47 protein-coding genes, 2 rRNA genes and 1 pseudogene (1 of these 50 cut by a window edge) are annotated in these 57241 nt (G+C 71.0%); 37 read left to right on the forward strand and 13 right to left on the reverse strand.

What is annotated here, in order from left to right; all coding sequences use genetic code 11:
* Positions 1-130: 130 nt before the first annotated feature.
* Positions 131-3252: ribosomal RNA gene (locus IAG44_RS31465) — 23S ribosomal RNA — on the forward strand.
* 107 nt (positions 3253-3359) lie between these two features.
* Positions 3360-3476, forward strand: a 5S ribosomal RNA gene (gene rrf, locus IAG44_RS31470).
* Positions 3477-3563: 87 nt separating this feature from the next.
* Here rrf and IAG44_RS31475 read toward each other — a convergent pair.
* Positions 3564-4556 (reverse strand): hypothetical protein, encoded by a 993-nt coding sequence (locus tag IAG44_RS31475; protein ID WP_187750464.1) that lies wholly within the window; start codon positions 4554-4556, stop codon positions 3564-3566.
* Positions 4557-4631: 75 nt separating this feature from the next.
* Between IAG44_RS31475 and IAG44_RS31480 the strand changes: the two genes are divergently transcribed.
* Positions 4632-5471: a tetratricopeptide repeat protein gene (locus tag IAG44_RS31480; protein WP_187750465.1), complete on the forward strand. Its 840-nt coding sequence runs from the start codon at positions 4632-4634 to the stop codon at positions 5469-5471.
* A gap of 85 nt (positions 5472-5556) precedes the next feature.
* Here IAG44_RS31480 and IAG44_RS31485 read toward each other — a convergent pair whose 3' ends face one another.
* Entirely contained in the window at positions 5557-6843 is a 1287-nt protein-coding gene (locus IAG44_RS31485) for a DUF1015 domain-containing protein (RefSeq protein WP_187750466.1), read from the reverse strand.
* 73 nt (positions 6844-6916) lie between these two features.
* Here IAG44_RS31485 and IAG44_RS31490 point away from each other — a divergent pair, with 73 nt between their 5' ends.
* The 4 genes from IAG44_RS31490 to IAG44_RS31505 all read left to right on the forward strand — a co-directional run bounded on the left by IAG44_RS31490 (position 6917) and on the right by IAG44_RS31505 (position 10969).
* Positions 6917-7942 (forward strand): HAD hydrolase-like protein, encoded by a 1026-nt coding sequence (locus IAG44_RS31490; protein WP_187750467.1) that lies wholly within the window; start codon positions 6917-6919, stop codon positions 7940-7942.
* 71 nt (positions 7943-8013) lie between these two features.
* Complete coding sequence (locus IAG44_RS31495) at positions 8014-9051, forward strand: FecCD family ABC transporter permease (RefSeq protein ID WP_187750468.1); 1038 nt, start codon at positions 8014-8016, stop codon at positions 9049-9051.
* Positions 9052-9059: 8 nt separating this feature from the next.
* Positions 9060-10097 carry a FecCD family ABC transporter permease gene (locus IAG44_RS31500; RefSeq protein ID WP_187750469.1) on the forward strand — a complete coding sequence of 346 codons (1038 nt, stop codon included), beginning with the start codon at positions 9060-9062 and terminating at the stop codon, positions 10095-10097.
* Positions 10094-10969: an ABC transporter ATP-binding protein gene (locus tag IAG44_RS31505; protein WP_187750470.1), complete on the forward strand. Its 876-nt coding sequence runs from the start codon at positions 10094-10096 to the stop codon at positions 10967-10969. Before IAG44_RS31500 ends, IAG44_RS31505 begins: the two co-directional genes overlap by 4 nt.
* Here IAG44_RS31505 and IAG44_RS31510 read toward each other — a convergent pair.
* The gene (locus IAG44_RS31510; protein ID WP_187750471.1) at positions 10953-11300 is read right to left on the reverse strand and encodes an SCP2 sterol-binding domain-containing protein; all 348 of its coding nucleotides are present in this window, start codon (positions 11298-11300) and stop codon (positions 10953-10955) included. The two genes, IAG44_RS31505 and IAG44_RS31510, sit on opposite strands and share 17 nt — an antisense overlap.
* A gap of 65 nt (positions 11301-11365) precedes the next feature.
* On the opposite strand from IAG44_RS31510, the pseudogene IAG44_RS31515 reads away from it, so the two are divergent.
* The 5 genes and pseudogenes from IAG44_RS31515 to IAG44_RS31535 form a co-directional block, all read left to right on the forward strand.
* A pseudogene (locus tag IAG44_RS31515) lies at positions 11366-11554 on the forward strand (hypothetical protein); the annotation flags it as partial.
* Between the two features lie 14 nt (positions 11555-11568).
* Positions 11569-12384, forward strand: coding sequence for a TlyA family RNA methyltransferase (locus IAG44_RS31520; protein WP_187750473.1), 816 nt, complete (start codon positions 11569-11571; stop codon positions 12382-12384).
* On the forward strand, positions 12381-13286 hold the full coding sequence (locus tag IAG44_RS31525) for an NAD kinase (protein WP_187750474.1): 906 nt from the start codon (positions 12381-12383) through the stop codon (positions 13284-13286). Before IAG44_RS31520 ends, IAG44_RS31525 begins: the two co-directional genes overlap by 4 nt.
* 595 nt (positions 13287-13881) lie before the next feature.
* Entirely contained in the window at positions 13882-15624 is a 1743-nt protein-coding gene (recN, locus tag IAG44_RS31530; RefSeq protein WP_187750475.1) for a DNA repair protein RecN, read from the forward strand.
* A 391-nt stretch (positions 15625-16015) separates the two neighbouring features.
* Complete coding sequence (locus tag IAG44_RS31535; protein ID WP_187750476.1) at positions 16016-17137, forward strand: glycosyltransferase family 4 protein; 1122 nt, start codon at positions 16016-16018, stop codon at positions 17135-17137.
* Between the two features lie 9 nt (positions 17138-17146).
* Here IAG44_RS31535 and IAG44_RS31540 read toward each other — a convergent pair whose 3' ends face one another.
* Together IAG44_RS31540 and IAG44_RS31545 are read right to left on the reverse strand one after the other, a co-directional pair.
* Positions 17147-18898, reverse strand: coding sequence for a PucR family transcriptional regulator (locus IAG44_RS31540; protein ID WP_187750477.1), 1752 nt, complete (start codon positions 18896-18898; stop codon positions 17147-17149).
* 26 nt (positions 18899-18924) lie between these two features.
* Positions 18925-20727 (reverse strand): glycoside hydrolase family 15 protein, encoded by a 1803-nt coding sequence (locus IAG44_RS31545; RefSeq protein WP_246564638.1) that lies wholly within the window; start codon positions 20725-20727, stop codon positions 18925-18927.
* 479 nt (positions 20728-21206) lie between these two features.
* Here IAG44_RS31545 and pyrG point away from each other — a divergent pair, with 479 nt between their 5' ends.
* The 11 genes from pyrG (at position 21207) to IAG44_RS31600 (ending at position 33907) form a co-directional block, all read left to right on the forward strand.
* Positions 21207-22856, forward strand: a complete 1650-nt coding sequence (gene pyrG, locus IAG44_RS31550) for a CTP synthase (RefSeq protein WP_187750478.1) — start codon at positions 21207-21209, stop codon at positions 22854-22856.
* Positions 22857-22942: 86 nt separating this feature from the next.
* Positions 22943-23569, forward strand: coding sequence for an NUDIX domain-containing protein (locus IAG44_RS31555; protein WP_187750479.1), 627 nt, complete (start codon positions 22943-22945; stop codon positions 23567-23569).
* Positions 23570-23757: 188 nt separating this feature from the next.
* A complete protein-coding gene (locus tag IAG44_RS31560; RefSeq protein WP_187750480.1) occupies positions 23758-25815 on the forward strand; it encodes a tetratricopeptide repeat protein in 2058 nt (685 codons plus the stop codon).
* Between the two features lie 120 nt (positions 25816-25935).
* On the forward strand, positions 25936-27051 hold the full coding sequence (gene ald / locus IAG44_RS31565; RefSeq protein ID WP_187752927.1) for an alanine dehydrogenase: 1116 nt from the start codon (positions 25936-25938) through the stop codon (positions 27049-27051).
* Between the two features lie 425 nt (positions 27052-27476).
* Positions 27477-28604, forward strand: coding sequence for a ParA family protein (locus tag IAG44_RS31570; protein ID WP_187750481.1), 1128 nt, complete (start codon positions 27477-27479; stop codon positions 28602-28604).
* Positions 28589-29134 (forward strand): hypothetical protein, encoded by a 546-nt coding sequence (locus IAG44_RS31575; protein ID WP_187750482.1) that lies wholly within the window; start codon positions 28589-28591, stop codon positions 29132-29134. The genes IAG44_RS31570 and IAG44_RS31575 overlap by 16 nt, the downstream gene beginning before the upstream one ends.
* Before the next feature lie 18 nt (positions 29135-29152).
* A complete protein-coding gene (locus tag IAG44_RS31580; RefSeq protein ID WP_187750483.1) occupies positions 29153-30253 on the forward strand; it encodes a segregation and condensation protein A in 1101 nt (366 codons plus the stop codon).
* 50 nt (positions 30254-30303) lie between these two features.
* A complete protein-coding gene (gene scpB / locus IAG44_RS31585) occupies positions 30304-30873 on the forward strand; it encodes an SMC-Scp complex subunit ScpB (protein WP_246564650.1) in 570 nt (189 codons plus the stop codon).
* Positions 30873-31994, forward strand: coding sequence for a pseudouridine synthase (locus IAG44_RS31590; RefSeq protein WP_187750485.1), 1122 nt, complete (start codon positions 30873-30875; stop codon positions 31992-31994). Before scpB ends, IAG44_RS31590 begins: the two co-directional genes overlap by 1 nt.
* Before the next feature lie 159 nt (positions 31995-32153).
* Complete coding sequence (locus IAG44_RS31595) at positions 32154-32885, forward strand: NUDIX hydrolase (protein ID WP_425508537.1); 732 nt, start codon at positions 32154-32156, stop codon at positions 32883-32885.
* A complete protein-coding gene (locus IAG44_RS31600; RefSeq protein ID WP_187750487.1) occupies positions 32882-33907 on the forward strand; it encodes an ADP-ribosylglycohydrolase family protein in 1026 nt (341 codons plus the stop codon). Before IAG44_RS31595 ends, IAG44_RS31600 begins: the two co-directional genes overlap by 4 nt.
* 33 nt (positions 33908-33940) lie before the next feature.
* Here IAG44_RS31600 and IAG44_RS31605 read toward each other — a convergent pair whose 3' ends face one another.
* The gene (locus IAG44_RS31605) at positions 33941-34348 is read right to left on the reverse strand and encodes a Rieske (2Fe-2S) protein (RefSeq protein WP_187750488.1); all 408 of its coding nucleotides are present in this window, start codon (positions 34346-34348) and stop codon (positions 33941-33943) included.
* A gap of 251 nt (positions 34349-34599) precedes the next feature.
* Here IAG44_RS31605 and IAG44_RS31610 point away from each other — a divergent pair, with 251 nt between their 5' ends.
* The 4 genes from IAG44_RS31610 (at position 34600) to der (ending at position 38700) form a co-directional block, all read left to right on the forward strand.
* Positions 34600-35685, forward strand: coding sequence for a prephenate dehydrogenase (locus IAG44_RS31610; protein ID WP_187750489.1), 1086 nt, complete (start codon positions 34600-34602; stop codon positions 35683-35685).
* Positions 35686-35806: 121 nt separating this feature from the next.
* A complete protein-coding gene (gene cmk / locus IAG44_RS31615) occupies positions 35807-36496 on the forward strand; it encodes a (d)CMP kinase (protein WP_187750490.1) in 690 nt (229 codons plus the stop codon).
* Between the two features lie 83 nt (positions 36497-36579).
* Complete coding sequence (locus IAG44_RS31620) at positions 36580-37167, forward strand: lysophospholipid acyltransferase family protein (RefSeq protein ID WP_246564664.1); 588 nt, start codon at positions 36580-36582, stop codon at positions 37165-37167.
* 72 nt (positions 37168-37239) lie between these two features.
* Positions 37240-38700 (forward strand): ribosome biogenesis GTPase Der, encoded by a 1461-nt coding sequence (gene der / locus IAG44_RS31625; RefSeq protein ID WP_187752929.1) that lies wholly within the window; start codon positions 37240-37242, stop codon positions 38698-38700.
* A 58-nt stretch (positions 38701-38758) separates the two neighbouring features.
* Here der and IAG44_RS31630 read toward each other — a convergent pair whose 3' ends face one another.
* Entirely contained in the window at positions 38759-39178 is a 420-nt protein-coding gene (locus IAG44_RS31630) for a hypothetical protein (protein ID WP_187750491.1), read from the reverse strand.
* 62 nt (positions 39179-39240) lie between these two features.
* Positions 39241-40014: a hypothetical protein gene (locus IAG44_RS31635; protein WP_187750492.1), complete on the reverse strand. Its 774-nt coding sequence runs from the start codon at positions 40012-40014 to the stop codon at positions 39241-39243.
* 511 nt (positions 40015-40525) lie between these two features.
* Between IAG44_RS31635 and IAG44_RS31640 the strand changes: the two genes are divergently transcribed.
* The 3 genes from IAG44_RS31640 to IAG44_RS31650 all read left to right on the forward strand — a co-directional run bounded on the left by IAG44_RS31640 (position 40526) and on the right by IAG44_RS31650 (position 42564).
* Entirely contained in the window at positions 40526-41260 is a 735-nt protein-coding gene (locus IAG44_RS31640; RefSeq protein ID WP_187750493.1) for a transglycosylase family protein, read from the forward strand.
* A 114-nt stretch (positions 41261-41374) separates the two neighbouring features.
* Positions 41375-41926, forward strand: a complete 552-nt coding sequence (locus IAG44_RS31645) for a LysM peptidoglycan-binding domain-containing protein (RefSeq protein ID WP_187750494.1) — start codon at positions 41375-41377, stop codon at positions 41924-41926.
* Between the two features lie 140 nt (positions 41927-42066).
* Positions 42067-42564, forward strand: coding sequence for an MTB12 C-terminal domain-containing protein (locus tag IAG44_RS31650; protein ID WP_187750495.1), 498 nt, complete (start codon positions 42067-42069; stop codon positions 42562-42564).
* A 65-nt stretch (positions 42565-42629) separates the two neighbouring features.
* Here IAG44_RS31650 and ctaD read toward each other — a convergent pair whose 3' ends face one another.
* On the reverse strand, positions 42630-44267 hold the full coding sequence (gene ctaD, locus IAG44_RS31655; RefSeq protein WP_187750496.1) for an aa3-type cytochrome oxidase subunit I: 1638 nt from the start codon (positions 44265-44267) through the stop codon (positions 42630-42632).
* Between the two features lie 362 nt (positions 44268-44629).
* On the opposite strand from ctaD, the gene IAG44_RS31660 reads away from it, so the two are divergent.
* A complete protein-coding gene (locus IAG44_RS31660; RefSeq protein WP_187750497.1) occupies positions 44630-44845 on the forward strand; it encodes an I78 family peptidase inhibitor in 216 nt (71 codons plus the stop codon).
* A gap of 324 nt (positions 44846-45169) precedes the next feature.
* Here the strand turns inward: IAG44_RS31660 and IAG44_RS31665 are convergent, their stop codons facing one another.
* Both IAG44_RS31665 and IAG44_RS31670 read right to left on the reverse strand, forming a co-directional pair.
* A complete protein-coding gene (locus tag IAG44_RS31665; RefSeq protein WP_187750498.1) occupies positions 45170-46180 on the reverse strand; it encodes a phosphatase PAP2 family protein in 1011 nt (336 codons plus the stop codon).
* A gap of 238 nt (positions 46181-46418) precedes the next feature.
* Positions 46419-47660, reverse strand: coding sequence for a mannosyltransferase family protein (locus IAG44_RS31670; protein WP_187750499.1), 1242 nt, complete (start codon positions 47658-47660; stop codon positions 46419-46421).
* A 223-nt stretch (positions 47661-47883) separates the two neighbouring features.
* On the opposite strand from IAG44_RS31670, the gene IAG44_RS31675 reads away from it, so the two are divergent.
* Both IAG44_RS31675 and IAG44_RS31680 read left to right on the forward strand, forming a co-directional pair.
* Positions 47884-49470 (forward strand): MFS transporter, encoded by a 1587-nt coding sequence (locus tag IAG44_RS31675; RefSeq protein ID WP_187750500.1) that lies wholly within the window; start codon positions 47884-47886, stop codon positions 49468-49470.
* 74 nt (positions 49471-49544) lie between these two features.
* A complete protein-coding gene (locus IAG44_RS31680) occupies positions 49545-50717 on the forward strand; it encodes an acyl-CoA dehydrogenase family protein (protein ID WP_187750501.1) in 1173 nt (390 codons plus the stop codon).
* Positions 50718-50752: 35 nt separating this feature from the next.
* On the opposite strand, the gene IAG44_RS31685 is transcribed toward IAG44_RS31680, so the two are convergent.
* The gene (locus IAG44_RS31685; protein ID WP_187750502.1) at positions 50753-51193 is read right to left on the reverse strand and encodes a cell division protein SepF; all 441 of its coding nucleotides are present in this window, start codon (positions 51191-51193) and stop codon (positions 50753-50755) included.
* Between the two features lie 699 nt (positions 51194-51892).
* On the opposite strand from IAG44_RS31685, the gene IAG44_RS31690 reads away from it, so the two are divergent.
* The 4 genes from IAG44_RS31690 to IAG44_RS31705 all read left to right on the forward strand — a co-directional run bounded on the left by IAG44_RS31690 (position 51893) and on the right by IAG44_RS31705 (position 57012).
* On the forward strand, positions 51893-53881 hold the full coding sequence (locus IAG44_RS31690) for an FAD/NAD(P)-binding protein (protein ID WP_187750503.1): 1989 nt from the start codon (positions 51893-51895) through the stop codon (positions 53879-53881).
* A complete protein-coding gene (locus tag IAG44_RS31695; RefSeq protein WP_187750504.1) occupies positions 53878-54693 on the forward strand; it encodes an LLM class oxidoreductase in 816 nt (271 codons plus the stop codon). Before IAG44_RS31690 ends, IAG44_RS31695 begins: the two co-directional genes overlap by 4 nt.
* 454 nt (positions 54694-55147) lie before the next feature.
* Positions 55148-56047, forward strand: a complete 900-nt coding sequence (locus IAG44_RS31700) for a S1 family peptidase (RefSeq protein ID WP_187750505.1) — start codon at positions 55148-55150, stop codon at positions 56045-56047.
* A gap of 164 nt (positions 56048-56211) precedes the next feature.
* Positions 56212-57012, forward strand: coding sequence for a slipin family protein (locus IAG44_RS31705; protein WP_187752930.1), 801 nt, complete (start codon positions 56212-56214; stop codon positions 57010-57012).
* 5 nt (positions 57013-57017) lie between these two features.
* On the opposite strand, the gene IAG44_RS31710 is transcribed toward IAG44_RS31705, so the two are convergent.
* A protein-coding gene (locus IAG44_RS31710; RefSeq protein WP_187750506.1) for a cupin domain-containing protein crosses the window boundary here: on the reverse strand, positions 57018-57241 show its 3' portion. The gene runs 13 nt beyond the window's last position; the window shows 224 of its 237 coding nt (coding positions 14-237); the start codon falls outside the window, past its right edge; the stop codon is at positions 57018-57020.

Here is a 57241-nt window from a genome sequence, read left to right on the forward strand (position 1 = left end):
GGGCACGCTGTTGGGTGTCTGAGGGAATGAACTCCCTCGTGATGCCGACCCCAGTGCACTCGGGCTCTGGTCCGGGGTGATGGGTGGTTGGTCGTTGTTTGAGAACTGCACAGTGGACGCGAGCATCTGTGGCCAAGTTTTTAAGGGCGCACGGTGGATGCCTTGGCACCAGGAACCGATGAAGGACGTGGGAGGCCGCGATAGTCCCCGGGGAGTCGTCAACCAGGCTTTGATCCGGGGGTTTCCGAATGGGGAAACCCGGCAGTCGTCATGGGCTGTCACCCATGCCTGAACACATAGGGCATGTGGAGGGAACGAGGGGAAGTGAAACATCTCAGTACCCTCAGGAAGAGAAAACAACCGTGATTCCGGGAGTAGTGGCGAGCGAAACCGGATGAGGCCAAACCTACGACGTGTGAGACCCGGCAGGGGTTGCGTCGTGGGGGTTGTGGGATCTCTCTTTCACAGTCTGCCGGCTGTGAGACGAGTCAGAAACCGTTGATGTAGGCGAAGGACATGCGAAAGGTCCGGCGTAGAGGGTAAGACCCCCGTAGTCGAAACGTCAGCGGCTCGTTTGAGAGACACCCAAGTAGCACGGGGCCCGAGAAATCCCGTGTGAATCTGGCGGGACCACCCGCTAAGCCTAAATATTCCCTGGTGACCGATAGCGGATAGTACCGTGAGGGAATGGTGAAAAGTACCCCGGGAGGGGAGTGAAATAGTACCTGAAACCGTGTGCCTACAAGCCGTGGGAGCGTCGGACGAGGACTTGTCCTTGTCTCGTGACTGCGTGCCTTTTGAAGAATGAGCCTGCGAGTTTGCGGTGTGTTGCGAGGTTAACCCGGGTGGGGTAGCCGTAGCGAAAGCGAGTCCGAATAGGGCGTTTCTAGTAGCACGCTCAAGACCCGAAGCGGAGTGATCTAGCCATGGGCAGGTTGAAGCGGAGGTAAGACTTCGTGGAGGACCGAACCCACCAGGGTTGAAAACCTGGGGGATGACCTGTGGTTAGGGGTGAAAGGCCAATCAAACTCCGTGATAGCTGGTTCTCCCCGAAATGCATTTAGGTGCAGCGTCGTGTGTTTCTTGCCGGAGGTAGAGCACTGGATAGGCGATGGGCCCTACCGGGTTACTGACCTTAGCCAAACTCCGAATGCCGGTAAGTGAGAGCGCGGCAGTGAGACTGTGGGGGATAAGCTCCATGGTCGAGAGGGAAACAGCCCAGAGCATCGACTAAGGCCCCTAAGCGTACGCTAAGTGGGAAAGGATGTGGAGTCGCAGAGACAACCAGGAGGTTGGCTTAGAAGCAGCCACCCTTGAAAGAGTGCGTAATAGCTCACTGGTCTAGTGATTCCGCGCCGACAATGTAGCGGGGCTCAAGCGTACCGCCGAAGTCGTGTCATTGCAGCATGAGGGCCAACGCCTGCTGTGATGGGTAGGGGAGCGTCGTGTGCCGGGTGAAGCCGCGCCGGAAGGCAGTGGTGGACGGTTCACGAGTGAGAATGCAGGCATGAGTAGCGATACAAACGTGAGAAACGTTTGCGCCGATTGACTAAGGGTTCCTGGGTCAAGCTGATCTGCCCAGGGTAAGTCGGGACCTAAGGCGAGGCCGACAGGCGTAGTCGATGGATAACCGGTTGATATTCCGGTACCCGCTGTGAAGCGTCAAACATCGAACCAGGCGATGCTAAGTCCGTGAAGCCGCCCCGGAGCCTTCGGGCAAAGGGGAGTGGTGGAGCCGACGGACCAGACTTGCAGTAGGTGAGTGATGGGGTGACGCAGGAAGGTAGTCCAGCCCGGGCGGTGGTTGTCCCGGGGTAAGGGTGTAGGACGCAGGGTAGGCAAATCCGCCCTGCACGTAGTCTGAGACCTGATGCCGAGCCGATTGTGGTGAAGTGGATGATCCTATGCTGTCGAGAAAAGCCTCTAGCGAGTTTCATGGCGGCCCGTACCCTAAACCGACTCAGGTGGTCAGGTAGAGAATACCGAGGCGTTCGGGTGAACTATGGTTAAGGAACTCGGCAAAATGCCCCCGTAACTTCGGGAGAAGGGGGGCCATTCCTGGTGATCCGATTTACTCGGTGAGCTGGGGGTGGCCGCAGAGACCAGCGAGAAGCGACTGTTTACTAAAAACACAGGTCCGTGCGAAGCCGTAAGGCGATGTATACGGACTGACGCCTGCCCGGTGCTGGAACGTTAAGGGGACCGGTTAGTCAAGATTCGTCTTGGCGAAGCTGAGAACTTAAGCGCCAGTAAACGGCGGTGGTAACTATAACCATCCTAAGGTAGCGAAATTCCTTGTCGGGTAAGTTCCGACCTGCACGAATGGCGTAACGACTTCTCGACTGTCTCAACCATAGGCCCGGTGAAATTGCACTACGAGTAAAGATGCTCGTTTCGCGCAGCAGGACGGAAAGACCCCGGGACCTTTACTACAGTTTGATATTGGTGTTCGGTTCGGCTTGTGTAGGATAGCTGGGAGACTGTGAAGCAGGTACGCCAGTACTTGTGGAGTCGTCGTTGAAATACCAGTCTGGTCGTGCTGGATGTCTAACCTGGGTCCGTGATCCGGATCAGGGACAGTGTCTGATGGGTAGTTTAACTGGGGCGGTTGCCTCCTAAAGGGTAACGGAGGCGCCCAAAGGTTCCCTCAGCCTGGTTGGTAATCAGGTGTTGAGTGTAAGTGCACAAGGGAGCTTGACTGTGAGACCGACGGGTCGAGCAGGGACGAAAGTCGGGACTAGTGATCCGGCGGTGGCTTGTGGAAGCGCCGTCGCTCAACGGATAAAAGGTACCCCGGGGATAACAGGCTGATCTTCCCCAAGAGTCCATATCGACGGGATGGTTTGGCACCTCGATGTCGGCTCGTCGCATCCTGGGGCTGGAGTCGGTCCCAAGGGTTGGGCTGTTCGCCCATTAAAGCGGTACGCGAGCTGGGTTTAGAACGTCGTGAGACAGTTCGGTCCCTATCCGCTGTGCGCGTAGGAATATTGAGAAGGGCTGTCCCTAGTACGAGAGGACCGGGACGGACGAACCTCTGGTGTGCCAGTTGTTCTGCCAAGGGCATGGCTGGTTGGCTACGTTCGGGAGGGATAACCGCTGAAAGCATCTAAGCGGGAAGCCTGCTTCGAGATGAGTGTTCCCACCTCCTTGAGAGGGTAAGGCTCCCAGTAGACGACTGGGTTGATAGGCCAGATCTGGAAGCCCTGTAAGGGGTGGAGGTGACTGGTACTAATAGGCCGAGGGCTTGTCCTCAGTTGCTCGCGTCCACTGTGTTAGTTCTGAGACAACGAACCGTTGTCGGCTTCAGAGCAGAACCACACAATTAAAGAGTGTGCTTGTTCGCTCGAAACCATTAGGGTTTCGGTGGTCATAGCGTGAGGGAAACGCCCGGTTACATTCCGAACCCGGAAGCTAAGCCTCACAGCGCCGATGGTACTGCAGGGGGGACCCTGTGGGAGAGTAGGACGCCGCCGAACAATCTTTGGAGGACCCCTGGTCCCAGCGTTCAGCTGGGCCCAGGGGTCCTTTTGTATTTACGATGTTTGTGGTACCGAAGACAGGAGTCACCCATGTCCACCAACTCTCCCGACGACCGACCGGAGCGCGACCAGCGGCGACGGGACAGTGGGGACCGCAACGACCGTGGTGAGCGCGGCGACCGTGGCGGTTTCCGCCGCGACGACCGCCGCGACCAGGGCCGTGACCGAGGTGGCTTCCGCCGTGACGACCGTGGCGGCTTCCGCCGCGATGATCGTCGTGACGACCGCCGTGATGACCGAGGCGGCTTCGGCCGGCGAGACGACCGGGACCGTGGCCCCCGCCCCGCGTTCCAGCGCGACGACCGGCGTGACGACCGTGGCGGGCGCCCCGGTGGCGGCTTCCGTCGGGACAACGATCGCCGTGACAACGACCGGCGCGACGACCGGCGTGACGGTGACCGTGGTGGCTTCCGCCGCGACAACGACCGTCCGTCCTTCAACCGGGACAACGACCGCGACCGTGGTGGCTATGGCCGTCGCGACGACCGCCCCGGCTTCCGCCGTGACGGCGACCGCCGTGACGACCGTCCCGCTTTCCGCCGTGATGACCGCCGTGACAACGACCGGCGCGATGATCGGCGCGATGGCGACCGTGGTGGCTTCCGCCGCGACAACGACCGTCCCTCGTACGACCGGCGTGACGACCGTGGTGGGCGCCCCGGTGGCGGCTTCCGTCGGGACAACGACCGTCCGCCCTTCCGCCGGGACGACAGGCGTGACGACCGCCGTGACGATCGTCGCGACGACCGTGGCGGTTTCCGTCGCGATGATCGTCGTGACGACCGCGACCGTGGTCCCCGCCCCCAGTTCCAGCGCGACGACCGCGGTGGTTTCCGCCGTGACAACGACCGGCGTGACGACCGCCGAGACAGCGGCCGAGGCAGCTACGGCGGCCCCCGTCGCGACGACCGTGGCGGACGCCCCGGTGGTGGCTTCCGTGGCCGTGACGACCGCAGGGACGACCGCCGTGGCGGTGGCGGCTACCGGGGTGGACGGGACGACCGGGACCGGGACCACCGTGACCGCGACCGTGAGCCGATCAAGCGTCTGCCGATCCCGGACGACGTCACGGGCGACGAGATCGACAAGGACGTGCGCCAGGAGCTGCTGAGCCTGCCGAAGGGGCTCGCGGAGGACGTCGCGCGGAACCTCGTGATGGTGGCGCGGCTGATCGACGAGGAGCCGGAGAAGGCGTACGGCTACTCGCGGGTGGCCCTGCGGCTGGCGTCGAGGGTCGCCGCCGTGCGCGAGGCGGCCGGGTTCGCGGCGTACGCGAACCAGAAGTACAGCGAGGCGCTGGCCGAGTTCCGGGCGGCCCGGCGGATGACCGGGAACACGGAGCTGTGGCCGCTGATGGCCGACTGCGAGCGTGGGCTCGGGCGGCCGGAGAAGGCGCTCGACATGGCCGGTGCCCCGGAGGTCAACAAGCTGGACAAGGCCGGACAGGTCGAGATGCGGCTTGTCGCGGCGGGCGCCCGGCGTGACATGGGCCAGCTCGACGCGGCCATCGTGACCCTGCAGAGCCCCGAGCTCGCGTCCAGCTCCGTACAGCCCTGGACCGCGCGCCTGCGCTACGCGTACGCGGACGCCCTCCTCGCGGCCGACCGCGGCAGCGAGGCCCGGGAGTGGTTCGCGAAGGCCGTCGAGGCGGACCGCGACGGCAGCACGGACGCCTCCGACCGCCTCGCCGAGCTGGACGGCGTGGAGTTCACGGACGCCCTGGACGACGACGCCGAGACGCCCGAGGAGACCGAGGAGACCGAGGTCCCGACGTCCGAAGAGGTCGTCGAGGACGAAGAGGCTGACGAGGACGGGGACGAGGAGGCCGACGACGCCGAGCCGGTCGTCAAGGACGCCACCCCTGAAGCCGCCGCTCCCGAAGCCGTCGCCCCTGAAGCCGCAGCCCCCAAGGACTCCGGCGACAACGCGTGACGGTCGGATGATCTGACCGGCGACGGGCCTCCCTTCGCGCCGATGGGCCTCCTCTTTAAGAGGGGGCCCATTTGTCATACGTCTGTCATACGTCCAGCGCGCGCAGCACCAGCCCCGTAGCCGGCTTCGGCCCGAACGACGTCGACTTGCGCGGCATCGTCACGCCCTGCCGGGCCAGTTCCCGGACGACCTCCTCGCGCACGGGGTGCAGCAGCACGGCCGTTCCGCCGTCCCGCTCGGCCTTGCGGACGGTCGCCTCCGTGTCGTGGATGTAGGACACGCGCGCGGGGTCGTCCTCGGGGATGTTCCAGACGGCGGCGAGGAGGGTGGCGTGCAGGACGGTCGCGTCGAGGGTGCGCCAGGCGTGGGGGTGTTCGGCGGGGACCGTGCGGGCCAGGAGGCCGGGGTCGGGGCGGTCGACGAGGTGGAAGGCGCCGTCGCCCGCGAGGAGGAAGGCGTTCCCGGCACACGTGGCGTCCGCCAGTGCCTCCAGGGCCTTCGGGAGCGGCCTCTCCAGGCGCTGGACCCGGAAGCGGCCCTCCAGGGCGGCCAGGGCCTCGGTAAGGGGCAGGCCGGGCAGGTGGCGGTGGATGGCGCGCACGCGCAGGGGGTAGCGGGCGGTGTCGACGAGGAGGACGAGGCCGTGGTCCCAGGGGCCGGGAGAGGGGTGCTCCGCGCGGAGCATGCGGTAGGTCGCCCAGCGGTGGTGGCCGTCGGCGATGAGGGCCTGGTGGCGGGCGAGGTCGGCCTGTACGCCGGCGATCTGCGCGGGGTCGGCGATCGGCCACAGGCGGTGGTGGTAGCCGTCGTCCGTGGTGGTCGCCAGCAGGGGCGGGCGGGCCGCTGTGCGCTCGACGAGGTCGGCCGTCGGGCCGCCGTCGCCCCGGTAGGTGAGCAGGAGCGGTTCGAGGTTGGCGTGGGTCGCGCGCATGAGGGCGGCGCGGTCGGCGACGACGTGGGGCATGACGTCCTCGTGGGGCAGGACGACGCCCTCGGAGGGCTCCGAGACGCGCAGGGTGCCGATCAGGCCGCGCTGGAGCATGCCGTCGGGGTGGCGTTGCTCGTAGACGTACAGGGCCGGTTCGGGGTCCGGGGTGAGGATGCCCTCGGCGAGCCACGCGCGCAGGGTCGTCGCGGCCTGTTCGTTGCGGCCCGCGGGGGTGGTGGCCTGGGGGAGGATCAGGCGGACGATGTTGTGCGGGTCGGCGTCGTGGAGTTCGTGCAGGCCGTCCGGGCGGACCACGACGTCGTACGGGGGTGAGGTGACCGCGGCGAGCCCGCCGACCCGGTCGGGGTCGTAGCGAAGTCCTCGGAACGGGGTGAGTTCCAGACCTCGGGGCGCCGTTGCCTGCGAGTGACCTGCTGTGTTCATCAGGGCATCGTACGGCTGTCAGTGGCATGGGGGATGATCGGTGGAAAGGCGAGCGAACGAGGAGCGATGCGGAATGGGGCAGGGCGTGCGGAGGAGTCCGGACGGCAGTGAGCGGGCCCTGAGCGAGGCGTACGACACCGCGCTGCTCGATCTCGACGGGGTGGTGTACGCGGGCGGGAACGCGATCGCGTACGCCGTGGAGTCGCTGCACACGGCCCGCGCGGGCGGGATGCGCCTCGCGTACGTGACGAACAACGCGCTCCGCACGCCGGACACGGTGGCGGACCACCTGACCGAGCTGGGCATCGACACGGCCCCGGAGGACGTGATCACCTCCGCGCAGGCCGTCGCCCGGCTGATCAGCGACCAGGTGCCCGCGGGCGCGCGTGTGCTGGTCATCGGCGGCGAGGGGCTGCGGGTCGCGCTGCGCGAGCGCGGGCTCGTGCCGGTCGAGTCGGCGGACGACGACCCGGTGGCCGTCGTCCAGGGGTACGGCGGGCCCGAGCTGCCATGGGGCCGGTTCGCGGAGGCGTCGTACGCGATCGCGCGCGGGCTGCCCTGGTTCGCGTCGAACACCGACCTGACGATCCCCAGCGGGCGCGGTATCGCCCCGGGCAACGGCGCGGCCGTCCAGGTCGTGCGGATCGCGACCGGCGCGGAGCCGCAGGTCGCCGGGAAGCCGTTGCCGCCGATGCACCGGGAGACGATCCTGCGCACGGGCGCCGAGCGGCCGTTGGTCGTGGGGGACCGGCTGGACACGGACATAGAGGGGGCGTTCAACGGCGAGGTGGACTCGCTGCTGGTGCTGACCGGCGTGACCGACGGCGCGCAACTCCTCGCCGCGCCCCCGCACCACCGCCCGACCTACGTGGACCGCGACCTGCGCGGCCTGCTCACCGGCCAGCCGGAGATCATCCCCGACGGCGCCGGCTTCCGCTGCGGAGGCTGGACGGCGACAGCGGCCGACGTACTCGAACTCACCGGCGAGGGCGACGAACTGGACGGCCTGCGCGCACTGTGCGCGGCGGCGTGGACGGCAGCGGGCGACGGAACCTGCGCCCTGGACGCGGGGAAGGCGCTGGCGCGCCTGGGCCTCTGAAGGGGCGTCACCGCCCCCGCCCCACCGTCACCAACGCGGAGCGCATAGCAGGGTAGGCTAACCTAACCTCCGTGTTGGTCGAGAGTGTTCCAGAACAGGCGGTTTCCCCACCCCCGGGCAGGCGAGGGGCGGCGCGGTCCCTCGGGCTCGTGGTCTCGGCGGTGCTCCTCGCGGCGGTCGCCGTCGCGAGCATCGCGATCGGGGCGAAGGAGCTGTCGCTGGAGCAGGTGTGGCACGGCCTGTTCCAGGACTCCGGGAACTACGCGGACGTCGTCGTCGGCGAGCGGGTCTCGCGGACCGCGCTCGGCCTGCTGGCCGGGGTCGCGCTGGGGCTCGCGGGGGCCGTCCTCCAGGCGCTGACCCGCAATCCGCTGGCCGACCCGGGGCTGCTCGGCATCAACGCGGGCGCCTCGGCGGCCGTGGTCACGGCCATCACGTTCTTCGGGGTCACCAGCCTCAACGGGTACGTGTGGTTCGCGTTCCTCGGCGCGGCGGCGGTCGGCGCGCTCGTGTGGTTCCTCGGCGGCAGCAGGGGAGCGACCCCGGTCAGGCTCGCGCTCGCGGGGACGGCGATCACGGCGGCCCTGTACGGCTACCTCCAGGCCGTCATGATCATGGACGACGCGGCGCTGGCCCGGATGCGGTTCTGGACCGTCGGCTCGCTCTCCAGCGCCTCGGACGAGACGATTCTGCAGGTCCTGCCGTTCCTCGCCGCCGGCACGCTCCTCGCCTTCGCGCTGGCCCGCCCCCTGAACGCCGTGGCCATGGGCGACGACACCGCCAAGGCGCTCGGCGCGAACCTGAACCGCACGCGCGCGCTGTCGATGCTGGCGGCGACCGTGCTGTGCGGGGCGGCCACCGCCGCGTGCGGGCCGATCGCGTTCGTCGGCCTGATGGTCCCGCACGTCGTGCGCTCGTTCACCGGCCCCGACCTGCGCTGGATCATGCCGTACGCGGCGCTTCTGTCGCCCGTGCTGCTGCTCGGCTCCGACGTCCTCGGCCGGGTCGTCGCCCGGCCGTCCGAGGTGCAGGTCGGGATCATCACCGCGATCGTCGGCGGGCCGGTGTTCATCCATCTCGTACGGCGACGCAGGACGGCCCAGCTGTGAGGACGACCGTGAAGACCAAGCCCCGTGCCCTGCGCACCGGCGGGCTCTCCCTGCGCCTGGACGTGCGCGCCCTGACCGTCACCGTCGTCCTGCTGCTGGCCGCGCTCACCGCGAGCGTCGTCCTGATCGGCACCGGCGACTTCCCGATGCCCGCGGCCGACGTCCTCAAGGTGCTGTTCGGGGAGGGCAACCCCGGGCAGGAGCTGATCGTCAACGACCTGCGGCTGCCGCGGGTCCTGGTCGGGCTGCTCGTGGGGGCCTCGCTCGGGCTCGGCGGCGCGCTGTTCCAGGCCGTGTCGCGCAACCCGCTGGGCAGCCCGGACGTCCTCGGGCTCAGCCAGGGCGCGACGGCCGGGGCGCTCGTCATGATCGTGCTGTTCTCCGGGTCCACCACCCAGGTCACCCTCGGCGCGCTCGTCGGCGGGCTCGTCACCGGCGCGCTGATCTACCTCCTCGCCTGGAAGCGGGGCGTGCACGGCTACCGGCTCGTCCTCGTCGGCATCGGCGTCTCGGCCGTCGCGACCGCGGTCAACGGCTACCTCATCACCAAGGCCGACATCGTGGACGCCGCGCGGGCCGTCGTCTGGATGACCGGGACGCTCGACGGGCGGGACTGGAAGCAGGTGTGGCCGCTGCTCGCGCTGGTGTGCGCGCTGGTGCCGCTCGTGCTGGCCAACGCGCGCGGGCTGCGGATGATGGAGATGGGCGACGACGTGTCCCACGCGCTCGGCGTGCGGGTGGAGCGGGTGCGGCTGCTGCTGATGGTGTGCGCCGTGCTGCTCACCGCCGCCGCGACCGCCGCCGCGGGTCCCGTCAGCTTCGTCGCGCTCACCGCGCCGCAGCTCGCCCGGCGCCTGACCCGCTCGCCGGGACCCAACCTCGTGCCCGCGCTGTGCATGGGCGCGGCGCTGCTGGTGACCGCCGACTGGGCCTCGCAGCGGCTGTTCGGGGACGGACAGCTGCCGGTCGGCGTGGTGACCGGGGTGCTCGGCGGGGGGTACCTGCTGTGGCTGCTGATCACCGAGCGGAAGGCGGGGCGGATATGAGCGGATCGTACGACCGCACCGCCGTCCCAGTAGATCCCCAGAACAACCCGAGGAGCACCGTGAACCGCCTCTCCGCCGAGAACGTCACCCTCGCCTACGACCAGCGGGTCATCGCCGAACAGCTCTCGGTGGAGATACCCGACCACTCCTTCACCGTCATCGTCGGCCCCAACGCCTGCGGCAAGTCGACGCTCCTGCGCGCCCTCTCCCGGATGCTGAAGCCGCAGCGGGGCCGGGTGCTGCTCGACGGGCAGGTCATCCAGTCGATGCCCGCGAAGAAGGTGGCCCGCACCCTCGGCCTGCTCCCGCAGACGTCCGTGGCGCCCGACGGCATCACCGTCGGCGATCTCGTCGGCCGGGGCCGCTACCCCCACCAGGGCATCCTGCGCCAGTGGTCCACCGAGGACGAACGCGTCGTCCAGGAGTCCATGGAGCGGACCGGGGTCGCGGAACTCGCCGACCGGTACGTCGACGAGCTGTCCGGCGGGCAGCGGCAGCGCGTGTGGATCGCGATGGCGCTCGCCCAGCAGACGCCGCTGCTGCTGCTCGACGAGCCGACGACGTACCTCGACATCCAGCACCAGATCGACGTCCTCGACCTGTGCGCGCAGCTCCACGAGGAGCAGGGCCGCACCCTCGTCGCCGTCCTGCACGACCTCAACCACGCCGCCCGCTACGCGACCCACCTGATCGCGCTCAAGGCCGGGAAGGTCATCGCCGAGGGCGCGCCGAACGACATCGTGACGGCGGAGCTGGTCGAGGAGGTGTTCGGGCTGCGCTGCCAGGTCATCGACGACCCGGAGACGGGCACGCCGCTGGTGGTGCCGGCCGCGCGCCAGGCCCGGACGAAGGCCGCTACAGCAGCTTCCTGAGGCTCAGCAGGTCACGGAAGCCGGCCTCCAGCTTCACCCGCCCGGAGCCCCACGCCTTGGCGAAGTTCAGCTCGCCGGCCACCAGGGCGACGAGGTCGTCCCCGGTCATCGTCAGCCGGATCTGCGCCTTCTCGGCGGGCGGGCCCGGCCGGACGTCGTCCACCTCGATCGCGCCGCCCGTCATCCGCCCGCTGAAGGTGACGTCCAGGTCGGTGATCCGGCACGTCACCGTGCGTTCGATCGCGGTGGCGGCGCGTACGTCGCCGTCGGCGCCCCGCATGTTCTGGGCGAGCTTCTCCAGTGCCGTGCGGCACTCATCGATCGTGGCCATCGGAGCGACGGTACACCGGGGCGCCGGGGTAGCGTCGGGGCATGAACGACGCCGCCGACGGCCGGGTGCCCCGCACCCCCACCGGGAACGCCGAGGTCGACGCCCTCCTCGGCCGTCTCGCCGACACCGACCACCTCGCGACCGACGGGCACATCGAGGTGTACGAGGATGTGCACCGGGGGCTGCGCGACGCGCTCACCGCGCTCGACGCCCGCCCGGGGCCTTCGGGGCCCTCATCGTCGGCACGGCATTAGGAGTGGGAACCAAGGTGGCAGGAGTCGCGCGTCGTCGGCTGGACGCGGAGCTGGTGCGGCGCAAGCTGGCGCGGTCGCGGGAGCACGCCAGTCAGTTGATCGCGGCGGGGCGGGTGACCGTCGGGAAGACGGTCGCGACGAAGCCGGCCACGCAGGTGGAGACGGCCGCGGCGATCGTCGTCCAGGCCGACGACGGTGATCCCGAGTACGTGTCCCGGGGCGGGCACAAGCTCGCGGGGGCGCTCGCGGCGTTCGTCCCCCTCGGGCTCGTCGTCGAGGGGCGTCGCGCGCTCGACGCGGGGGCCTCCACCGGGGGGTTCACCGACGTGCTGCTGCGGGCCGGGGCCGCGCACGTCGTCGCCGTCGACGTCGGATACGGACAACTCGCCTGGTCTCTCCAAAGTGATGAACGCGTCACCGTCAAGGACCGTACGAACGTACGCGAGTTGACGCTTGAAGCGATCGATGGGGAGCCTGTGGATCTAGTCGTGGGGGACTTGTCCTTCATCCCGCTCGGGCTCGTGCTGCCCGCGCTGGCGCGGTGCGTGAAACCGGACGCCGACCTGGTGATGATGGTCAAGCCGCAGTTCGAGGTGGGGAAGGAACGGCTCGGCAGCGGGGGCGTCGTGCGCAGCCCCGAGTTGCGGGCCGAAGCGGTGCGGGGGGTGGCCGCGAAGGCGGCCGAGCTGGGGCTCGGAGTGAACGGGGTCACTGCCAGTCCGCTGCCCGGACCCTCCGGGAATGTCGAATACTTTCTGTGGCTGCGTGCCGGGGCGCCCGCTCTGGATCCGGCCGACGTCGATCGTGCAGTGGCGGAGGGGCCGCGGTGACACAGAACTCTGGTCGGACTGTTTTCCTGCTCGCGCACACGGGGCGGCCCGCGGCCATCCGTAGCGCCGAGCTCGTCGTGAAGGGGCTGCTGCGGTCGGGGATCGGGGTGCGGGTCCTGGAGTACGAGGCGCGGGACCTGCCGCTGCCGGCGGAGGTCGAGCTGATCTCCGAGGCCACGCCGCAGTGCCTGGAGGGGTGCGAGCTGCTGATCGTCCTCGGTGGGGACGGGACGCTGCTGCGGGGGGCCGAGTTCGCGCGGGCCTCCGGGGTGCCGATGCTCGGGGTCAACCTCGGGAGCGTGGGGTTCCTCGCGGAGGCCGAGCGGGACGATCTCGACAAGGTCGTGGACCGGGTGGTGACCCGGGCGTACGAGGTCGAGGAGCGGATGACCGTCGATGTGGTGGTCCACAGCAACGGGGACATCGTCCATACGGACTGGGCGCTGAACGAGGCGGCGGTGCAGAAGGCGGGCGCCGAGAAGCTGCTCGAGGTCGTTCTCGAGATCGACGGGCGGCCTGTCACCGGGTTCGGGTGTGACGGGATCTGTCTGTCCACGCCCACCGGGTCGACCGCGTACGCGTTCTCCGCCGGGGGGCCTGTGGTGTGGCCCGAGGTGGAGGCGTTGCTGATGGTGCCGATCAGCGCGCACGCGTTGTTCGCGAAGCCACTGGTGACCTCGCCGGATTCCGTGCTGGCCGTGGAGATTCTGCCGCATGTTCCGCCGGGGGTGCTGTGGTGTGACGGGCGGCGGACCGTCGAGTTGCCGCCGGGGGCGCGGGTCGAGGTGCGGCGGGGGGCTGTGCCGGTTCGGCTGGCCCGGCTGCATCATGCGTCGTTCACCGACCGGCTCGTGGCGAAGTTCGCGTTGCCGGTGTCCGGGTGGCGGGGGGCGCCGCACTAGGCCCACTGTGGGGGGTGGGGAGTGTTCGTCGGCGGGTGCGGGTGATCTGTGGCTGGTCGCGCAGTTCCCCGCGCCCCTGAAAGACTCGGGCCCGCCCGGAGATTTTCGTGCGGCCCCGGTCACCTCCCGTTCGGCTCCCGCCGTCTCGCGCCCGGCCCCGGGTCGCCTCCCGCCTGATCCCCGCCGTCTCCCGTTCGGCCCCGGGTACTTCCCGTCCCGGCCGCCTCCCGTCCGGTCCTTGTCGTCTCGCGCCCGGTCCCGGGTCGCCTTCCGTCCGGTCCTTGTCGTCTCGCGCCCGGTCCCGGGTCGCCTTCCGTCCGGTCCCCGCCGTCTCCCGTTCGGTCCCGGGTCGCCTTCCGTCCGGTCCCCGCCGTCTCCCGTTCGGTCCCGGGTCGCCTTCCGTCCGGTCCCCGCCGTCTCCCGTCCGGTCCTGGGTCGCCTTCCGTCCGGTCCTGTCGGCTTCCGTTCGGTTCGAGATGCCTTTCGCTCGGCCCTGGGTATCTTTCGGCTCGTCCCGGACGCCTCCCCCTCGTCTGCCAAACCTCCACTCGCCCGAGTGACAAGGGTGCCTCGCGCTCTTCGTGTCGTACCTCGTATGGTCTTCTGCGTGCTGGAAGAGATGCGGATACGGTCCCTCGGAGTCATCGACGACGCGGTCGTCGAGTTGTCGCCCGGGTTCACCGCCGTGACCGGTGAGACGGGTGCGGGCAAGACCATGGTGGTCACCAGCCTGGGGCTGTTGCTCGGGGGCAGGGCGGATCCGGCGTTGGTGCGGATCGGGGCCGAGCGGGCGGTCGTGGAGGGGCGGATCTCGGTGCCCGAGGGGGCGGCGGTCGCTCTGCGGGCGGAGGAGGCCGGGGCCGAACTCGACGACGGGGCGCTGCTCATCAGCCGTACCGTTTCGGCGGAGGGGCGCTCGCGGGCGCACGTCGGCGGGCGGAGCGTGCCTGTCGGGGTGCTCGCGGAGCTGGCGGACGAACTGGTCGCCGTCCACGGGCAGACCGACCAGCAGGGGCTGCTGAAGCTCACCCGGCAGCGGCAGGCGCTCGACCGGTACGCCGGGGACGCCGTGACGGGGTCGCTCGCGAAGTACGGGGAGGCGTACCGGCGGCTGCGGGCCGTCGCCGCCGAGCTGGACGAGATCACCACGCGCGCGCGTGAACGGGCGCAGGAGGCCGACCTGCTGCGGTTCGGCCTCGACGAGATCGCGGCCGTCGAACCCCGCGCCGGGGAGGACGTCGAGCTGGCGGAGGAGGCCGAGCGGCTGGGGCACGCCGAGGCGCTGTCGTCCGCCGCGACGCTCGCGCACGCCGCTCTCGCGGGCAACCCCGAGGACCCTGAGGGCATCGACGCGGCGACCCTCGTCGCGGGCGCCCAGCGCGCCCTGGAGGCCGTCCGCTCGCACGACCCGGCGCTGGCCTCCCTCGCCGACCGCCTCGGTGAGCTGGGCATCCTCCTCGGCGACGTCGCCGGCGAGCTGGCCGGGTACGCCGACGACCTCGACGCCGACCCGCGCAGGCTCGCGGCCGTCGAGGAGCGCCGGGCCGCGCTCACCGCGCTCACCCGCAAGTACGGCACCGACGTGAACGCCGTCCTGGAGTGGGCCGAGACGAGCGCCGCCCGCCTCACCGAACTGGACTCGGACGACGAGCGGATCGGCGAACTCACCGCCGAACGCGACGCCCTGCGCGTCGAACTCGGCGCCCTCGCCCAGGCGTTGACCGACGCCCGGACCGAGGCCGCCGAACGGTTCGCCGCCGCCGTCACCGCCGAACTGGCGTCCCTCGCGATGCCCCACGCGCGCGTGTCCTTCGCGATCCGGCAGACCGAGGACCCCGACGGCGTCGAGGTCGGCGGCAGGCCGGTCGCCTACGGGCCATCCGGCGTGGACGAGGTCGAGCTGCTGCTCGCCCCGCACCCCGGCGCGCCGCCGAGGCCCATCGCCAAGGGCGCGTCCGGCGGTGAGCTGTCGCGCGTGATGCTCGCGGTGGAGGTCGTGTTCGCCGGGACCGACCCGGTGCCGACGTACCTGTTCGACGAGGTCGACGCGGGCGTCGGCGGGAAGGCGGCCGTCGAGATCGGCCGACGGCTCGCCAAGCTCGCCAGGACCGCGCAGGTCGTCGTCGTCACCCACCTCCCGCAGGTCGCGGCCTTCGCCGACCGGCAGTTGCTGGTGGAGAAGACCAACGACGGGTCCGTCACCCGCTCGGGTGTGAAGGTCCTGGAGGGCGAGGAGCGGATCCGGGAGCTGTCGCGGATGCTCGCCGGGCAGGAGGACTCGCAGACGGCGCGGGCGCACGCGGAGGAGTTGCTGGCGACGGCGCGGGCGGACGCGTAGGCGGCCGGAACCCGACCGGACCCGCCGGGCTCGTGCCGGGTCTTTCGCGGGGCGCGTTCCTGACGGGGCGCGCCCCGCGCGCTGTGCGCCGTACGGGTGATGTGCGGGGCGTTCGGGGGTGGTGTGGCGGGCTGGTGTGCGAGGTTCTTCAGCCGTGGAGAGCTTGTTCGCACGTAACCGCACGGCGTCACTCATGTGGGTGACAAGAGGGTTCAGGTCAGGGGATTCCCGGCAGTGGGGCGGTTCGGAACGGCCGTACGGGCTGGCATCCTTGGCAGGGAGCGCGCGGGTCGGGGAGGCGGGTACGGGGGCCGCGACGTCGTCGTCCCCGTGTGTTCCTTCTGTACGTTTCCCCGTGACGTCCCGACCTCGAACCAGGAGCCCCGGCCGCGTGAGCCACGTCAGCAGCCCTTCGTCCCAGGGCCAGGCGCCGTTGCGCACCGTCCAGGTACTCGGCGGCGGCAACGCCGGAAGCAGCGCGCACGTGCGCTCGCTGACCGCCGGGCTCGTCGCACGGGGCGTGCGGGTCACGGTGTGCGCCCCCTCCGAGTCCGATCACACCTACGACTTCTCCGGCGCCGGCGCCGACCACGTGCCGGTGCCGCGCAGCAGTGACCCGGGGTCCGTCGCCGCGCTGCGGGCCGCCTGCGCCGACGCCGACCTCGTCCACGCGCACGGCCTGCACGCCTCGTTCCGCGCGGTGCTCGCGCTCAGCGGGCGGCGCACTCCGCTGATCGTCACCTGGCACAACGGGGCCCGCGCCGAGGGGGCCCGCGCGCATCTGCTGCGCCTGCTGGAGCGCAGGGTGGTGAGGGCGGCGACCGTCGTGCTGGGCACGACCTCCGACCTCGTCGACCGGGCCCGGCGCACGGGCGCCCGCGACGCCCGGCTCGCCGCGGTGTCCCTGCCGGGGCAGCGGGCCGGCGCCGAGCTGCTCGAGGGCAAGCTGCGGGCCGAACTCGGGGTCGGTGAACGGCCGTTGCTGCTCGCCGTGGGGTCGCTCGACCGGTACCGGGGGTACGAGGTGCTGCTCGACGCTGCGCGCGGGTGGCGCTTCCTCGACCCCGTTCCGCTGGTCGTCGTCGCCGGAGAGGGGCCGCTGCGGGGCGAGTTGCAGAGCCGGATCGACCGGGAAGGGCTGCCCGTGCTGCTCGTCGGGCAACGGGACGACGTTCCCGAGCTGCTGGGTGCGGCCGAGCTGGCGCTGCTGCCCGGGGCCGACGAGTCGCGGTCCGTTCTCGCGCAGGCGGCGCTGAGCGCGGGGGTCCCGCTGATCGCCCCGCTGACCAGCGGGGTGCGCGAACTCGTCGGGGACGCCGCCGAGTTGGTGGCTCCCGGGGACGCGGAGGCGTTGGGGTCGGCCGTCGTACGGCTGCTGGGGGACGCCGGGCGGCGGGAGGAGCTGCGGGCGTCGGGGCTGCGGCAGGCGGGGAGTTGGCCCACGGAGGACGAGACGGTGGCGCAAGTGCTGAGCGTCTACGACGAGTTGACGCAGCTTCGGCCCATCGGATAGCGGCGGTTCTCAGCCGACGTGCCGTCTGGCCCGTAGCGCCAGGCTCAACGCCAGTACGGTCTGCGGGTCTTCGAGGTCCGTGCCCAGCAACTCGCTGATCTTCGCGAGGCGGTTGTAGAGCGTCTGGCGGTTCAGGTGCAGTTCCCGCGCCGTCTCCGCCTTGCGGCCCGCGTGGGCCAAGTACGTCTCCAGGGTGGGCAGGAGCGGGGGTTTGGCGCGGGTGTCGTGGGCCCGGAGCGGGCCGAGCGCCCGGTCGACGAACGCCGCGAGGTCCGGGTGGCCGCGCAGCCGCCACAGCAGCAGGTCGATGTCCAAGTGGCGCGCGTCGTACCAGGGTCGGGGCGGGAGCCCCTGGGCGGCGGTGGCGGCCTCCGCCGCGTGCCGCAGGCTCGCCGGGACCGCCGCCCAGGTGCCGGGCACGCCCACGACGATGACCGGGGGAGGGGAGCCGGGGCGATGGGTGCCGGCCCGGTCGACGCCGGCGCGCAGTGCCGCCGCCGCGCGGTCGGCCAGCGCCGGGCGGTCCGTTTCCGTGCGGAGGCCGAGGAGGACCAGGACCCGGCCCTCGACCGGGCGCACGCCGAGCAGGACGGGGGCTCCCAGGGACGCCAGTTCCTCGGCGACCGCCCTCGCCGGGGGCGTCCCCGGGTCGCCCAGGCGCATCACGAGCGGGAGCAGGGGGCCGGCGCCGGGCTTGAAACCGAGGACCCTGGCCTGGGTGGGGGCGTCCTCCGGGGCGATACGGCCCTCCGCGAGGTCCGTGAGGAAGTCGCCCCGGCCGCGCGCGGCCAGTTCCTCCTCCTGCCGGGCCTGCATCAGCACGACCGCCAGAATCCCGGCCGCCCGCTCGGCGGCGATGCGGTGGACCGGCGCGAGGGGCGCGCGTACGGGGAGCAGGACGAGCCTTGCGCGCACCGAGGTGCCGGGGGCGCCGGGGCCGCGGCCGAACATCGAGGCGCCGGATGCGCCGGAGCCGGAGCCGGAGCCGGACACCGAGGTGCCGACGGCACCGGGGGCACGCCCGGACGCCGTCTCACCGAACCCGCTCACGCCGACGCCCGGCACCGGCCCGCTCCCGTAGCCGCCGCCCGGCACGTCCACCACGACCGTCCCCGCGGGCGCCTCCTTCCCCGGCCCCCGCAGCCGCTCCCACACCTGGAGCGGATCCGCGCCCTCGGGTCCGGCCCCGGCCGCGTACAGCAGACGCCCCTCGGCCGTCTCCAGGAACACCGGGTTGCCGCCGAAGTCCGCGAGGATGCCCAGCACTTGGGGGATCCCGCCGCCGCCAAGCAGCGCGTCCGTGCACCGGCGGTGCACCTCCTCCGCCCGCCGCAGCAGCGCGTAGTGCCCGTTCACGATCTCGGTGTGGATCTCCTCGGTCACCGTCACGAACGCGACCTCGCGGTGGAGTTGGACCAGCGGCAGCCCCGTCGTCCGCGCCGTCTCCACCAGCGCGGCGGGCAACCGGGTGAAACGGGGCCCGAGTTCGACGACCAGGGCGGCGATGCCGCGCTCGGCCAGCGTCCGCACGAACGCGCGCTGCTCCGCCGGTCGCGTCCCGAGCCCGTACCCGGTGGTCAGCAGCAGCTCGCCCCCTTTGAGCAGCGAGGCGATGTGCGGCACCTCGCCCGCGTGCACCCACCGCACCCCCCGCTCCAGCCCCTCCGCCCCCGCGACCACCTCCGGCAGCCCGCTCCGCAGCCCCGGCAGCTCCAGGGCGCGGCGCACAGTGATGCCGGTGTGGTCTTCGGGGGTGTCCATACGGGGGACGCTACCCGGCTGGGGGATCAGCCGCCGTACGCCCCGGAGGCCGTCAGACGCAGGGCCGTGTCGATGAGGGGGACGTGGCTGAACGCCTGGGGGAAGTTGCCGACCTGGCGCTTGAGGCGGGGGTCCCATTCCTCGGCGAGGAGGCCGAGGTCGTTGCGGAGGGCGAGCAGTTTCTCGAAGAGTTTCCTCGCCTCGTCGACGCGGCCGATCATGGCGAGGTCGTCGGCCATCCAGAAGGAGCAGGCGAGGAAGGCGCCTTCGTCGCCGGGGAGGCCGTCGACGCCTTCGTCGCCGCCGGAGGTGGGGTAGCGGAGGATGAAGCCGTCGGGGGTGGAGAGTTCGCGCTGGATGGCCTCGATGGTGCCGATGACGCGTTTGTCGTCGGGCGGGAGGAAGCCCATCTGGGGGATGAGGAGCAGGGAGGCGTCGAGTTCCTTGGAGCCGTACGACTGGGTGAAGGTGTTGCGTTCCTTGTCGTAGCCCTTCTCGCAGACGTCGCGGTGGATGTCGTCGCGCAGGTCGCGCCAGCGTTCCAGGGGGCCGTCGGCGTCGCCGGACTCGATGAGTTTGATGGTGCGGTCGACGGCGACCCAGGCCATGACCTTGGAGTGGACGAAGTGGCGGCGGGGGCCGCGGACCTCCCAGATGCCCTCGTCCGGGACGTTCCAGTGGTCCTCCAGGTAGCGGATCAGCTTGAGCTGGAGCAGGGAGGCGTAGTCGTTGCGGGCGAGGCCGGTCATGTGGCCGAGGTGCAGGGCCTCGGTGACCTCGCCGTAGACGTCGAGCTGGAGCTGGTGGGCGGCGCCGTTGCCGACGCGGACGGGCGCGGACTTCTCGTAGCCGGGCAGCCAGTCGAGTTCGGCCTCGCCGAGTTCCCGCTCGCCGGCGATGCCGTACATGATCTGCAGGTTCTCGGGGTCCCCGGCGACGGCCCGCAGGAGCCATTCGCGCCAGGCGCGGGCCTCGTCGCGGTAGCCGGTGCGCAGGAGCGAGGAGAGGGTGATGGCGGCGTCCCGCAGCCAGGTGTAGCGGTAGTCCCAGTTGCGGACCCCGCCGATGTCCTCGGGCAGGGAGGTCGTGGGGGCGGCGACGATGCCGCCGGTGGGGGCGTAGGTGAGGGCCTTGAGGGTGATCAGGGAGCGGATCACGGCCTCGCGGTAGGGGCCGTGGTAGGTGCACTGGGCGACCCACTCGCGCCAGAACTCCTCGGTCGCCGTCAGGGAGCCTTCCGGGTCGGGGAGGGCGGGGGGCTGCTTGTGCGAGGGTTCCCAGGAGATGGTGAAGGCGATGCGGTCACCGGGTGCGACGGTGAAGTCCGAGTAGGTGGTGAGCTGTTTGCCGTAGGTCTGCGCGGTCGTGTCGAACCACACGGAGTCGGGGCCCGCGACGGCGACCGTGCGGCCCTCGTGCTTGTGGACCCAGGGGACGACGCGGCCGTAGCTGAAGCGCATCCGCAGGGCCGAGCGCATCGGCACCCGGCCGGAGACGCCCTCGACGATGCGGATCAGCTGGGGCGCGCCGTCGCGCGGGGGCATGAAGTCGGTGACCTTGACCGTGCCGCGCGGGGTCTCCCACTCGGACTCCAGAATCAGGGAGTCCCCCCGGTAAGTGCGCCGGGTGGCGGGCGGGGGCGGGGTCTCGGCGGGGTGCGCGGGGCCCAGGCGCCAGAAGCCGTGGTCCTCGGTGCCGAGCAGGCCCGCGAAGATGGCGTGCGAGTCGAAGCGGGGCAGGCACAGCCAGTCGACTGTGCCGTCCCGGCAGACCAGCGCCGCTGTCTGCATGTCTCCGATGAGTGCGTAGTCTTCGATGCGCCCGGCCACGTGCAACTCCAGTCGAACGGCCACGTCACCTCCCCGCGAGGGAGGCTTCTTGCGGTCAAGGGGTCGGTGAAATGCGTGTCGTTGAGCTGTGAAGCAAAGCAGTCGTCCCGCCCTCTAGGCAAAACGCCATTTTTCGCTCAACGAGCTGACGAGCGTTCGTTGTTCCGGTGCGCAGGCGGGGGTGTCCCGAGATGCAGCGGGCGGGCTCGGCAGCGAGTGTCTGAGCAGGATACGACTCACGTAGATGATCTGTGTGCCGCTCGCGTTAACGCGACTGCGCCAAACGAGTGAGTCAGGGTGAAAGTGGCGTCAAGGAAAGCGAAATCCTCGTCAAAGACTTGTGTCGGCGCGTGTGCGGAGCGTGGCCGGAAGCCATCTCCCTGGGGCGCTGATACGCTGGTAGCCCGTGGACCGGAGGGCACGAAACCCCCGAACCGCAGCGACCCCCAGACCGCGACCACGGGAGCCCCCTCTTGGCCATGACGCCGAAATCTACGACGACCAAGCACATCTTCGTCACCGGGGGTGTCGCCTCCTCGCTCGGCAAGGGCCTGACCGCCTCCAGCCTCGGCATGCTGCTGAAGGCCCGTGGCCTGCGCGTCGTGATGCAGAAGCTCGACCCCTACCTGAACGTCGACCCGGGCACGATGAACCCCTTCCAGCACGGTGAGGTGTTCGTCACCAACGACGGCGCCGAGACCGACCTGGACATCGGCCACTACGAGCGCTTCCTCGACCGCGACCTCGACGGCAGCGCGAACGTCACCACCGGCCAGGTCTACAACACCGTGATCGCCAAGGAACGGCGCGGCGAGTACCTGGGCGACACCGTGCAGGTCATCCCGCACATCACCAACGAGATCAAGCACCGCATCCGCCGGATGGCGACCGACGAGGTCGACGTCGTCATCACCGAGGTCGGCGGCACGGTCGGCGACATCGAGTCGCTGCCGTTCCTGGAGACGGTCCGCCAGGTCCGTCACGAGGTCGGCCGGGACAACGTGTTCGTGGTCCACATCTCGCTCCTTCCGTACATCGGCCCGTCCGGTGAGCTGAAGACCAAGCCCACCCAGCACTCGGTGGCCGCGCTGCGCAACATCGGCATCCAGCCCGACGCGATCGTCCTGCGCTGCGACCGCGAGGTGCCGACCGCGATCAAGCGCAAGATCTCCCTCATGTGCGACGTCGACGAGTCCGCCGTCGTCGCCTGCCCGGACGCCCGTTCGATCTACGACATCCCCAAAACCGTCCACGGCGAGGGTCTGGACGCGTACGTCGTCCGCAAGCTGGACCTGCCGTTCCGCGACGTGGACTGGACGACGTGGGACGACCTGCTCGACCGCGTCCACAACCCCGACCACGAGATCACCCTCGCCCTGGTCGGCAAGTACATCGACCTCCCGGACGCCTACCTCTCGGTCACCGAGGCCCTGCGCGCGGGCGGCTTCGCGAACAAGGCCCGCGTGAAGATCAAGTGGGTCACCTCGGACGACTGCAAGACCCCGGCCGGCGCCGCCGCGCAGCTCGCGGACGTGGACGGCATCTGCATCCCCGGCGGCTTCGGCGACCGCGGCGTCCTCGGCAAGGTCGGCGCGATCAAGTACGCCCGCGAGCACAAGGTCCCGCTGCTCGGGCTCTGCCTGGGCCTGCAGTGCATCGTCATCGAGGCGGCCCGCAACCTCGCGGACATCCCGGACGCCAACTCCACCGAGTTCGACGCCGCCACCGCGCACCCCGTCATCTCGACGATGGCCGAACAGCTCGACATCGTCGCCGGTGAGGGAGACATGGGCGGCACGATGCGGCTCGGCATGTACCCGGCGAAGCTCGCCGAGGGCTCCATCGTCCGCGAGGTCTACGACGGCAAGGAGTACGTCGAGGAGCGGCACCGCCACCGCTACGAGGTCAACAACTCCTACCGCGCGGAGCTGGAGAAGAAGGCCGGGATCCTGTTCTCGGGCACCTCTCCGGACGGCAAGCTCGTCGAGTACGTCGAGTACCCGCGCGAGGTCCACCCCTACCTGGTCGCCACCCAGGCCCACCCCGAGCTGCGCTCGCGGCCGACGCGTCCGCACCCGCTGTTCGCCGGGCTCGTGAAGGCCGCGGTGGAGCGGAAGAGTTCCAAGTAGCACACCGGTTGTACGGTGGCCGGGGTGTCTCCCTCTCAACGGGAGCGCCCCGGTTTTCGTTTGCGCACGTCGGAGAGGCAAGGGCAATGACGATCAAGGACACCCCGCAGGAGTGGGAGATCCGGGCGACGGACACGCCCTTCGTGGGCAAGAAGACGTCCGTACGCACCGACGACGTCGTCATGCCGGACGGCTCCGTCGTCCGCCGCGACTACCAGGTCCACCCCGGTTCCGTCGCCGTCCTCGCGTTGGACGACGAGGACCGGGTGCTGCTCATCAAGCAGTACCGCCACCCGGTGCGCGAGAAGCTGTGGGAGATCCCGGCCGGCCTGCTCGACGTGCCCGGCGAGAACCCGCTGCACGCGGCGCAGCGCGAGCTGTACGAGGAAGCCCACGTCAAGGCCGAGCGGTGGCAGGTGCTGACGGACGTCTACACCACGCCCGGCGGCTGCGACGAGGCCGTCCGCGTCTTCCTCGCCCGGGGGCTCTCGGAGGCCGAGGGGCGGCGGTTCGACGTCGAGGACGAGGAGGCGGACATGGAGTACGCGCGCGTGCCCGTCGCCGAGCTGGTGCGGGGGATCCTCGCGGGGGAGCTGCACAACAACTGCCTCGTGGTGGGCGTGCTGTCGCTGGCCGCCGCGCGCGCGGGGGACGGGCTCGACGCGCTGCGTCCGGCGGAGGCGGCCTGGCCCGCGCGGCCGTTCGAGGCGTGAGGTTTCACGGTCGCACACGGTGAGGCGCGCGTTCGCGGTGTGACCATCGGCTGATCCGATCAGGGGACCTGAGGGGTCGTCATGGCCGTGCTCCGCGAGGAAGGTTGCAGAGCGTGAACTAGGCTCCCGGTGAGTGAGCCGAGAGCGCGCGCCGGTGTTGCGCGTGGTGTGAGACGGGAGCGTGGCCCGTGGCGGATCAGGCAGTGGAGACAGGCGGCGTGACGCTGTCGGGCCACCCTGCGACGGAGGGCCAGTTCCTGGGCCGGACCAGGGAGTTGAAGGAACTGCTGGCCGACATCGAGCGCGTCGGCCTCGACACCCTGGTCGGCAAGAAGGCCCCCCGCGCGCGCGTGCTGCTCATCGCCGGCCGGCCCGGCTCCGGGCGCACCGCGCTCGCCGCGGAACTGGTCCGCCAGGTCGCCCCCCGCTACCGCGACGGCGTCCTGCGCGTCCGCCTCGCCGAGTCGGACGGCACCCCCGTCCCCGTCGAGCGCGCCGCCCGCGACCTGCTGGCCGAACTGGAGGTCGAGGCGCCCGCCGGAGCCGACCAGGACGACCTCTCCGCGCTCCTGCGGGACGCCCTCGCCGAACGCCGCACCCTCCTCCTGCTGGACGACGCGCCGGGCGCCGAACACGTGGACGCGCTGCTGCCGGACAACCCGGAGTGCCTGGTCGTGGCCGTGTCCGGGGGGCCGCTGACCGGGATCCCGGACGTGCGGCCGTGCACGCTGGGCGGGCTGGACACCAAGTCGGCGCTGGAGCTGCTGACGCGGTCCACGGGGTCGGTGCGGGTGACCGTCGACCCGCGCTCGGCGGAGGGCCTGGTCGAGGTCTGCCACGGCCAGCCGGCCGCGCTGATCCTCGCCGGGGGCTGGCTCGCCGCCCGGCCGAAGGCGGCCGTCGCCGACCTCGCCAAGCACCTGAACGCGGAGGGTGATGAGGGCACCCCGCTCAGCCGGGTCTTCCGGCTGGTGCACGCGGGCCTGCCCGCCCCGGCCGCGCGGATACTGCGCCTGCTCAGCCTCGCCCCGGCCGGCCTCGTCGACCCGCACACCGCCTCCGCGCTGGCCGGCTGCTCGATCGGCGCCGCCCGCACCACCCTCGACGACCTTGTCGCCCACGGCCTGCTGCACGCGGTGGACTCGCCGCTGCCGCGCTACGAGGTCCCCGGCTGTCTGTACCCCCTGCTGAAGGCCGCCGCCGAGACCCACGACCGCCCGGCCGAACTGCACCTGGCCCGCGCGCGCATGCTGGAGCGCACGGTCCGCCTCCTCCAGTCCTGCCGGGCGGTCACCGAACCCGAGAACCCGCAGGCCCGCGCCCGCCTCCAGGGCCTGCCGCGCGCCCTGCGCTTCGCCGGTCCGCGCGCCGCCCGCGAGTGGCTGCGCCTCAGCCGCCCGGCCCTGCTCGCCTCGGCCCGCCTCGCGGTCGCCGACGGCGAACTCGACACCCTGGCCCGGCGGTTGATGTCCCAGTTCGTGCGCGCGATGGTCGCCCACTTCGGCACCCAGGCCGCCGCCCCCGACCTGTACGGCGTCCACCACCTCGTCCTGGACGTCGCCGAGCGCCGCGACCTCCCGCGCGAGCGCGCCGCCGCCCTGCTGAACCTCGCGGACGTGGACGCGCGCACCGGCCGCACCGAGGAGGCGCTGGCCCGCTACCGGGCCGCCCTCGATGCCGGGCGGGAGGCGAACGACCCGTATGCGACCGGGCGCGCGATGGAGTCGATCGGCGGCGCGCACCTCGAACTCGGGGACTACGAGCGGGCCGCCGACTGGTACGGCCGCGCCCTCGCCCAGCGTCTCGCGCGCGACGAACGCGCCGACGCCGCCCGGCTGTACGGCCGGATCGCCACCGCGCAGACGTACGCGGGCCGCTACGGGGAGGCGCAGCGGGCGTGGCGGGCGTCGGCCGCCGGGCACCGCAAGAACGGGGACGTGGGGGCGCACGCGCGGGCGCTCAGCGAGCTGGCGCGGGTGCAGGAGTACGCGGGGCGTCCGGAGGAGTCGCTGCGGACCTGCCAGGAGGCGGTGGAGTGGGCGCGCCGGGCCGAGGACGAGCGGTTGCAGGCCGCCCTCCAGCTGCGGCTGGCGGACACGCTGGAGCACCTGGGCGACCCGGCGGCGGCGCGCGTGCATCGGGCGGCGGCCGAGCGGATGCTGGCCGAGGAGCGGCCCGGCCGTGATTCCGAGGTGGAACACGGAGCTAACGCCTACGAAATCCGTGGCGCATCGGCCGAAGATTGATGCTTTGAAAGGCTAGACACCGGGAACACCTTCATTAGACTGGCTCTATCGCGCTGCCCGTGCGATATATCCCGGTATACGCATACGTATACGCCCATTGAGCCGAGGACCGTGATCGACGTGAAGGTCGGCATCCCCCGCGAGGTCAAGAACAACGAGTTCCGCGTGGCCATCACCCCCGCCGGCGTGCACGAACTGGTGCGCCACGGCCACGAGGTCGTCGTCGAACGCGGCGCCGGGGTCGGCTCCTCGATCCCCGACGCCGAGTACGTCGCGGCCGGCGCCGCGATCCTGGACACCGCCGACGAGGTGTGGGCCGCCGCCGACCTGCTGCTCAAGGTCAAGGAGCCGGTCGCCGAGGAGTACCACCGGCTGCGCAAGGACCAGACCCTCTTCACCTACCTGCACCTGGCCGCCTCCAAGGAGTGCACGGACGCCCTCGTCGCCTCCGGCACCACCGCGATCGCCTACGAGACGGTCGAACTGCCCAGCCGCGCGCTGCCGTTGCTCGCCCCCATGTCCGAGGTCGCGGGCCGGCTCGCCCCGCAGGTCGGCGCCTACCACCTGATGCGCTCGGCGGGCGGGCGCGGTGTCCTGCCCGGCGGCGTGCCGGGCACCCAGCCCGCCAAGGCCGTCGTCATCGGCGGCGGCGTCTCCGGGTGGAACGCCACGCAGATCGCCGTCGGCATGGGCTTCCACGTCACGCTGCTCGACCGCGACATCAACAAACTCCGCGAGGCCGACAAGGTGTTCGGCACCCAGGTGCGGGCGATCATGTCCAACTCCTTCGAGCTGGAGAAGGCCGTCCTGGACGCCGACCTCGTCATCGGCGCCGTCCTCATCCCCGGCGCCAAGGCGCCCAAGCTGGTCACCAACGAGCTGGTGGCCCGGATGAAGCCCGGAAGTGTCCTTGTCGACATCGCGATCGACCAGGGCGGCTGCTTCGAGGACTCACGTCCGACGACCCACGCCGAACCGACCTTCACCGTCCACGAGTCGGTCTTCTACTGCGTCGCCAACATGCCCGGCGCGGTCCCCAACACCTCGACGTACGCGCTCACCAACGCGACCCTGCCGTACATCGTCGAACTCGCCGACCACGGCTGGGTCGAGGCGCTGCGCCGCGACCCCGCGCTCGCCAAGGGGCTCAACACCCATGACGGCAAGGTCGTTTACCGCGAGGTCGCCGAGGCGCACGGCCTTGACCACGTCGAACTGGCGTCGCTGCTCGGCTGAGCGGGGCGCGCGGTATGTGACAGCGGCAAGGAGCCAAGTCACCGTTTCATAAAGGCGATACGTCAACAAGACGCGTCAACGACGCACACCGGGCCGGGCCTTGTCCATAAGGTCCGGCCCAATGTGTGTATGGTCACTTTGCGATGCTCGGTCAACTCGCGGCGAACGTAACCTCTTCGACCGATTCGAGCACCGGTGGAACCTGCTGTGCGACGGTCGTACGCCCTTGACAGCGTGATGTTTCTTTGCCGACACATCCGACCGGGTCCGGTGGATTGTGTTGCTGCGAACCGCCGACACGCCATAGAGTCGCCAACCGTCGGCATGGTGCCACGCTGACCTTGTCTAGAAGTTTCCTGGTCACCAAGGAGGTAAGACGACTTGTGAATGAGTCGACATTTTCTCCCGGGGGTGGTCAACCAGGAATGCCTGCAGGGGCCGAGGGCCCTCAGGGATTCGAGGCTGTCGGCTCCGTCGCTGTGCGCACCTTCGCAGCCCATCAGAGTCCGCAGACCCTGCGGACAGCACACCAGAGCATGGATGGCCATCACGTGAACGCCATGGCCGGCGACGGAAGTGGCGCGCCCCACAACCACTTCGCCGACTACGACGAACTGCCCGACGGGCACTTCTACGACCCCGACGCCGAATACGAGCCCGACCCCGAGTACGCGGCCACGCTCGCGCCCGACGCCGCACGCCAGCGTCGTGAGCGCATCGGCCCGACCGGGCGTCCGCTGCCGTACTTCCCGATCCCGGGCCCGCTGACCGATCACGGGCCCGCGACGATCATCGCGATGTGCAACCAGAAGGGCGGCGTCGGCAAGACCACGTCGACCATCAACCTGGGTGCCGCGCTCGCGGAGTACGGCCGGCGGGTACTGCTCGTGGACTTCGACCCGCAGGGCGCGCTGTCGGTGGGTCTCGGCGTCAACCCCATGGAGCTCGACCTCACGGTCTACAACCTGCTCATGGAGCGGGGCATGTCGGCCGACGAGGTCCTGCTGAAGACCGCGGTCCCCAACATGGACCTGCTGCCGAGCAACATCGACCTCTCGGCGGCCGAGGTCCAGCTGGTGAGCGAGGTCGCGCGCGAGTCGACCCTCCAGCGGGCGCTGAAGCCGCTGATGGACGACTACGACTACATCGTCATCGACTGCCAGCCCTCGCTGGGTCTGCTCACGGTCAACGCGCTGACGGCCGCCCACAAGGTGATCGTCCCGCTGGAGTGCGAGTTCTTCGCGCTGCGCGGGGTCGCGCTGCTCACCGAGACCATCGAGAAGGTCCAGGAGCGCCTGAACCCCGAGCTGGAGCTCGACGGCATCCTCGCGACGATGTACGACTCGCGCACCGTGCACAGCCGTGAGGTGCTGGCGCGTGTCGTCGAGGCGTTCGACGACCACGTCTACCACACGGTGATCGGCCGGACCGTCCGCTTCCCGGAGACCACGGTCGCGGGCGAGCCGATCACCACGTACGCGTCCAACTCCGTCGGCGCCGCCGCCTACCGCCAGCTCGCCAGGGAGGTGCTCGCCCGGTGTCACGCCGAGTGAGTCTGCCGGGGGCCGACGAACTCTTCCGTACGACAGGGGGAATGGCGCTCCAGCCGTCCACTCCCCGGCGACCCGGCGAGGGCCGGGTGCCAGGGCAGGCGGGCGACAGCGAGGCGGTCTCCGGCTCGCCGGAGGACGCGCCCGCCGCCGTGCCCGTCCAGAGCGGGGACGGCGAGGGGGCCGAGCACGTGGCCGCCGGCGCCGAGACCGAGGACGGCGGCGAGCGCAGCCGGGGCGGTGCGCGGCGGGCGCAGGAAGGTTCTGCCACCGCCGACGCCGAGCCGCGCAAACGGGGCCGGGCCGCCGCCCGCCGCCCCTCCGGGCGTGAACGGCACGACGAGAAGATCACCGTGTACGTCTCCGCCGAGGAACTGATGGACCTGGAGCACGCGCGCCTCGTCCTGCGCGGCGAGCACGGCCTCGCCGTCGACCGCGGCCGCATCGTCCGCGAAGCCGTCGCCGTCGTCCTCGCCGACCTGGAGGCCCGCGGTGACGCGAGCATTCTCGTCCGCCGGTTGCGGGGGCGGTAGGGGTAGCCTGCGGGGGCTATGACCTCGTTCGACACCTTTCCTGGCCCCGGGACCTCCGGTGCGCGCCGCCGTGCGCTCGGCCGGGGGCCGGGTGGCGGGAACGATTCGCCGGGGGCGAGCGAGGCGGGGTCGAGTGAGGCGGAGGCCGCTCGGGGCGCGGAGGGCGCCGCCGGGGGCGCGCCGGTCGCGGAGAGCGAGTGGGAAGCCGCCGGGCCGCCGGACGAAGCGCCGCAGGCCGACGAGTCGTCGGGCGCACCCGAGGACGGGCCCCACCGCGTGCCGGTTCCCTCGGCCGCCCCGGCACCCGACGACGCTTCGTCCGACGGGGTCTTCACCGTCCGGCTCGCCAACTTCGAAGGCCCCTTCGATCTGCTGCTCCAGCTGATCGCCAAGCACAAGCTGGACGTCACCGAGGTCGCGCTGTCGAAGGTCACCGACGAGTTCATGGCGCACATCCGGGCGATGGGCCCGGACTGGGACCTGGACCAGACGACCGAGTTCCTGGTCGTCGCCGCCACGCTGCTCGACCTCAAGGCCGCGCGGCTGCTGCCGGCCGCCGAGGTGGAGGACGAGGCGGATCTCGCGTTGTTGGAGGCGCGGGACCTGTTGTTCGCGCGACTGCTCCAGTACCGGGCGTACAAACAGATCGCCGACATCCTCCAGCACCGGCTGGACGTCGAGGGGCGCCGCTACCCCCGTACCGTCGGCCTCGAACCCCACCACGCCGAACTGCTGCCCGAGGTCGTCCTCAGCATCGGGGCGGAGGGGTTCGCCCGGCTCGCCGTGAAGGCGATGCAGCCGAAGCCGAAGCCCCAGGTGTACGTCGAGCACATCCACGCGCCGCTGGTGAGCGTGCAGGAACAGGCGCGGGTCGTCGTCGCACGGCTGAAGGAACTCGGCGAGGCCAGCTTCCGGGTGCTGGTGGCGGACACCGAGGACACCCTCACCGTCGTCGCCCGGTTCCTCGCGCTGCTGGAGCTGTACCGGGACAAGGCGGTCGAGCTGGACCAGGAGACGGCGCTGGGCGACCTGCTCGTGCGGTGGACCGGCGGTGAGGCGACCGCCTCGGTGACGGACGAGTTCGACCGGCTGACGGAGACGACGGAGGAGAAGGCGTGAGCGGGGACGTCGCGGAGCTGGAGCTGAAGCCCGCCCTTGAGGCCGTCCTGATGGTCGTCGACGAACCGGCGACCGAGGAGCACCTGGCGAAGATCCTCCAGCGGCCCCGGCGGCAGATCGCGGACGCCCTCAGGGAGCTGGCCGACGAGTACACGGCACAGGGCCGGGGGTTCGAGCTGCGGGCCGTCGCCGGGGGCTGGCGCTACTACACGCGGCCCGCCTACTCCGCGGCCGTCGAGGGCTTCGTCCTGGACGGCCAGCAGGCCCGCCTCACCCAGGCGGCGCTGGAGACACTGGCCGTCGTCGCCTACCGGCAGCCGGTCAGCCGCAGCCGGGTCTCCGCGGTGCGCGGGGTGAACTGCGACGGTGTGATGCGCACCCTGTTGCAGCGGGGGCTGGTCGAGGAAGCGGGCGCGGAACCCGAAACAGGTGCGATCCTGTATGTGACGACGAACTACTTCCTGGAGCGGATGGGCCTGCGCGGTCTGGACGAGCTTCCGGAACTCGCGCCCTTCCTCCCGGAGGCGGAGGCGATCGAGGCCGAGACGCTGGAAGGGGTCCCGTCGTTCGATCCGGACGCTCCGGATTCCGAGGACGAAGACGACAAGACGGAACTTTGATGCGAAGCAGCAGCGGCAGGAACAGCGGCGGAAACAACGGCGGGAGCCGTGGTGGCAACAGCGGCGGCCGCGGCGGGAACAGCGGCGGCCGGGGCAACTACCGGGGCGCCGGCAACAACCGCGACGACAACCAGGGCGGACGGCCGAAGAAGCCCCGCCCCGAGGAGCGGCGCTACGACGTGGGCCCCGGCGCCTCCCCGGAGGGCCCCAGGTCCGGGCGCGGCGCGTCCGCGCGCGGCGGCGCGAAGGGCGGCCCGAAGCAGTCCCCGGGCAGCGGTCGCGGACGCTGGGCCCCGGCGACCTCGCGCGAGTACGACGCCCGCGCGGAGGAGCGCAACCGGGAGCGGTACGCAGGCAAGAAGGACATCAAGCTGCCCAAGACCTTCCCGGGCGCCGAGCAGGAGGGCGAGCGGCTGCAGAAGGTCCTCGCGCGTGCGGGCTACGGCTCGCGGCGGGCCTGCGAGGAGCTGATCGAGCAGGCGCGCGTGGAGGTCAACGGCGAGATCGTCCTGGAGCAGGGCAAGCGCGTCGACCCGGAGAAGGACGAGGTCCGTGTCGACGGGCTGACGGTCGCGACGCAGTCGTACCAGTTCTTCTCGCTGAACAAGCCGGCCGGCGTCGTCTCCACGATGGAGGACCCGGACGGCCGGCAGTGCCTCGGTGACTACGTCACCAACCGGGAGACGCGCCTGTTCCACGTCGGGCGGCTCGACACCGAGACCGAGGGCGTCATCCTGCTCACCAACCACGGCGAGCTGGCGCACCGGCTGACGCACCCCAAGTACGGCGTGAAGAAGACGTACCTCGCGCACATCGTCGGCCCGATCCCGCGCGACCTCGGCAAGAGGCTGAAGGACGGCATCCAGCTGGAGGACGGGTACGCGCGCGCCGACCACTTCCGGGTCGTCGAGCAGACCGGCAAGAACTACCTGGTCGAGGTCACGCTCCACGAGGGCCGCAAGCACATCGTGCGGCGCATGCTCGCCGAGGCGGGCTTCCCGGTGGACAAGCTGGTGCGGGTCGCGTTCGGCCCGATCACCCTCGGCGACCAGAAGTCGGGGTGGCTGCGGCGGCTGTCCAACACCGAGGTGGGGATGCTGATGCAGGAGGTCGACCTCTAGAAGGCGGCTGTACGGCTCTGTGGCGGCCGGGTCCGGGTTCTCCGGGCCCGGCCGCCGTCGTGTGCGGGAAAGGGGCTCCTGGGGGCGCTGAGGGGCTTGCGGGGGAGTGGGGGCGGGTTTATGGTCGTGGTGACTATTAACGCGGGGGAGGCGACGGACGTGGACGGCTACGACAAACACGCGTACGAACCCTTCGCCGTCACCGTCGACCTCGCCGTGTTCACCCTTCGCGCGGGCGCCCTGCACGTCCTGCTCGTCGAGCGGGGGCAGGAGCCGTACGCCGGACGCTGGGCGCTGCCCGGCGGGTTCGTGCTGCCCGAGGAGTCCGCCGAGACCGCCGCCCGCCGCGAACTCGCCGAGGAGACCGGGCTCACCGGGAGCGCAGGGATCCACCTGGAGCAACTGCGCACCTACAGCGAACCCGGCCGCGACCCCCGCATGCGCGTCGTCTCCGTCGCCTTCACCGCCCTCCTCGCCCTCCCGCCCGGCGCGCCCGAACCGCACGGCGGGGGCGACGCGGCGCAGGCCCGCTGGACGCCGTACGACAGCGCCGGGCCGCTCGCCTTCGACCACGACCGGATCCTCGCCGACGCGCGCGAACGCGTGGGCGCCAAGTTCGAGTACACGTGCCTGGCCACCGCGTTCTGCCCGCCCGAGTTCACCCTCGGGGAGCTCCAGCAGGTCTACGAGACCGTCTGGGGCACCTGCCTCGACCGGCCCAACTTCCGCCGCAAGGTCCTCGCCACCCCCGGCTTCGTCGAGCCCGCGCCCACCGGCGCCGCCCGCCTCACCGGAGGACGCGGGAAACCCGCCGCCCTGTACCGCGCGGGGACGGCCACCGCACTCCACCCGCCGCTCGTCCGGCCCGCCACAGAAGGACGCCCCGCATGAGTTCTACGACCACGGTGCGCAAGCGCGCCGCCACAGGGGCCCTCGTGGGACTCGCCCTGGGGGACGCGCTCGGGTTCCCCACCGAGTTCAACGACGTGCCGCAGATCGTCGCCAAGTCCGGGCCCTGGCGGCACATGCCGCTGCCCGCACGCGCGCACGTGTCCGACGACACCCAGATGACGCTGGCCGTCGCGCGCGGGCTCAGGTCCGCGATGGACCGGGGTGTCCTCGGGCCGCTGCCCCTGGAGCGGCCGGTGCGCGAGGAGTTCGTCACCTGGTACCACTCCCCGGAGAACAACCGGGCACCCGGACGGACGTGCCTGCGCGCGTGCGAACTGCTGGACGACCCCGAACGGCCCTGGCAGGACGCCAGCCAGATCGACTCCAAGGGATGCGGGGCCAACATGCGCGTCGCGCCCATCGGACTCGCGCCCGGCCTCAGCGACGAACAGCGCGCGGGCGCCGCCCAGCTCCAGGCCGCCCTCACCCACGGCCACCCCACCGGCCTCGCCGCCGCCGACCTCACCGCCCACGCCGTACGCCTCCTCGCGCACGGCACCGGGCCCGCCGCCCTGATCGGCCTCCTGCGCGCGTACGCGCTGGCCAACCGGACCCGCTACCACCACGCCTGGCTCGGCGGCCTCTGGCGGCGCGCCCAGGACCCCGACGCCGAGCACTACATCGCGCGCGGGTGGGACGACTGCCTCGCCGCCCTGGACCGCCTCGAAGCGGCCGTGCGCGACGCCGACCCGGAGGACGACCCCTGCCTCGCCACCGGCGCCGGATGGATCGCCGAGGAAGCCCTTACGACCGGGCTCCTGTGCTTCCTGCTCTTCCCCGACGAACCCGTCACCGCCCTGCGCCGCGCCGCCTGCTCCTCCGGCGACTCCGACTCCATCGCCTGCCTCACCGGCGCCTTCGCGGGCGCCTGGCTCGGCGCCGACGCCTGGCCCACCGAATGGGCCGACCGCGTCGAGTACGGGAGCGAACTGGTGACGCTGGGAGCCCTGTGGGACGAGTGAGTCAGGCGCGGCGCGGGGCGGTGCGGGGCCGGCTCACGCCAGGGTGATCGTGCCGTCCTTGACGGTGATGTCCTTCGCGGGCAGCGGGCGCGGCGCCGGGCCGGACTTGACGGCGCCGTCCGTGATGCTGAAGGCGCTCTCGTGACAGGGGCAGGTGATGGCGCCGTCGGTGACGGCGCTGACCGTGCAGCCCTGGTGGGTGCAGACGGCGGAGAACGCCTTGAACTCGCCGGTCGCGGGCTGGGTGACGACCACTTTCCGGTCCGCGAAGATCTTGCCGCCGCCTACCGGGATGTCAGCCGTCTTCGCCAGGTCCGTCGGGCCCGAGGAGGAGCCGGCGCTGTCGTCGTCCGAGCTGCCGCAGGCCGTCGTCAGCGCCACCGCGCTCGTCGTCATCAGGGACGTCAGGAGGACCGTGCGGCGGGTCGTGGGGAGGGTCATGGGCGTCATCCTGGCACCGGAGGGCGGTGGGGCGGAGCAACCGGGACGGAGTGGCGTAAAGGTGCCGGACGTCTCAGAGGCCGGGCGGGCGAGCCGTTGTCGGTGGGGCTGATTACGCTGGACGGTCCAGAGGCGCAGTGAGCAGCGAGGAGCGGTGGCGTGGCGGTACGAGGGGTCCGGTCGGGGGCGGGGCGGCGCGGTGGCGCCGGTGTGCGGGGGCTCGGCGTCGCCGCGGGCGGGGGCGTTGCCCGGTGAGGACCGCGCTTGTCATCGGGACCGGGCTCATCGGGACGTCCGTGGCGATGGCCCTCGCGCAGCGCGGGGTCGTCGTCCACCTCGCCGACCACGATCCGGAGCAGGCGCGGACCGCGGCCGCGCTGGGGGCCGGGACCGACGAGGCGCCCGAGGGCGTCGTCGACCTCGCCGTCGTCGCCGCGCCGCCCGCGCATGTCGCCGGGGTGCTCGGGGACGCCATGCGGCGGGGGGTGGCGTACGGGTACCTCGACGTCGCGAGCGTCAAGGGCGGGCCCCGGCGGGAGCTGGAGGCGCTGGGCGCGGACCTCTCCCGGTACCTCGGGACGCACCCCATGGCCGGGCGGGAGAAGTCCGGGCCGCTGGCCGCGTCCGCGGAGCTGTTCGAGGGCCGGCCCTGGGTGCTGACGCCCACGCGGGACACCGACACGGAGGTGCTGAACCTCGCGCTGGAGCTGGTGTCGCACTGCCGGGCCGTGCCGGTCGTCATGGACGCGGACGCGCACGACCGGGCCGTCGCGCTCGTGTCGCACATGCCCCACCTCGTGTCCAGCCTGGTCGCCGCCCGGCTGGAGCACGCGGAGGAGTCCGCCGTGCGGCTGTCCGGCGGCGGGATCCGGGACGTGACGCGGATCGCGGCCTCCGACCCCCGGATGTGGATCGACATCCTGTCCGCGAACCCCGGACCCGTCGCCGAGCTGCTGTCCGACGTCGCCGCGGACCTCGACGAGACCGTGCGGGCCCTGCGGGCGCTGGAGTCGGGGGACGACGAGAAGCGGCGCACGGGCGCGGCCGGGATCGAGGACGTGCTGCGGCGCGGGAACGCCGGACAGATCCGGGTCCCCGGCAAGCACGGGTCGGCGCCCCGGGTGTACGAGGTCGTGGGCGTCCTCATCGACGACCAGCCGGGACAGCTCGCCCGGATCTTCGCGGACGCGGGCAGGGCCGGCGTCAACGTCGAGGACGTGCGCATCGAGCACGCGACGGGGCAGCAGGCCGGGCTGGTGCAGCTGATGGTGGAACCGAAGGCCGCGCCGCTGCTGTCGGCGGCGCTGCGGGAGCGCGGGTGGGGGGTGCGGCAGTAGGGGACGGCGGAAACCTGCGGCCAAAGTGCCGGACGGGCTGGTAGTGCGCACCCAGTAACCTTGTGCGGGGCGCTTTCGCGGCCCTGTATCCCACCACCACGCACCAGGAAGGTGTCCCCCCGTGGAAAACGGCGCCGCCCAGCCTGTGATCGTCGCTATTGACGGTCCCTCCGGCACCGGGAAGTCGAGCACGTCGAAGGCTGTGGCCGGGCAGCTCGGACTGAGCTACCTGGACACGGGGGCCCAGTACCGGGCGATCACCTGGTGGATGGTGCACAACGGGATCGACATCGACGACGCCTCGGCGATCGCCGCCGTCGCCGGGAAGCCGGAGATCGTGTCGGGGACGGATCCGGCGGCGCCGACGATCCACGTGGACGGCGTGGACGTCTCCGGGCCGATCCGGACGCAGGAGGTGACGTCCAAGGTGAGCGCCGTGAGCGCGGTGCCCGAGGTGCGGACGCGGATCACGGAGCTGCAACGGTCGATCGCCGCCGGCGCCGGGAACGGCATCGTCGTCGAGGGCCGGGACATCGGGACGACCGTGCTGCCGGACGCCGATCTCAAGATCTTCCTCACCGCCTCCGCCGAGGCGAGGGCGGCCCGGCGCAGCGGGGAACTGGGCCAGGGCACCGACGTCGCCGCGACCCGCGAGGCGCTGATCAAGCGGGACGCGGCGGACTCCAGCCGCAAGACCTCGCCGCTCGCGAAGGCCGCCGACGCGGTCGAGGTGGACACCACCGAGTTGACGCTGGCGCAGGTCATCGAGTGCGTCGTGACCCTCGTCGAGGAGAAGCGGGCCGGTAAGTGAGCCTCCTGCGTTCTCCCCGGCCGGCTCCGACCGGGCCCTCCGAGAAGGGCGCCGAGGTCGGGCGGCGGATCGGCGTCGGGCTGATGTACGGCTTGTGGAAGCCCCGCGTGCTCGGCGCGTGGCGGGTTCCGGTGAGCGGGCCGGTCATCTTCGCCGTCAACCACTCGCACAACATCGACGGCCCGATGGTGATGGGCGTCGCGCCCAGGCCGACGCACTTCCTGATCAAGAAGGAGGCGTTCGTCGGCCCCCTCGACCCCTTCCTCCTGGGCATCGGCCAGCTGAAGGTGGACCGCGCGTCCACCGACCGGAACGCCGTCACGCAGGCGCTGAGCGTCCTCGACAACGGCGGCGTCCTCGGGATCTTCCCCGAGGGCAGCCGGGGCGAGGGCGACTTCGCGGCGCTACGGGCGGGCCTCGCCTACTTCGCCGTCCGCGGGAACGCCCCCATCGTCCCCGTGGCCGTCCTGGGAAGTTCCGAGCGGCAAGGACGGTTGGTCAAGGGGCTGCCCCCGCTGCGCTCGCGCGTGGACGTCGTCTTCGGCGACCCCTTCGACGCGAGCGACGGCACCGGCCGCCGCACCCGCAAGGCCCTCGACGAGGCCACCGAACGCATCCAGAAGCAGCTCACCGCGCACCTGGAAAACGCCAAGCGCCTCACCGGGCGCTAGGCGACACTTAGTAGTGGACCAGCCCAAACACGGCGTCCACCGATCACCACGATGAACGAGGTACGGAACTTCATGAACGACGACAACCACTCCGAGCACGACCACGGAGCGCTCGGTGACGCCGAGTACGCGGAGTTCATGGAGCTCGCCGCGGAAGAGGGCTTCGACGTCGAGGACGTCGAGGGGGCCATCGAGGAGGCCGGGCACGGGCCGCTGCCGGTGCTGGCCGTGGTCGGGCGCCCGAACGTCGGGAAGTCGACGCTGGTCAACCGGATCATCGGACGGCGCGAGGCCGTCGTCGAGGACAAGCCGGGCGTCACCCGGGACCGGGTGACGTACGAGGCCGAGTGGGCCGGGCGGCGGTTCAAGGTCGTCGACACCGGCGGCTGGGAGCAGGACGTCCTCGGCATCGACGCGTCGGTGGCCGCGCAGGCCGAGTACGCGATCGAGGCGGCCGACGCCGTCGTCTTCGTCGTCGACGCCAAGGTCGGCGCGACGGACACCGACGAGGCCGTCGTCCGGCTGCTGCGCAAGGCCGGGAAGCCGGTCGTGCTGTGCGCGAACAAGGTGGACGGGCAGAGCGGCGAGGCGGACGCCGCGTACCTGTGGTCGCTGGGCCTCGGGGAGCCGCACCCCGTCTCCGCGCTGCACGGCCGGGGCACCGGCGACATGCTGGACTCCGTCCTGGAGGCGCTGCCGGAGGCGCCGGAGCAGTCGTTCGGGACGGCCGTCGGCGGCCCCCGCCGGATCGCGCTGATCGGGCGTCCGAACGTCGGCAAGTCCTCGCTGCTGAACAAGGTGGCGAACGAGGAGCGCGTCGTCGTCAACGAACTGGCCGGCACGACCCGGGACCCGGTCGACGAGCTGATCGAACTCGGCGGCGTCACCTGGAAGTTCGTCGACACCGCCGGTATCCGCAAGCGGGTCCACCTCCAGCAGGGCGCCGACTACTACGCCTCGCTGCGCACCGCCGCCGCCGTCGAGAAGGCCGAGGTCGCCGTCATCCTCATCGACGCCTCCGAGTCCATCTCCGTCCAGGACCAGCGGATCGTCACCATGGCCGTCGAGGCGGGCCGCGCCATCGTCGTCGCCTACAACAAGTGGGACACGCTCGACGAGGAGCGGCGCTACTACCTGGAGCGGGAGATCGAGACGGAGCTGGCGCAGGTCGCGTGGGCGCCCCGGGTCAACGTCTCGGCGCGCACCGGGCGGCACATGGAGAAGCTGGTCCCGGCGATCGAGACGGCGCTGGAGGGCTGGGAGACGCGGGTGCCGACCGGCCGGCTGAACGCTTTCCTCGGCGAGCTGGTCTCCGCCCACCCGCACCCGGTCCGGGGCGGCAAGCAGCCCCGCATCCTCTTCGGCACCCAGGCGGGCACCAAGCCGCCGCGCTTCGTGCTGTTCGCCTCCGGCTTCATCGAGGCGGGCTACCGCCGCTTCATCGAGCGCCGGCTGCGCGAGGAGTTCGGCTTCGACGGCACGCCGATCCATATCTCGGTGCGCGTGCGCGAGAAGCGCGGCAAGAAGAAGTAAGCGGTCGCGGTGACGAAAGGGCGGCTCCCCTCGGTGACGAGGGGAGCCGCCCTTTGTGTCAGTACCCCCGGCGCGGGCCGGGCGGCAGGGCCGCCGGGATGTGCTGCATGCCCTGGTACTGGTACGACGGCTGCGGCTGCTGGCCCAGCGTGCCCACCCGCTGCCACTGGCCCTGCTGCCGTGCGCTCTGGGCGCCCGCGCTGTAGGCGCTGTAGGAGCCGCTGAACGAGCCCGCGTACGACCCCGTGCCCGCGTACGACCCCGTGTACCCGCCGCCGTGTCCGGGCCCGCCCCCGAACGCCGTGAACCCCAGCTCCTCCTCCCCGCTCCGGTCGCCCGGCAGCGCCCGGAAGGACTTGACGTACTCGGCGTAGAGCGCGTCGTAGATGGGAGTGGCCGACGTCTGCGGGTCCTGTCCGGGGCGGGCGGACGGGATCGCGGTGTAGGACGGCCACAGGGAAGAGTCGTATGTGTGCACGTAGGTCCAAACGACCCGGGCGGGCAAGGGATGCGGTGACGGAGGTGTGAGCGGGGTGTGGCTCAGGTGCCCGCGAGCGGCATCGCGGCGGCGACCAACTGGCCGTTCGCGGCGGCCTTGTCGAGGGCGTCGCGCAGCAGGTCCTCGCGCGGCTGGCGGCCGATGGAGCCGACCGGTGCCGCGAACATCAGCACCTGCTGGTGCTTGTTGGCCGCCGCCCGCCAGCCCTCGGTGACCTGGAGCGGCTGGTGCGCCTGCCACCAGGCCACCGGCTGGCCGCCGTTCGGGCCGGGCTGGAGGATCGCGTGCAGCTGGCCGACGGCGAGCAGCACCGACCAGCCGTGCCGCACCGGCGGCACCTCGGTGATCTGGCTGACCGGCATGAAGCCCTGCTCGATGAGGAGCGGCAGGAAGTCGTCGCCGGCGCCGAGGGAGCCGGGGCGCGCGATCGGCGCGGTCGGCTCGACGACGAGCGCGGGGTGCAACTCCCCGGCGATCAGGACGAGTCCGCTGGTCACCCCGAGAACGGCCTGCTCCGGCACGGACTTCGTGGGCTCGGCGGAGCCGTTGATGGAGCGGACGGCGCCCTGGAGCTGTTCCTCCGTCACCTGGACGACCTGCGAGGGCAGGCAGGAGGCGTGGGCGAAGGCGAGGACGGCGGTCTCGTCCCCGACGAACAGGACGGTGCTGGTGCGCTCGTGCTCGGAGTCGCCCGGGGTGCGGCAGGACGTGCAGTCGTAGCTGCCGGGGGCGTTGTCTCCGGTGAGCAGCCGGTCGGCTTCTTCGTCGCCGATCTCGGTGCGTACCTCGTCGCTGACGTCGAGCATGCGCGGCACGGTGGCTCCCTCGGGATGCGGTGCTGGGGTGGGTCCCCGGCTCATTCAGACTCAACGGGCGAGCTGTGGTGGGAGTCACGCATCTGGGAGGAGTGAACCGGGTGGCGATCCACGGTCGGTCACTTTGGGCTTGGATTCGAACACGTGTGGTCAAGTAACGGGCGGGTCACGGGCGTTGATCCGGTGAGGTGACTCACAGGGCGCTCCGGTTCATGGTCGACAAATGCCGAAATGCCGGGATCTAAAGGCCGTTCAATCGAATTTGTTACCACCGGTAACGGCTAACTGGCCTGCGGAAACAGGGAGTTGGTTGCTAACGGCTCGTCAGGGCTCCTAGATTCCTCCGCCGGTGCACCGAGCACCATCCGGAATCCGTACGCCGGCCGCGCTGAGACAGACAGCGCGCCGAAGCATCACGTCGGCGCACGGGGGGCGGAACGCTTTATCGGCGTGCGAACGCGGATAGCGTCCCGTCCGTCAGGGGGAACCGGGTCCGTAGAGAGGGAACTTCATGTCCGAGTGTGCCGATAACACCCGCCGCGCCCGCACGACCGCTGTCCTCGCCGGGGCAGCGCTGCTCGCGCCCCTCGGTCTGCTGGCCACGAGCGGCAACGCCGCCGCAGCCGACAGCGGGGTGTGGGACCGGATCGCCAAGTGCGAGAGCGGCGGCGACTGGCACATCAACACCGGCAACGGCTACTACGGCGGGCTGCAGTTCTCCGCCTCGACCTGGCGCGCGTACGGCGGCACCGCCTACGCGGCGACGGCCGACCAGGCCAGCAGGGCGCAGCAGATCGCCGTCGCCACGAAGGTGCAGCGCGGGCAGGGCTGGGGCGCCTGGCCGGTGTGCTCGTCCCGGGCGGGGGCGTACGGCAGCGCGCCGTCGAACTCCGGGGCGGGGACGGGGTCTTCGGGCTCCGGCTCGTCGTCCGGGTCCGGCTCGGCGTCCGGGTCCGGCTCGGTGAAGAAGTACAAGAGCGAGAGCTCCTACAAGAACCGCTCGAACAAGAGCGGGTCGTCCGGCGAGAGTTCGCGCAAGAACTCCGCGCCGCGCTCCTCCGAGAACACCACGCGCGGCACGGTCCGTGCGATGCCGGGGGCCAACTACACCGTCCGCTCCGGTGACACGCTCAGCGCGATCGCCGAGCGCAACGGCACGACGTGGGGGCGGCTGTACTCCGCCAACAAGGCCGTCATCGGAGGCAACCCCGACCTGATCGTGCCCGGACAGCGGCTCCTCGTCTGAGCCGCGGTACGCGTCCGGGGGCTGGGCCCCACCCGGTGAGCCGACCGGGTGGGGCCCCCGCCGCGTCCGGCGCGGCCCTCCGGGGGCGGGCGGGGCGGTGTCTACGGTGACGCGGTGCTTCTCCTCGCCGCTCTGCTGTCCCTCGTGACGCCGGCCTCTTCGACGCCGGCCGCTCCGGTGCCGGGGCCCGTGTCGTACGCGTGTGCCCGTGACGGGTGGCCCTGGGAGTGCGTCGCCGAGTGCGAGAGCGGCGGGCGGTGGGACGCGAACACCGGCAACGGGTACTACGGGGGGCTCCAGTTCTGGGCGCCCACCTGGAAGGACTTCGGGGGACCGAGGTACGCCCCGCGCGCGGATCTCGCGACGCGGGAGCAGCAGATCGCCGTCGCGCAGGACGTGCTCGCCGCGCAGGGATGGGGGGCCTGGCCCGCGTGTTCCGAGCGGTACCGGCTGCGGGGGCGGATGCATGTCGTGAAGGCGGGGGACACGCTCTCCGGGATCGCCGCGAAGTACCGGGTCGCCGGGGGATGGCGGGCGCTGTACGAGGCCAACCGGGACGTCGTCGGGGAGCATCCCGACCGGCTCAACCCCGGTACGTTCCTGGTGCTGCCGGGGGCCGGTGCGCGTGAGCTTCCGCCGGCCGTCTTCGGACCGCCGCTCGGCTGAGGAGGCCGGCTGCCGTCCGAGGGGCGCGGCCCAGGTGCCGGTTCGGTCTCGCTGTGGTTCAAGTGGCTGTCGTGGTGGGCCTGTTGGCTGCAAGATGCCTTCGAACAGGCGTCCATGTCGACTACTTGGTGGTGCATCAGATGGGTCCGCGGAATCGTGCCGGGCGCGTGGTGGGGGCGGGCGCCGTCGCCGTCCTCCTGCTCACGCTCTCCTCCTGCAGCGACGACGACCACGACGACCAGGCCCTCCTCACCCCCACGCCGGTCCCCTCCACGAGTCGCCCCACCGCTCCCGACGACCCCTCCGCCGCCGAGCGCTCCATCCGCGCCAACTGGACCAAGTTCTTCGACCCGAGGACGCCGGCGCACCAGCGGCAGGCGCTGCTGGAGAACGGCAAACTCCTCGCCGGGGTCCTTCAGACGTACGACGCCGGCGCACAGGGCGGCGCGTCCGTCCAGAAGATCGAGTTCGCGTCCGCTGTGCGCGCCGAGGTGACGTACACGCTGTCCGGCTCGCCGAAGGCGGTCACCGGGACGTCCGTCGAGCAGGGCGGGACGTGGAAGGTGTCGGCGGGGACGGTGTGCGCGCTGCCGAGACCGACGTCCGGGGCGAAGGCTTCGGGGGCGCCGGTGTGTTGAGGGGAGCTGGGGCGTGGCGCACGCGTGTGTTCTGTACGCCTCCGGCGCGGGGTGTGCCGTCGTCCTCACCTTCGTTCCGTGTGTTCCGGGTGGTGGAGGTCGAAGGCCGGGGACTCCGAGCGGATGCGGGGGAGGGTGGTGAAGTTGTGGCGTGGGGGCGGGCAGGAGGTGGCCCATTCGAGGGAGCGGCCGTAGCCCCAGGGGTCGTCGGTCTCCACGCGGGTGCCGTACTTGGCCGTTTTCCAGACGTTGTAGAGGAAGGGGAGGGTGGACAGGCCCAGGAGGAACGCGCCGATCGAGGAGACCGTGTTGAGGGCCGTGAAGCCGTCGGCCGCGAGGTAGTCGGCGTAGCGGCGGGGCATGCCCTCGGCGCCCAGCCAGTGCTGGACGAGGAAGGTGGTGTGAAAGCCGGTGAAGAGGGTCCAGAAGTGGACCTTGCCGAGGCGTTCGTCGAGGAGTTTGCCGGTGAACTTGGGCCACCAGAAGTGGAACCCGGCGAAGACGGCGAAGACGACGGTCCCGAAGACGACGTAGTGGAAGTGGGCGACGACGAAGTACGTGTCGGTGACGTGGAAGTCCATCGGCGGTGAGGCGAGGATGACGCCGGTGAGGCCGCCGAAGAGGAACGTCACGAGGAAGCCGGTCGCCCACAGCATCGGCGTCTCGAAGGAGAGCGACCCCTTGAGCATCGTCCCCGTCCAGTTGAAGAACTTCACGCCGGTCGGGACGGCGATGAGGAAGCTCATGAACGAGAAGAACGGCAGCAGGACCGAGCCGGTGGCGAACATGTGGTGGGCCCAGACGACGACGGACAGCCCGGTGATCGCCATCGTCGCGCCGACCAGCGTGAGGTAGCCGAAGATCGGCTTGCGGGAGAAGACGGGGATGATCTCCGAGACGATCCCGAAGAACGGCAGGGCGATGATGTAGACCTCGGGATGCCCGAAGAACCAGAAGAGGTGCTGCCACAGCAGCGCGCCGCCGTTGGCCGCGTCGAAGATGTGCGAGCCGAAGCGCCGGTCGGCTTCGAGGCAGAGCAGCGCCGCCGCGAGCACGGGGAACGCGAGCAGGATCAGGATCGACGTGAACAGCGTGTTCCACGTGAAGATCGGCATCCGGAACATCGTCATGCCGGGTGCCCGCATCCCGATGATCGTCGTGATGAAGTTGACCGCGCCGAGGATCGTCCCGAACCCGGCCAGCGCGAGCCCCATGATCCACAGGTCCGGGCCGACGCCGGGGGAGTGGACCGAGCTGTTGAGCGGCGCGTAGGCGAACCAGCCGAAGGCGGCGGGGCCGTCCGGCACGAACAGCGACGCCATCACGATGAGGCCGCCGAACAGGAACAGCCAGTACGACAACATGTTCAGTCGGGGGAACGCGACGTCGGGGGCGCCGATCTGCAGCGGCATCAGCTCGTTGGCGAACCCGGCGAAGCTGGGTGTCGCGAAGAGCAGCAGCATGATCGTGCCGTGCATCGTGAACAACTGGTTGAACTGGTTGTTGTCCATCAGCTGGAGCCCCGGGCGGGCGAGTTCGGCCCGCATCAGCAGGGCCATCACCCCGCCCGCGAGGAAGAACGCGAACGACGTGATCAGGTACAGGTGGCCGATCTTCTTGTGGTCCGTGGTGGTCAGCCAGTCCACGACCACCCGCCCGCTGCGTACCGGCAGCGCGGTCTCCGTCACGGTCTGAGTCCCCATCGCTGGCCCCTTCGACGCCGGCTCCCTGGACCCCGCCATGATGCGCGCGCGGCGCACGTCGCGACAGGGGGCGGGTGCGTGGGGTGCGCATTTCCCATGCGCCGTCAGATCATGTCGCCCGCACCGGAAGTGGAATGCGCCAGACGGCCGAAAGTGAATCCGGGGCTGCTTTGCGAAGGGATTTCCTGGACTTGATCTCGGGCCGCGTGAATTGCGTTCGAATACGTCCGGAACTCGCCCGGATCCGCTCGTACGTGTGACGTTCCGGGATCGAAACGCGTCACGTGATCCTGTGACTGAAGTGTGACCAGGGGCGGGAACCCGGGGTTCACGCGGGCTGTTCCGGGGCCTAGCGTGGCCGTATGGCACCGAATCCCACTCCCGCCGAGGAGCCCCAGGACAGCCCCGAAGACTACGTCGGACTCGAAGCGGAGGAGGCCGAGCGGCTTGCCCGCGAACGGGGGTGGCCGACCGTCAGGGCACTGCCGCCCGGGGCGATCATCACCATGGAGTACCGCGTCGGCCGGCTCAACTTCGAGGTCCGCGAGGGGGTTGTGTCGCGGGCTTGGAAGGGGTGAGGGGCGGTACGGGGGAGGGGGGGAGTGCCGGCGGGGGAAGGGCTGGGCGGCGGTACCTCGAAGGGTTGAGGCGCGGTTCCTGGAGTGGCTGGGCGGCGGTACCTGGAAGGGGTTGAGGTGCGGTCCCTGGAGGGGCTGGGGGGCGCTGCTTGGAAGGGTTGAGGCGCGGTTTCTGGAGGGGCTGGGCGGCGATGCGAGAAGGGCGTCGGGCCCTGCTCCTCCGGTTTCCGGCCGGGGCCGAGGTTCCTGAGCGGGGGCGGCGCCATCGCTGTCGGGGCCCGGTGTGTGCGTACCGTGCGGCCCCTGTGTCTCAGCAGACTCTCGTCAGTTCCCCGGTCTCGCCGCCGACGCCGTCGTCCCTCGTGGGAGGCGGTCGGCGTGGGGTGGGCGTCTGCTGCCGGCCGGGGTGACCGGGGTGCGTTCGGCGCGGGTGGTGTGCGGGCCGGGGGCCAGGTAGGCCGGGGATCTCGGTGCGCGGGGGCCTGCGATCGGGGCTTTCTGCAGGTCGACCGTCTTGCGGGGGGCCGCCAGTGACACGGGCACCGTGACCGGCGTCGCGGGCCGCCGCGCGGTACTCCACCGCTCGCGCAAGCGGTCGCGGAGGTCCAGGAGCCAGGTCTCGGCGCGGGCGATGAGGGGTTCGCACCAGGGGAGGGCGAGCAGCACGAGCAGGCCCGCGGCCCAGCCCAGCAGTACGTCGCTCAGCCAGTGCGTACCGAGGTAGACGGTGGTCAGGCCGACCCCGAGCGACGTCACCGCGGACAGCGCCGACAGCCAGCGGCGCGCTCTCGGCGTGGACGCCAGATACGCCAGGATTCCCCAGGTCACCACGGCGTTGGCGGTGTGACCGCTGGGGAATATATCGCCGCCGAGACCCATCTCGTTCGAGCCGATCGTCGTCGCGTAGTGCGGGCCGAGACGGCCCATGCCGATCTTCGCGGCGCCGACGGTGATGTTCAGCAGGAGCAGCGAGGCACCGAGGACCAGCATCGGACGCAGGGTGTGCTGGCGCCATGACCGCCAGCCGAGCCAGGCCGCGACCATCACGGCGGTCGGGCCGCGCTGGCCGAGGACCACGTAGTAGTCGAGGAAGGCATGGATCGAGGGCCACTGCTGGTAGGGCCGGAAGAACATGACCTGCCAGTCGAACCTGACCAGCCACGAGGTCGTCACCACGAGCCACACGATCGCCAGGTAGAAGGCGAGGGTCGCGGACAGCAGTGCGACCCGGTGCCGGCTCATCCGCGGGAACACGATGTGGGCCGGGCGTTCGGGCTCCCGGTCCAGTCTCGCGAACACCCGGTCCAGACGGGTGAGGTTTCGTTCGGTACGCACCCAATCGACGTTACAGCGAGTGAGGTCTGTTCCCTCGCGAATCCACGGCTTTGTGATGACGATGTGATGTGGGATTGCTCTCAGGATGCCCTTTATTCCCACCGAATCCGAAATCGACGGCCGTTCGTACCTTCATTTCCTTTGATCAATCAGGGGGTCGGTTTCGTTGGAGTTATGAATGAGTTCGGCTGGCGGTAGTCGGGAATTAACAGTGTCCAGAAAACCGATCATGGCGGGGTCACGGCGGCCCTGATCCGTTCAGCCACCACGCCCCGTACACCGCCGACACCACCGCCGCGGCGGTCACCACCAGCGCGGACCGCGACGTCCGCAGCCTGGCCAGCGCGAGGGCGAGCGGCAGCAGGACCGGGAACGCGGGCATCAGCAGACGCGGTTTCGAGCCGAAGTAGCTCGACGCGCAGAGCGCGAGGGCGAGCACGACGCCGGTGTACACCAGGAGCGGTACCGGCTGACGCTGCCGTACGCAGACCGCGTACAGGCGCAGCAGCAGACCCACGCCGAGGATCAGGGCTAGGCCCGCGAGGGCGCCGAGCGGCGAGGTGAACTTCTCCGCGATGAAGCGGGCGAACGCGTAACCGCCGTCGAAGCCGTTGCGCCAGCCGGCCTGGACGTCCAGATAGCCGAGGGGGCCGTCACCGGTCCGGTGGCCGACCCACAGGACGTAGCCCAGTGAGCCGAGGGGCGCGATGGCCAGCCCGAGGGCGCGCGGGAGAAGCCGTGTGCCGGTCGCGGGCGCCGTGCTGCCGGGTGACACGGACGAGGGAACGGGGACGGAGGGGGAACCGGGGTGGGAAGAGGTCCGTTCTCGGAGCAGAGGGTCGGCGAGGGACCGGTCCCGCAGTACGGAAACGACTCCGGCCGCCCAGACCGCCGCCACCACCGCGAGACCCACCGGGCGGGTCAGGCCGGCCAGTGCCGCCAGGACCCCCGCCATGACCCACCGTCCGGTCAGTACGGCGTACAGGGACCAGGCGGCGAGAACCGTGAACAACGACTCGCTGTACGCCATCGACTGCACGATCCCCACCGGGAGCACGGCCCACAGCAGCACCGCGCACACCGCCGCGCGACCGCCGTACACCCGGTCGGCGACCGCGAAGATCCCCCAGGCCGCCGCGAGCGAGGAGAGGAGGGAGACGGTGAACCCCGCATCGGCGTACGACAGAGGTGACACGGAATGGAGAAGACGTTCCAGCCACGGAAGGAGAGGGAAGAACGCCAGATTCGAATGGACGTCGCCGTTCGGCAGACGCACCTCGTAGCCGTACCCCTGCTCGGCCACGCGGACGTACCACAGGGAGTCCCAGCGTGCTGTCAACAACGTGTACGCGCTCTTGTCGCGCGCGGCGCTCCACACCGTTAAGGCGGTCAGTCCCAGTGCGCGGACGGCCGCGAATCCCAGGAGGGCCGGGGCCGCCCGGCGCAGGGTCGGGGAGTCGCGTGCCGCAGTCTCGATCATGGGAGCGATTATCAGGCGCTTGTGGACGAGTGGTGTACGCCACATGGGTTCCGCGTGGCGTCTGAGAGGTCCGCCACGTGATCGGGGCGCGAACTCGCGTACGCTGCGATGCACTCGCCGTTCGTCCGCGCGGGCCGGGGACGCCGCTCCTCTCCGGCTGAGTCGCGGGGAGTCCCCACCCCGTGAACCCGTCGAACGGGCGAATCAGCTGGGAGGTACGCGCATGTCCGGGACGATCATGGCCACGGCTGTGCGCCGACGTTCGGGGGACGAGGCGGGGGCCCAGCGGTGGATCGTGCTGGTCGTGCTGTGTGTGAGCCTGCTGCTGGTGGCCGTCGACGCGACGGTGCTGCACGTGGCGGTGCCGGCGGTGACCGAGGACCTGCGGCCCGGGGCGATCGAGTTGCTGTGGATCGTTGACACGTATCCGCTGGTCTGCGCGTCGCTGCTGATCCTGTTCGGGACGCTGGGCGACAAGGTCGGGCGGCGGCGGGTGCTGCTGCTGGGGTACGCGCTGTTCGGGGTGGCGTCGGCGCTGGCGGCGTTCGCCGGGAGCGCGCAGGTGCTGATCCTCGCGCGGGCGCTGCTCGGCGTCGGCGGCGCGATGATCATGCCGGCGACGCTGTCGATCCTGCGGCAGGTGTTCCCCGACCGGCGTGAGCGGGCGCTCGCGATAGGGATCTGGAGCGCGGTGGCCGCGGTGGGCGCGGCGGCGGGGCCGCTGCTCGGGGGGTTCCTGCTGGAGCACTTCTGGTGGGGGGCCGTCTTCCTCGTCAACATCCCGCTGATGATCGTCAGCCTGCCGGTCGGCCGGTGGCTGCTGCCCGAGTCCAAGGGGGACACCGACGGGCCGTGGGACGTCGTCGGCGCGCTGATGGCCGCCGCCGGGCTGTTCTCCGTCGTCCTCGGGGTCAAACGCCTCGGGAGCGGGGAGTTCGGGGGGCTCACGTTCCTGCCGCTCGCGCTCGGCGCCGTCCTGCTCGTGTTCTTCGTCCGGCGGCAGCGGCGGCGGCCGTATCCGCTGGTGGACCTGCGGATGTTCGCCCGGCCCGCCTTCGGGACGGCGGTGCTGTGCATCGTCCTCGCCATGCTGGCGCTGGTCGGGCTCGAACTGATCGCCGCGCAGTACCTGCAACTCGTGCTCGGGTTGTCGCCGTTGCAGACGGGGCTGCGGCTGCTGCCGCTGACCGTCGCGGCGATGGCGGCGGGCCTCGCGGGCGCGCGGCTGCTGCGCCGGTTCGGGCCCCGGCGGATGGTGTGCGGGGGGTTCGTGCTGACGGCCGCCGCCGTGCTGACGCTCACCGGGATGGGTAAGTCCGACGACGCGGGGCTGCTGCTCGCCGGGTTCGTGCTGCTCGGGTTCGGGCTGGAGACGACGCTGTTCGCGGCGTACGAGTCGATGCTGAGCGAGGCGCCGGCGGAGCAGGCGGGCGGGGCGGCCGCCGTGGGGGAGACGTCGTACCAGCTCGGGGCCGGGATCGGGATCGCGCTGCTCGGGAGCGTGATGAACGCCGCCTACAAGCCGGGCGTGGTGTCCGTCGCGGGGGTGCCGGCCGAGGCGTCGGCGGCCGCCGGGCACTCGCTGGGCGAGGCGTACGACGTCGCCGGGGAGCTGGGCGGGCCCGCCGGGGGTGTGCTGCGGCGGGCCGCGCGGGACTCGTTCGTGCACGGGCTGCATGTGACGCTGCTGGTCAGCGCGGGGTTGCTGCTGCTGGGCGCGGTGATGGCGCTGCGGCTGCCGAAGGGGATGCAGGCGGAGGTGCCGACGGAGGTGCCGGCGCCCCGGGTGCCGTGCGCGCGTGACTGCTGAGGGGCTTGTTGGGGTGCCTGGCTGGGCGTAGGTTCCATGGTTGGTGACTAGCGGTGCTAGTTTTTGGAGGACGTGTGGGATCGTTCGACGTTGCTGATCTGCTGGGGCTCGATGAGCTGCTGTCCCCGGAGGACCTGGCCGTGCGGGACACCGTGCGGCGCTGGGTGGGCGAGCGGGTGCTGCCGCACGTCGCGCAGTGGTACGAGGCCGGGGAACTGCCCCAGGTGCGGGAACTGGCACGGGAGTTGGGGAGCCTCGGGGCGCTCGGGATGTCCCTTGAGGGATACGGGTGCGCGGGGGCGAGCGCCGTGCAGTACGGGCTCGCCTGCCTGGAGCTGGAGGCCGGGGACTCCGGGATCCGCTCGCTCGTCTCCGTGCAGGGCTCCCTCGCGATGTACGCGATCCACCGGTTCGGGGGCGAGGCGCAGAAGCGGGAGTGGCTGCCCCGGATGGCCGCCGGCGAGGTCATCGGCTGCTTCGGGCTCACCGAACCCGACCACGGCTCCGACCCCGCCTCGATGCGCACCTATGCGAAGCGCGACGGCTCGGACTGGGTGCTCAGCGGGCGCAAGATGTGGATCACCAACGGCTCCGTGGCCGGTGTCGCCGTCGTGTGGGCGCGGACCGAGGAAGGGGTGCGTGGGTTCGTCGTCCCGACCGACGCGCCCGGGTTCTCGGCGCCGGAGATCAAGCACAAGTGGTCGCTGCGGGCCAGCGTCACCAGCGAGCTGGTGCTCGACGACGTACGGCTGCCCGGCGACGCCGTGCTGCCCGAGGTCGTCGGCCTGAAGGGGCCGCTGAGCTGTCTGTCGCACGCCCGGTACGGGATCGTGTGGGGCGCGATGGGGGCGGCGCGGGCCTGTTTCGAGACGGCCGTGGAGTACGCGAAGACGCGCGAGCAGTTCGGACGGCCGATCGGGGGGTTCCAGCTCACGCAGGCCAAACTCGCCGACATGGCCGTTGAGTTGCACAAGGGCGTCCTGCTCGCCCATCACCTGGGCCGGCGGATGGACGCGGGACGGCTGCGGCCCGAGCAGGTCAGCTTCGGGAAGCTCAACAACGTCCGCGAGGCCATCGAGATCTGCCGGACGTCGCGGACGGTCCTCGGTGCCAACGGGATCTCGCTGGAGTACCCCGTGATGCGGCACGCGACGAACCTGGAGTCGGTGCTCACCTACGAAGGCACCGTGGAGATGCACCAGTTGGTGCTGGGCAAGGCGCTCACCGGACTCGACGCCTTCCGCTGACCCCCCGAGGGGCAGGGCCGGTGAGCGGCCCTGCCTCAGCTCTGGTTGAAGAAGCCGTCCGTGCGGTGGCCGCCGGGGTCGCCGTTGACGATCTCCGTGTGGGCCGGGGTCAGCAGGAACACGCGCGTGGAGACGCGTTCGATGGAACCGCGCAGTCCGAAGATGAGCCCGGCGGCGAAGTCGACGACGCGCTTGGCGTCGGCCGCCTCCATGGCCGTCAGATTCATGATCACCGGCACGCCCTCGCGGAACAGCTCGCCGATCGCGCGGGCGTCCCGGAAGCTGTCCGGGGTGACCGTGCCGATCCGGCGGCCCTTCTCCTCGGCCGTGTCCGTCGCGACCTTGACCCGGGGGTCGGTGACCCAGGCGGCGTCGCCGGAGTCGGTCCCCTCGGAGTAGTCGTCGTCGTAGTAACGCTCGTCATCGTTGTCGTCGACGAGGCCAAGCCAGGCACTCGCCTTGCGCACCGATCCCATGGACGCCTCCTCTCACAGCGGGCTTGCTTGCTATCCGCAGTACCCATGGTCGTCCATGATGCGGATGTCGCGCCAAGTGGATAGACGCCGCGCGGGGGGTTTGTGACGGTACTGGTGCACAGCCGATCCGTCGAGAGTCCAGACGCCCCAAGGGTCGTACCGTGTACGGCTGCTGACTGAGAGTGAAATAGGATTCTTTGTGGCGGACGGGTGACAAGCGGTGCGTATGGGTGAACGGAAGCGGCCGTTCGGGGTCGCTCCAGGCTGATTGTCGGCCTGCGCAAGGAGGCTGACTGGGTGTCAGGTGCGGCGAGCTGAGGGGAGGGCGCTCGTGTGAAGGCGTTGCGGAAAGGCATCGGGAGTGCCCCGGGCGCGGCCACGGGGCAGGGCGGCGGTCAGCTCAACAGGAACAGGACCACACGCGACCGAAGTCGATGTGGGAGCGGGTGACCAGCCACTGCTGCGGATGCATGGGCCAAGTGGAACAGGTCTCCGGATACCAGTCAACCGACTTGAGACGTACCGCTCACACTCTGGACAGCCTTGACAGCGAGGGGAAACGCGGTCGTACTCTCGGGATGCGGCCCTGCTGAGGGGCTCGGCCGCGTCGGCGCCGCGCGGCGCCCCGTGTGAAGGTGACCGCCTCCCCCGCTGCCCGGCCGCGCCCGGAGTCCGGGGGCTTCTTAGACGGAGCCTTCCATGTCTTCCCTCGTCATCGTCGGCGCCGGCCCCCGCGGGGTCGGGCTCATCGAGCGGATCGCCGCCAACGCGCCCGAGCTGTACGACGGTTCGGGCCTCGACATCCACCTCGTCGATCCGCATCCGCCGGGCGGCGGGCGCATCTGGCGTGCCGCGCAGTCGCCGTTGCTGTGGATGAACTCCCATGCCGAGGACGTCACGATGTTCACGGACGAGACGGTGACCATGGAAGGGCCGGTGCGGGAGGGGCCCACGCTGCACGAGTGGGCCGGGATCGGCGGCCGGACGTTCGCCGACCGGCAGCTTCAGGGGGAGTACCTGGGGTGGTTCTACGAGCGGGCGGTGGCCGCGCTGCCCGCGGGGGTGCGGGTGCGGCATCATGCGCGGCGGGCGGTGCGGGTCGTGGGGGCGCGGGAGGGGCGCCAGGAGGTGTGGTTGGAGAGGGGTTCTCCGGCGAGGGACGGGGGGTCTTCTGCGGGTGTTGCGGGGGTCGGGGGTGGCTACGAGGTTCTGCATGCCGATGTCGTCGTTCTCGCGCTCGGGCATCTCGATGCCGAACTCGACGACGAGCAGCGGGCGTTGGCGGCGTATGCCGGGCGGCACGGGCTGGTTCATCTGCCGCCCGACTTCACCGCTGACAGTGATCTGTCCGCCCTGGTGGCCGGTGAGCCTGTGCTCGTGCGGGGGTTCGGGCTCGCGTTCGTCGATCTGATGGTGCTGCTGACGGAAGGGCGGGGCGGGCGGTACGAGGGTGAGGTGTACGTGCCGTCGGGGCGGGAGCCGGTGCTGTACGTGGGGTCGCGGCGAGGGGTGCCGTACCGCTCGAAGATCGGGTACGACCTCGTCGGCGAACGGCCGCCGCTGCCCCGGTTCCTCGGGCCCGGCGAGATCGACCGACTGCTCGCGCTGGAGGGCGGGTTCGACTACCGGCGGGACGTCTGGCCGCTGATCGAGAAGGAGTTGGGGTTCGCCCACTATCACCGGCTGTTCGCGGCGCATCCCGAGCGGACGTCGATGGACTGGGCGGACTTCGAGGAGAAGTACGCGGCGGGCGGCGGGGCGGACCTGCGGGCGCTGGTCGCCGAGGCGGTGCCCGATCCCCGGGACAGACTCGATCTCGCGGCGCTGGACCGGCCGTTGGCGGGTGAGCGGTACGGGTCGGCGGAGGAGTTCCAGGAGGGGTTGCGGGGGCATATCGAGGCGGATCTGACGCGACGTCACGATGACGCGCACAGCGTCGACTTGGCCGTGTTCCTCGGACTCCTCTCCGTGTACGGCCAGTTGATACGGCTCGGTGGCGGTGTCGCCTCCTCCTGGCACGGGTTCTTCAGCTACCTCGCCTCCGGGCCGCCCGGACCCCGGCTGCGGCAGATGCTCGCGCTGTCCCGGGCCGGGGTGCTGAGGTTCGTCGGCGCGGACATGGAAGTGCGGGCCGAGGACGGGGTGTTCAGGGCGTCGAGTCCCACTGTTCCCGGGGCCGTCGTCGAGGCACGGGCCCTCGTCGAGGCGCGGCTGCCGGAGGCTTCCGTACGGCGCGCGCTGGATCCGCTGCTGCGGGGGCTCGCGGAGGAGGGGGCGGGGGAGACCGGCGAAGGGCTGCTCCGGGTGGAGCCGGGGACGGGGCGTGTCCTCGACGCGGACGGGCGCGCGCATCCTCGGCGGTTCGCACTCGGACCGTATACGGACGGGCGGACGCCGGGGGCGTTCACGCGGCCTCGGACCGGGGGGCCGGCGTTTCGGCAGAACGATGCGACGGCTCGGGCGGTGTTGGGGTTGTTGTGCGGGGGGTCGGGCGGGGTGGAGGGCTTCGGGGGAGCTGAGGGGGCGGGTATTACGGGTACTGCGGGTGCGGGTACTACGGGTGGCTCTGCCGGGGTGGGCGGCTCCGGTGGGTCTGAGGGCGCGGGTACTACGGGTACTACGGGTACTACGGGTGGTCCCACGGGGACGGGCGGTTCTCGCGACATCGTCGGGGAGGTGGGCGCGTGAGCGCGTCCTGGGGGCTGCCGCATCTTGCCGCTGCCGTGGATCTGCCCGAGGGGGAGGACTGCGCGGAGTTGGTGGGGCTGGCCGAGCGGGGTGGGCTGGACTTCGTGACGTTGGGGGGTGGCGGGGACGTCGTGGGGGAGTTGGCCCGGGTGGCGGGGGTCACGCGGCGGGTGGGGCTGGTGGCGTTGTCGGAGGAGGGGGTCGGGACGGGGGCCGCGATCGTCGGGCTCGACCGGGTGAGCCGGGGGAGGGGTGGGGGGCTCGTGGCGGAGAAGGGGGGTGGGGTGCCTCAAGTCGAGGGCGGGGCCTGTCCGTTGCGGGTCGTCGACGCCGGGGACGCCTCCGGGTGGGACTTCGCCGCGCGGTACGGGGACGTCGCGCTCGTGCGGGTCGTCGGGGCCGGCGAGGCGCGGGTCGTCCGGGAGCGACTGCGGGCGCGGGCCGGGGAGTCGGGGCGGGACCCGGACGCGCTGCGGGTGCTGGCGGCGCTGCTGATCGACCTCGGGGACGGGGAGCGGGCCGCCGTCCCCGGGCACGGCGGGGGCGGGCCGCGGGCGAGTGCGCGGGGGCCGTTGTACCGGGGCGGGCCCGTGGACCTCGCCGAGCTGATCGCCGGGTGGTACCGGGAGGGGGCCGTGGACGGGTTCCATCTGACGCCCGTCGAGCCGCGCCGGGATCTGGAGCGGCTGGTCAACGGGACGGTCGCGTTGCTCCAGCACCGGGGGCTGTTCCGGACGTTCTACCCGGGGACGACCTTGCGCGAGCATCTGGGGCTGGGGCGGCAGGTGCGGGCGGTGCCGGGGGTGGGGTGAGGCCGGCGGAGGGGCGGATGGGTTCGGCGGCTGTTTCGTTGGGCCGGTTTCGGCCATCCGCCGGGGGTGAGCGGGTCCCGGGGGCGACCTGTGGGTCTCGGCGGGTGGCGGGGTGGGTGTGCGGGCCGGTGCGGCGTGGTGCGGTGTGGTTCAGCAGGGTGTTCGGGTGGTTCGGGAACCTTTTCGACGGCGTGATCGTCGTAGGGGTAGGGGAGTTGGCCTGAAGCCACTCATTTCGCGCAGTTCTCACTGCGGTGCGCGGCCGGTTCGCGCCCTTGTGCCCGGTGGTCGTTCTCGTGCGCCCTTGCGCCGACCGTCCGTTCGGCCGAATACTCCTTCCTCAGCGCTTGTCAGGGGCATGTATCCCTGGTTTCACGGGCGGACCATGGCTCTGGCTGCGCCTCACGGGCCCCGACCCCACGCGGGCCCCCGACTTCCCGGGAGGGAACGACACGTGAGGAACAAGCGCACCACCCCCACCATCCACAAGAGACGGACCCGGATGATCGCCCTCGCGGCGGGGTTCGTCGCCGCCGCCGGGTTCGCCGTCCCCACCGCGAACGCGGCCGACGCGCGCACGTTCAGCGCGGCCGAACTCAGCGGCGTCAACAGCTCGGTGCTGAAGTCCGACATCCCGGGCACCGCCTGGGCCGTCGACGCGAAGACGAACCGTGTGGTCGTCACCGTCGACAGCACGGTCTCCGAGGCGGAGATCGCGCAGATCAAGAAGGACGCGGGCAGCAAGGCCGGCGCCCTCACCATCAAGCACACGCCCGGCAAGTTCAACAAGCTGATCGCCGGCGGCGACGCCATCTACGGTGGCGGCTACCGGTGTTCGCTCGGCTTCAACGTCGTCAGCGGCAGCACGTACTACTTCCTCACCGCCGGTCACTGCGCCGAGGTCGCCTCCACCTGGTACTCCAACTCCGGTCAGACGGCCGTGCTCGGCACCAACGCCGGGTACAGCTTCCCGACCAACGACTACGCGCTGGTCCGGTACACCAACAGCTCGGTGACCAAGTCCGGGACCGCGGGAAACACGGACATCACCAGCGCGGGCACGCCCAGCGTGGGCACCACGGTCTACCGTGACGGCTCGACCACCGGTATCCGCAGCGGCCGGGTGACGGCCCTCAACGCGACCGTCAACTACGGTGGCGGGGACGTCGTCTACGGCATGATCCAGACCAACGTCTGCGCGGAGGGCGGTGACTCCGGCGGGGCGCTGTACTCGACCAGCGGGATCGCCTACGGGCTGACGTCCGGGGGCAGTGGGAACTGCTCGGTCGGCGGGACGACGTTCTTCCAGCCGGTCGTGGAAGCGCTCAACCGGTATGGCGTGAGCGTGTTCTGATCGTCCGTCAGCTTTGATGGCGTCCGCTGCCCGAGTGCACCGGGACCGGCGTCGCGAGCCCCCGTACGCAACCGGCGTGCGGGGGCTCCCCCTTGTACGCGGGGCGGGTTACCGTCGAGGGGAGCCCCTGACGCAGGTCTGACGCACGGAGGGCGGTGGTCGTTGTGGTCGAGGAACTGGTGGCGGCGGGAGCGGGGTTGGTGACCGCCGGGGTGGTGTACGCGGCCGCCGCCGCGCGGGTCGTCAAACAGTACGAGCGCGGTGTGGTGTTCAGGCTCGGGCGGCTTAGGCCGGAGGTGCGGGGGCCCGGACTGACGATGATCATTCCGGGCGTCGACAGGCTCCGCAAGGTGAACATGCAGATCGTCACGATGCCGGTGCCCGGACAGGAGGGGATCACGCGGGACAACGTGACCGTGCGGGTCGACGCGGTCGTCTACTTCAAGGTGACGGCGCCCGCCGAGGCTGTCGTCCGGGTGGAGGACTACCGGTTCGCGGTGTCGCAGATGGCGCAGACGTCCCTGCGGTCCATCATCGGCAAGAGCGAGCTGGACGATCTGCTCTCCGACCGTGAAAAGCTCAACCAGGGGCTGGAGTTGATGATCGACAGTCCCGCCGTCGAGTGGGGCGTCACCATCGACCGGGTCGAGATCAAGGATGTCTCCTTGCCCGAGACGATGAAGCGGTCCATGGCGCGGCAGGCCGAGGCGGATCGTGAGCGGCGGGCCCGGGTCATCAACGCGGACGCGGAGTTGCAGGCGTCCAAGAAGCTCGCCGAGGCCGCCCAGGAGATGGCCGACACACCGGCCGCCCTCCAACTCCGCCTCCTCCAGACGGTCGTCGCCGTCGCCGCCGAGAAGAACTCGACCCTCGTCCTCCCCTTCCCCGTCGAACTCCTCCGCTTCCTCGAACGAGCCCAGCCCGCAACGCCGTTGCCCCCGGAGCGGGGGGAACCCTCCACGTAGTCGGGCTAGTTGGCCCACGGAGGCGTGACCCGGGTGTCGTCCGCCGGCACCGCCGAGAGCCCGATCGAGGTGGTGACCCAGGTGAGGGCCGTGTGGTCGGCGGGGTTCTCTACGGCCAGCGTGGAGCCGGGGTTGACGATCAGGGTGTCGCCGGGGGCCTTGGTGCGCGGGGTGGTGTAGGAGACGAAGCGGGCGCCGTGGAGTTCGTGGGTGGTGGCGTCGGTGGCGC

It is taken from the genome of Streptomyces roseirectus (assembly GCF_014489635.1).
GTDB lineage: Bacteria > Actinomycetota > Actinomycetes > Streptomycetales > Streptomycetaceae > Streptomyces > Streptomyces roseirectus.

What these genes read in the sequence shown, in the direction of transcription:
- IAG44_RS31675 (WP_187750500.1), top strand. Translation starts at nt 47,884, where the DNA reads ATGTCCGGGACGATCATGGCCACGGCTGTGCGCCGACGTTCGGGGGAC.
- IAG44_RS31690 (WP_187750503.1), top strand. Translation starts at nt 51,893, where the DNA reads ATGTCTTCCCTCGTCATCGTCGGCGCCGGCCCCCGCGGGGTCGGGCTC.
- IAG44_RS31660 (WP_187750497.1), top strand. Translation starts at nt 44,630, where the DNA reads ATGGCACCGAATCCCACTCCCGCCGAGGAGCCCCAGGACAGCCCCGAA.
- IAG44_RS31670 (WP_187750499.1), bottom strand. Translation starts at nt 47,660, where the DNA reads ATGATCGAGACTGCGGCACGCGACTCCCCGACCCTGCGCCGGGCGGCC.
- ctaD (WP_187750496.1), bottom strand. Translation starts at nt 44,267, where the DNA reads ATGGGGACTCAGACCGTGACGGAGACCGCGCTGCCGGTACGCAGCGGG.
- IAG44_RS31590 (WP_187750485.1), top strand. Translation starts at nt 30,873, where the DNA reads ATGCGAAGCAGCAGCGGCAGGAACAGCGGCGGAAACAACGGCGGGAGC.
- IAG44_RS31600 (WP_187750487.1), top strand. Translation starts at nt 32,882, where the DNA reads ATGAGTTCTACGACCACGGTGCGCAAGCGCGCCGCCACAGGGGCCCTC.
- IAG44_RS31570 (WP_187750481.1), top strand. Translation starts at nt 27,477, where the DNA reads ATGCCTGCAGGGGCCGAGGGCCCTCAGGGATTCGAGGCTGTCGGCTCC.
- IAG44_RS31620 (WP_246564664.1), top strand. Translation starts at nt 36,580, where the DNA reads ATGTACGGCTTGTGGAAGCCCCGCGTGCTCGGCGCGTGGCGGGTTCCG.
- IAG44_RS31505 (WP_187750470.1), top strand. Translation starts at nt 10,094, where the DNA reads ATGAGCGGATCGTACGACCGCACCGCCGTCCCAGTAGATCCCCAGAAC.
- IAG44_RS31605 (WP_187750488.1), bottom strand. Translation starts at nt 34,348, where the DNA reads ATGACCCTCCCCACGACCCGCCGCACGGTCCTCCTGACGTCCCTGATG.
- IAG44_RS31555 (WP_187750479.1), top strand. Translation starts at nt 22,943, where the DNA reads ATGACGATCAAGGACACCCCGCAGGAGTGGGAGATCCGGGCGACGGAC.
- pyrG (WP_187750478.1), top strand. Translation starts at nt 21,207, where the DNA reads ATGACGCCGAAATCTACGACGACCAAGCACATCTTCGTCACCGGGGGT.
- IAG44_RS31580 (WP_187750483.1), top strand. Translation starts at nt 29,153, where the DNA reads ATGACCTCGTTCGACACCTTTCCTGGCCCCGGGACCTCCGGTGCGCGC.
- IAG44_RS31490 (WP_187750467.1), top strand. Translation starts at nt 6,917, where the DNA reads ATGGGGCAGGGCGTGCGGAGGAGTCCGGACGGCAGTGAGCGGGCCCTG.
- scpB (WP_246564650.1), top strand. Translation starts at nt 30,304, where the DNA reads ATGGTCGTCGACGAACCGGCGACCGAGGAGCACCTGGCGAAGATCCTC.
- IAG44_RS31510 (WP_187750471.1), bottom strand. Translation starts at nt 11,300, where the DNA reads ATGGCCACGATCGATGAGTGCCGCACGGCACTGGAGAAGCTCGCCCAG.
- recN (WP_187750475.1), top strand. Translation starts at nt 13,882, where the DNA reads ATGGTCTTCTGCGTGCTGGAAGAGATGCGGATACGGTCCCTCGGAGTC.
- der (WP_187752929.1), top strand. Translation starts at nt 37,240, where the DNA reads ATGAACGACGACAACCACTCCGAGCACGACCACGGAGCGCTCGGTGAC.
- IAG44_RS31485 (WP_187750466.1), bottom strand. Translation starts at nt 6,843, where the DNA reads ATGAACACAGCAGGTCACTCGCAGGCAACGGCGCCCCGAGGTCTGGAA.
- IAG44_RS31640 (WP_187750493.1), top strand. Translation starts at nt 40,526, where the DNA reads ATGTCCGAGTGTGCCGATAACACCCGCCGCGCCCGCACGACCGCTGTC.
- IAG44_RS31540 (WP_187750477.1), bottom strand. Translation starts at nt 18,898, where the DNA reads ATGGACACCCCCGAAGACCACACCGGCATCACTGTGCGCCGCGCCCTG.
- IAG44_RS31685 (WP_187750502.1), bottom strand. Translation starts at nt 51,193, where the DNA reads ATGGGATCGGTGCGCAAGGCGAGTGCCTGGCTTGGCCTCGTCGACGAC.
- IAG44_RS31650 (WP_187750495.1), top strand. Translation starts at nt 42,067, where the DNA reads ATGGGTCCGCGGAATCGTGCCGGGCGCGTGGTGGGGGCGGGCGCCGTC.